Source organism: Candidatus Methylomirabilota bacterium (assembly GCA_003104975.1).
GTDB lineage: Bacteria > Methylomirabilota > Methylomirabilia > Methylomirabilales > Methylomirabilaceae > Methylomirabilis.
Window position 1 is genome coordinate 1 of the sequence record PQAM01000014.1, and the last position, 55,861, is coordinate 55,861.

The window sequence follows — 55,861 nt, forward strand, 5'->3', positions numbered from 1 at the left end:
GTGAGCGAGGTACTGGAGTAGGGGGTTGAAAACTGGACTTATGGAAAATCAGCGAATACGAATCAGGTTGAAGGCCTACGATCATCGCATTCTGGATCAGTCGGCCAAGGAGATTGTGAATACTGCCCAACGAACGGGCGCCCGGGTATCCGGGCCGATTCCTCTGCCGACGAAGATCAGTCGTTTTACCGTGCTGCGTTCGCCGCACATCGACAAGAAGTCGCGGGAACAGTTTGAGATCCGGACCCATCTTCGACTGATGGACATACTGGATGCGCAGCCTCAGACCGTCGACGCCTTGATGCGACTGGACCTGCCGGCCGGGGTCGACGTGGAGATTAAGCTCTAAAAACAGCCATCAGCTATGAGCTTTCAGCTTACTGTTGATAGCTGACAGCTAAGAGCTCAGGGTCAATGACGATGAGTATCGGATTACTTGGTAAAAAGGTGGGCATGACTCACCTGTTTGACGATGCCGGAAACGCGGTTCCCGTGACGGTCATCGAGGCGGGACCATGCCCAATCGTTCAGAGGCGGACGACGGGGGCCGACGGCTACGAGGCGATTCAGATCGGCTACCGCGCTGAGCGGAAGACCAGGGCGGTGACGAAGCCGATGAAGGGGCACTTTGAAAAGGCCAAGGTAGCTCCTCAGAAGCACTTGCGGGAGTTCCGACTTGAGGCTCGCGATAGTTCGACATATACCGTCGGCCAGGTGCTGACGGTCGAGCTCTTCGAGCCTGGAGAAGAGGTCCAGGTTACCGGTGTAACGAAGGGCAAGGGTTTTCAGGGTGGGGTCAAACGGTGGGGTTATCTCGGCGGTCCGGAGACACACGGCTCAATGTTCCACCGAGCCCCCGGGTCGATCGGCGCATCATCGTTCCCGTCAAGGGTTTTCAAGGGACACCATATGCCCGGACGAATGGGTACGGATACGGCCAGCGTCAGGGGACTCAGGGTTGTCAAGGTCCTGCCTGAACAAAACCTGGTACTGGTGAAGGGTGCGATACCCGGACCGGCTGGCGGTCTGGTAACGATCTACAAGCGAGGCTAAGGCGATGTCGGTGATAGTCCAGGCAGTAGACGCGAACGGCGTCAAGACAGAGATGGCTTTGGGTGAGGCCGTGTTCGGTGCGCCCATCGCCGCACATCTCGTGCATAACGTCGTCAAGATGCAACTCGCAAACCGTCGTCAGGGAACGGCTTCCACTCGTACACGGTCGGACGTTCGCGGTGGCGGCAAGAAACCGTGGAAGCAAAAGGGGACCGGACGGGCACGATCGGGAACCCGACGCTCGCCGGTGTGGCGGGGTGGCGGAACGGTATTCGGTCCGCATCCGCGGAGTTACGGGTACGTCGTACCGCGTCAGGTACGGGCGGCCGCCCTTCGGGCTGCGCTCTCTGAGAAGGTTCGCGCCGGGCAGTTTGTGGTCGTTGATAGCCTGTTACTGGAAGAACCAAGCACCAAGGCCTTTAAGGCGCTCCTGGAGCGATTAGGAGTCCAGGGTCGCGCACTGATCGTGACCGAACAGGTTCAGCGAGAAGAGGCGACCGCCAAGTCCTGCCGGAATCTTCCTGGTCTGACCCTGTTATCGCTGGATGGGCTGAACGTATACGACATCCTGAGACATGATACCCTCGTGATGACCAGAGGCGCGCTCAGTGCAGTCGAAGAGGCGTGGAGGCCATGAAAGAGGTCTACCAGATCATTCGCCGTCCGCTCATTACCGAGAAGGGGACGGATTTACGGGACCGGACGAACCAGTACCTGTTCGAAGTAGCCCGAGACGCCAATAAGATCGAGATTAAACGTGCGATCGAATCGCTGTTTCGGGTTACGGTGCTGCATGTACGAACGCTGTCCGTCAAAGGGAAGCGAAAGCGACTAGGCCGTTTTGTCGGCCGCACCTCCGACTGGAAAAAGGCGGTGGCGTCCCTGAAAGAAGGGCAAACCATCGAGTTCTTTGAGGGGGCATAAATGCCGATTCGTGCGTATAATCCGACATCAGCAGGCCGGCGCTTCCAGACGGTTCTGGAGTATGCCGACGTTACGAAAGCCCTTCCGGAGAAGGCGCTGCTCCGACCGCTGAGAAAAAGCGGAGGTCGGAACAGCGCCGGCCGCCTCACAGTGCGGCATCGCGGAGGCGGCCACAAACGACAATATCGACTGATCGACTTTAAGCGCAATAAACTCGGGATTCCGGCTACGGTGGCGTCGATTGAGTACGATCCGAACCGATCGGCGCGTATCGCCCTTCTTCACTATGCCGATGGAGAGAAGCGATATATCGTCGGGCCGGTCGGACTTCAGGTCGGCGAGCGCGTGATGTCCGGTCCGGACGCCGAGATCAAGGTCGGTAACGCCCTACCCTTGCGCGTCATTCCGGTCGGGCTGACGCTTCATAATCTCGAACTGAAGCCCGGCAAGGGGGCTCAACTGGCGCGTAGCGCCGGATCGGGCGTCCAGTTTCTGGCCAAGGAGGGCGACTACGGCCTGGTGAAGCTGCCGTCCGGTGAGTTGAGACGAATTCGGTTGGATTGCATGGCCGTCATCGGCCAGGTCGGGAACCTGGACTACGAAAATGTATCGTTGGGAAAGGCCGGGCGGTCGCGTTGGCTTGGAATCAGGCCGGCCGTTCGCGGTGTCGCGATGAACCCTCATGATCACCCGCTGGGCGGCGGCGAGGGCAAGTCGTCCGGAGGTCGCCATCCCTGTAGTCCCTGGGGAAAATTAGAGCGAAAAACCAGAAAGAAGGGGAAACCCTCGGATCGCTTCATTGTAAAACGCCGAAAGTAGGAACGCGTATGAGGCGTCAGGGGGAAGGTGTCATTCGCTCTACTGAACGGAGGTTAGTGTGCCGCGTTCATTAAAGAAGGGTGCGTACGTCGACCCGAAGCTGCTCCGGAAGATCGAGGCGATGAATGAGGGCAGGGAGAAGAAGATCATCAAGTCCTGGTCCCGGCGCTCCGTTATTCTGCCTGAGTTTGTCGGCCATACGCTGGCGATTCATAACGGCAAGAAGTTTATCCCGATCTATATCAGTGAGAATATGGTTGGACATAAGCTGGGCGAGTTTTCTCCAACCCGAACCTTCCGTGGGCATGGGGCGCACACCGCGCGCTCCAGTGCACTCAAATAAAAGAGGATCGTCCCGATCATGGAATGTCGCGCAGTCGGCCGCTTCATAGGAATCCCGCCCCGCAAGGCGAGGCTTGTCGTAGACCTGATTCGCGGTCGCGGTATCAGTCAGGCTCTCGATACGATGCGGTACACGAAAAAGTATGCCGCCAGGGCGATCGAGAAGATTCTCAAATCGGCCCTGGCCAATGCCCAGCATAATCACGGAGCGAAGAATATTGATCGCCTGTACGTAAAGGAGGCCTTTGTCGATCAGGGCCCGACCATCAAGCGATTCCGGCCTCGTGCTATGGGACGGGCGAACCCGATCAAGAAGCGGAGCAGTCACATTACGATCGTGCTGAAGGAGAAAGAGGCTGCCCTGTGACCGAGCGGGCGCTGGAGATGCCGGATAGGCGGCTCTCTGCGAGGTTCGGTGAATAACGACGTGGCGGAGGTGTGATGGGACAGAAGGTACACCCTGTAGGATTTCGGCTTGGCCTCATTAAACCCTGGAGGTCCAGGTGGTTTGCCATGAAGGGCTATGCGGACGCCTTGCATGAAGATCTGAAATTCCGTCGCTTCATCAAGGAGCGGGTTTATCATGCCGGGGTGTCGGGAATCGACATCGAGCGCAAGGCCGATCAGATTCGAGTGGTCATCCACACCGCGCGCCCCGGGATCATCATCGGGAAAAAGGGATCCGAGGTTGATAAGCTGAAGGCCGCACTGGCGGGCATGACCAAGAAGCCGATCCAATTGGATATCGTCGAGGTACGAAGGGCGGAACTCGACGCGCAATTGATCGCCGAGCAGATTGCGTCGCAACTGATGCGACGAGTGGCCTTCAGGCGGGCGATGAAGAAAACCGTCCAATCGTCGATGCGGCTCGGGGCCCAGGGTGTGCAGATCGCCTGCGCCGGCCGGCTTGCCGGGGCGGAGATTGCCCGCCGGGAATGGTATCGTGAGGGGCGGATGCCGCTCAATACGTTGCGAGCCGACATCGACTACGGTTTTACGCAGGCCAAAACGACGTACGGACTGATCGGGGTCAAGTGCTGGGTCTACCATGGCGAGGCGGTGCCGGAGACGCTGGCGGCCAAACAGGAACGGGAGATGCCGCAAGCGCCTTCGCGGCGGCCCCGCGGGCCGAACCCCGCGCAGGGCTAGGAAACGGGCATGTTACTACCAAAGCGCGTCAAATTTCGAAAGCAACACCGCGGCAGGCGATCAGGAATCGCCATCGCCGGGTCGACGTTGGCGTTCGGTGAATACGGCCTGAAGGCGCTTGAGGCGGCGTGGATCACCAATCGCCAGATTGAGGCCGCCCGTCGGGCCATTACGCGCCATATCAAGAGGGGCGGCAAGGTGTGGATCCGGATCTTTCCCGATAAACCCATTACAAAGAAGCCCGCCGAGACGCGGATGGGTAAGGGAAAGGGAGCACCGGAAGGCTGGGTCGCAGTGGTCAAGCCCGGTCGCGTCCTCTGTGAGATGGAAGGGGTGACGGAGAGCACCGCCAAGGAGGCTATGCGTCTGGCCGCACATAAACTGCCCATTGCCACGCGGTTCGTATCGCGGACGATGGCGGTGAGTTGAGGGCGAGGATGGATGCGAAGGAGTTCCGTGGACTGAGCGCGGTGGAGTTGGAACACAAGCTCCGCGAGATCAGGGATGAACTGTTGAAGTTAAAGCTGCGCGCGGCGGTCACGCCGCTCGAAAACCCGGCCCGTATCCGTCAACTGCGTCGGGAGATCGCCGTCGGGGAGACGGTGCGGGGAGAGTCCATGCGCAAACAGGCAGCAGCAGCGGTGGAGCGAACGCCATGACCGAACAAAAAAAGCGGGGTCGTCGGAAAGCCCTGGTTGGGGTCGTGGTCAGCAATAAGATGCACAAGACGGTCGTCATTATGGTCGAGCGCCTTGTGCGTCACGGGGCCTACGGCAAGATGGTCCGTTGCCGGACCAGGTTCAAGGCCCACGACGAGGACAATCGGTGCGGGGTAGGCGACAGGGTTGCCATCATGGAGACGCGCCCTCTGAGCAAAGAGAAGCATTGGCGCGTCACAGAAATCCTGGAAAAGGCAGCTCTCTGAGCAACCACCCCCTAACCTCTAACCCCTGATCGAAGCGTGATAGGTGAAGAATCGTGATCGGCTTACGGACAATTATGGAGGTGGCCGATAATTCCGGCGCCAAGCGGATCTCTCTGATCAAGGTGCTGGGAGGATCCGGAAAGCGGTATGCCCGTCTGGGCGATGTGATCGTCGCGAATGTCAAGGAGGCGATCCCGGAAGGGTCGGTGAAGAAAGGCGATGTCGTGAAGGCGGTGGTGGTCAGGACGTCGAAAGAGCTGCGACGTCCGGACGGCTCATACATCAAATTTGATCGGAACGCTGCGGTGCTCCTCAACGAACAGAATAACCCGGTCGGGACGCGAATTTTCGGGCCGGTGGCCAGGGAGCTGCGTGAAGCGCGGTTTATGAAGATTATCTCCCTGGCGCCAGAGGTGGTCTGATAGGGGATAGCTAACGGCTGACGATGGTCAGCTCGGTCTGTGAGGGTATGATGGCGGTGGGACAGGGGCTTCCGATCAAGAAAAACGATCTGGTCGCCGTGATTGCCGGAAAAGACAAGGGCAAGCAGGGCAAGGTCGTGAGGGTGATTCCCAAGACCATGCGGGCTGTCGTGGAGAAAGTCAATATGGTGAAGCGCCACACCAAGCCGGGACATGGCTCCAAGCAGGGAGGGATCCTCGAGCGAGAGAATCCTATTCACGCGTCGAATCTGATGCTGGTGTGCAACAAGTGTGATCGTGCCGTGCGCGTCGGTTTCAGCCGACTCGCTGATGGTCGAAAGGTGCGGGTGTGCAAGAAGTGCGGCGAAGGCATCGAGTAGGGGAAGGATAATGACGCAAGGGGCGAAAACGAAGAGGACAGCGAAATCGGGCGCGACGGAATCCCGGACCGAGCCTCGTGCGATGCCGCGACTCCGCGAACGCTATCATGCGGTGATTGCACCCGCCCTGATGAAGCAATTCCGGCTGCAGAACATCTGGCAGGTGCCCCGCCCGTCGAAGGTCGTCATCAATATGGGACTCGGGGAGGCCGTGGCCAATGTCAAGGTGATCGACGCCGCCGTTGAGGAGCTCTCGGCTGTTACCGGGCAAAAGCCGGTTGTCACACGCGCCAAAAAATCAGAGGCCGGGTTCAAACTGCGGACCGGGGTTCCTATCGGCTGTAAGGTGACGCTGCGCGGGGATCGGATGTATGAGTTTCTCGATCGATTCGTCAATGTCGCGCTTCCGCGAATTCGGGACTTCCGCGGTGTTCCCGCCAAGTCGTTCGACGGTCGCGGTAATTATAATCTTGGGGTCAAAGAGCAGCTCATCTTTCCCGAGATCCAGTACGACAAGGTCGAGGCCGTCCGGGGTATGGATATCGCCATCGAGACGTCGGCCAAGACCGACGAACAGGCGCGTGCGCTCTTGGAGCATTTGGGATTTCCCTTTCAGAAGAGTTAATACAGAACAGCACTCAGCAATCAGTGTTCAGCAGCAAGCTGAGGGCTGACGGCTGACAGCTTGGGAGCCGAATATGGCGAAGACGTCGCTGATCGTAAAAAGTCAGCGTGAACCGAAATTCAAGGTGCGCCGGTATCACCGTTGTCGTATCTGTGGGCGACCGCGCGGCTACCTCAGGAAGTTCGAGATGTGCCGAATCTGTTTTCGAGATCTGGCGCTCAGAGGTGAGGTCCCCGGCGTCATTAAGGCCAGTTGGTAGGTGCGTACGCGCGCTCGAGACAGGGCGTAAGCATTTCTGAAAGAGACATCAAACGTTCAACGGAGAAGGTGGAGCTACTCGATTATGATGACCGATCCCATCGCTGACATGCTGACCAGGCTGAGGAACGCCAATGCAGCCGCCCATGACAAGGTTCATATCCCCATCTCCAGGGTCAAGGTTGAGATTGCCAAGGTCCTGCGGGCAGAGGGGTACATTAAGAACGTTAAGGTCCTCGACATCGACGGTCATCGAGTACTTCGGATTGACCTTCGATATGGTGCCGGCGACCAGCGGATCCTCAGCGGGCTTCAGCGGGTGAGCCGACCGGGGCTACGAGTGTATGCGACCTCGAGGCGGCTGCCGCGGGTCATGAACGGTCTGGGCGTGGCCATCCTGTCGACCTCGCAGGGAATCATGACAGGACGTTCAGCCAGAGAACGTGGTGTGGGCGGCGAGGTCCTCTGTTACGCGTGGTAAATGCGAGGTCGTCGGCCGGTCTGGTGACGGGGCGCCGCGGAACGACCAGAGCCCGCGCCGCGCGTGATTCTAAAGGAAACGGATAGGGTATGTCACGAATCGGAAAGAAGCCGATCCCGTTATCGGATCAGGTGAAGGTAGAGATTGCAGGGGGTCATATTGCGGTCCAGGGACCGAAGGGGAAGTTGTCGATGCGTCTCCACCCCTCGATGGGAGTGAGGGTGGAGGATAACCAGCTTCACTGTGTGCGACCCTCGGACAATAAACTGCATCGGTCGCTTCACGGTCTGACCCGGACGCTGATCGCCAATATGATCGAGGGCGTGACGAAGGGATTCGAAAAGAAACTGGAGATGGTTGGGGTCGGCTATCGGGCCTCGGTCCAGGGACGAAACCTTTCTCTGACGCTGGGGTATTCGCATCCGCTCATCTATCCTCTGCCTGAGGGGATCAATGTATCGGTGGAGGGCCAGAATCTCGTGACGATCTCCGGATCGGATAAACAACAGGTCGGTGCGGTTGCCGCCAAGCTTCGGAGTCTCAGGCCGCCTGAACCGTATAAGGGCAAGGGGGTCAAGTACGCGGGCGAGCGCATTCGTCGTAAGGCCGGAAAGGCCGGCGCATAGATGATCGCCCGCGTTTGTGGGAGGGGTTGAGTTGATCAGTCACGAAGCCAAACAGCAACGTCGGTTGCGTCGTCATCGCCGAATCAGGAAGCGCGTTGTCGGCAGCGCCGCCTGTCCGCGACTCTGCGTGTTCAGGAGCGCTCGTCATATTTATGCCCAGATCGTTGACGACGAGCAGGGCAAGACGCTCGCCGCCGCCTCCACCCTCTCGAAGGAGATTCGAGAAAAGGGTCGCGTGGGGAATAAGACGGCTGTCGCCCGGTTGGTCGGCGAGCTCCTGGGGAGCAAGGCGCTTGCGGCGCACATCTCACGGGTCGTATTCGATCGTGGCGGATTTAAATTTCACGGCCGCGTGAAGGCATTGGCCGACGGCCTTGGGGACAAGGGCGTGAAGATCTGATAGAGTTTTTAGTTTTGAGTGGTGAGTGCCTGAAAACTAAAAACTAACTGCACACTGGAAGAGAGAAGGAGAAGAGTTGAAGCCGATTAAAGCTGACTCGCTGAACCTGGCCGAGCGTATCGTCCACATTAACCGGGTCGCGAAGGTGGTTAAAGGGGGACGACGGTTCACCTTCAGCGCCCTTGTCGTGGTGGGCGATCAGAGCGGACACGTCGGCATCGGACTGGGCAAAGCGCACGAGGTGCCGGAGGCGATTCGAAAGGGGATCGAGGCAGCGAAGAAGGATTTGGTCGGTATCGCGCTGATGCAGACGAGCATTCCTCACGAGGTCGTGGGACGGTTCGGGTCGAGTCGGGTTATGCTGAGGCCGGCCTCGCAAGGCACCGGGGTTGTCGCGGGCAGAGCGGCTCGTGCCGTGTTGGAGGCCGCCGGCGTTCGTGATGTCCTGTCGAAATCACTGGGATCCGATAACCCTCACAACGTCGTGAAGGCGACATTGAGGGGGCTTCAGTCGCTTCGCGCGCCTGAAGACGTCGTGCGTACGCGAGGCATACGTCAGGAAGGGCTGGCTGCCCAAGGGGCATAGGATGGATAAAGGTTTGCGAATTATCCTGCGGAAAAGCAAGATCGGCCACCCGGCGCACCAGGGTCGGGTGCTGAGCGGGCTGGGGTTGCGTCGAATCAATCAGTCTGTGGTTCGCGCCGACACCCCGATCATTCGGGGGATGATCAGGAAGGTGGTCCACCTAGTGGATGTGCAGCAGGTTGAAAGCGAGGAGAGGGGATGAGGCTGCACGAGTTAAAGCCGCCGGCGGGGGCGACCAGACGCCGAAAGCGTGTCGGCCGTGGAACCGGCTCCGGCCACGGCAAGACATCCGGTAGGGGTGAAAAGGGGCAGAAGGCGCGATCTGGCGCTCATATCCACCCATGGTTCGAAGGCGGGCAGCTCCCGCTGCATCGCCGTGTCCCAAAGCGGGGTTTTACCAATCGATTTAAGAAGGTCTACGCGACCGTGAACGTGAAAGATCTCGAGCGCTTTGAGGCCGGAACACACGTGACCCCCGGGCTGTTGCAAGAGAGACGGCTGATCAAGGATCTGGGGGCGGGGCTCAAGGTGCTGGCCGAAGGGACACTCAGCAAACCTCTTAGCGTTGCCGCCCATAAGTTCTCCAAGCGATCGATCGAGAAGATCGTCGCCAGCGGTGGAAAGGTCGAGGTCATCGCCTGATGGATGGCGTCGGCAATATCTTCAGAGTTCCCGAGCTCAAGAAGCGAATCATCTTCACCGCCCTCGCGCTGATTGCATACCGGATCGGATCCCACATTCCGACGCCCGGCATCGATGCGCACGCGTTGTCGTCATTTTTTCAGCAGGCCGGCGGAACGCTCCTCGGCTTCTTCGACCTCTTCTCCGGCGGTGCGCTGCGGCGACTCAGCATCCTTGCGCTGGGCATCATGCCGTATATCAGCTCGTCGATCATCCTCCAGCTCCTTGCCGTGGTCTTTCCTCCGTTGGAGAAGCTGAGCAAAGAGGGGGAGCAGGGGCGAAAGAAGATCTCTCAATATACGCGCTACGGCACTGTCTTGCTGGCGGCGATTCAGGCGATGGGGATCGCCATCGGTCTTGAAAGTATGCAAAGTCCGATCGGCGAGCAGATCGTGATGAATCCCGGGATCGGCTTTCGCCTGTTGACCACGATCACGCTGACTACCGGCGCGATCTTCCTCATGTGGCTGGGCGAGCAGATCACCGAGCGGGGGATCGGCAACGGAATCTCACTTCTCATCTTTGCCGGCATCATCGTCCGGGTTCCCGAGGCGATTGTGAACACCTGGCGGCTGCTGACGACGGGCGAGCTGAATGTCGTATCGTTGCTGCTTGTGCTGATCGTGATGGTGCTCGTGGTGGCCGGCGTCATTATCATGACCCTCGGCCAGAGGCCGATTGCTGTACAGTATGCCAAACGGGTGGTCGGCCGTCGAATCTACGGGGGTCAGAGCACGCATATCCCGCTACGGATCAACACGGCCGGGGTCATCCCGGTGATCTTTGCGGCCTCCATCATCGTATTTCCCGCGACCATCGCCCAATTTTTCAATCATCCCTGGATGCAGGCGATCGCCCGGGCGCTTTCCCCGGCGACCATCCTCTACACCGTGCTGTATGCGGTTGCCATTATCTTCTTTACCTATTTTTATACGGCGATTGTCTTTAATCCCACCGACGTTGCTGATAATATGAGAAAGTATGGGGGATTTATCCCTGGGATCCGTCCGGGTGCTAGGACAGCGGAATTTATCGAAAAGGTGCTGGATAGGATCACGCTGGTGGGGGCCATCTATCTGACGCTCATCTCCATTCTTCCGGAACTGTTGATTACAACGATGAACGTCCCCTTCTTCTTTGGCGGCACCTCCCTCTTGATCGTCGTTGGTGTTGCACTGGATACCGTACAGCAGGTGGAGTCGCACCTGCTCATGCGAAACTATGAGGGATTTCTCAAGAAGACTCGAATTAAGGGCAGGCTGGGGTAGTCGGCCATGCGGCTTGTCCTCCTGGGACCGCCGGGCGCTGGCAAGGGGACACAAGCCAGGCTGCTGACGGCCAAGTGTGACGCCGTGCACGTCTCTGCCGGCGATCTCCTGCGGCAAGCCGTTGATGATGGCTCAGAATTGGGCCGGACGGCGAAGTCGATTATGGCGCGGGGAGCGCTCGTCCCTGACGGTATCGTCATCGGGATCATCGAAGAGCGGTTGAAGAGGCGGGATTGCGCGAGCGGTTACATCCTGGATGGGTTTCCCAGAACGCTGCGACAGGCTGAGGCGCTGTCAGAGGTTCTTGCGCTGCTGCGCGCGCCGCTCGATTGGGTCATCAGCATGGAGGTATCCGAGGATGACTTGGTCAGACGGCTTGCCGGCCGTCGAATTTGTCGGACCTGTGGGTCGATGTTCCACGTTGATACACGGCCGCCGGTGCGGTCCGGGTTGTGCGACCATTGTGGGGGGCCGCTCTTTCAACGGGACGACGACAGGGAGGATACGATCCGTCATCGACTCAGGGTCCACCGGGAGCAGACCGAGCCGCTGATTGCCTATTACGAGAAGTTAGGGCTACTGAGACGCATCGACGGTCATGGGACGATTGAGGAGATCGCTCAGCGCATCGATCAGGTCCTGGGGATTCGGTAGTACGGCGATGATGATCCTGAAGGCCCCGTGGGAAATCGATCTGATGCGGAAGAGCAGTCGGATCGTCGCCGAAACGTTGAGCAGGCTGACGGCACTGATAGAGCCGGGACTGACGACCCTCGAGTTGGATCGGTTTGCAGAGGCGTATATCCTGAGGCGAGGGGGAAAGCCGGCGTTTAAGGGCTATCGCGGCTATCCCTATACGCTCTGCGCGTCCGTCAATGAGCAGGTGGTGCACGCGTTCCCGTCGGCGAGGCGGCTGAAGGAGGGTGATATTATAAGCCTGGATCTGGGAGTGGTCGTTGATGGGTATTACGGGGATGCTGCCGTGACGGTTCCTGTGGGACGGGTATCCGCAGAGGCCGAGCGTTTGATCGCGGCAACTCGAGGCGCGCTGACGAGGGCGACGGCGGTCGTACGGTCCGGCAATCACCTCTCGGATATCTCGCATACCGTACAGTCTACGCTCGAGGCCCAGGGCTTTTCGGTTGTTCGCCTGTTTGTTGGTCACGGGATCGGCCGGTCGCTACACGAGGAACCGCAGATCCCGAACTTCGGACCGCCGGCCCAAGGCCCTGTCCTGAAACCCGGGTTGGTGCTTGCCATTGAGCCGATGGCGAATGTCGGGACCTCGGATGTGATGATCCTTGATGATCACTGGACGGCCATCACATGCGACCGGTCGCTGTCGGCCCATTTCGAGCATACTGTTGCGCTCACCGAGGCTGGCGCGCAGGTGTTGACCGACTTCGCCGAATACGAGGCCGTTGAAGGTGCGGGTCGCTGATGCCGAAGGAAGAGGCGATTGAGGTTGAGGGGACCGTTATCGAGCCTTTGCCGAATGCGATGTTTCGGGTAGAGCTGGAAACGGGACACAAGGTGTTGGCGCATATCTCCGGTAAGATGCGCATGCATTTTATTCGAATACTGCCGGGAGACAAGGTTATCGTGGAGCTCTCTCCATACGACCTGACTCGAGGGCGGATCATTTACCGCTATAAGTAAGGTGTGAGCGGAGGGTGGGAGGCGGGGCGCGATGAAGGTTCGAGCATCAGTCAAACCGATCTGTGAGAAGTGCAAGATCGTCCGACGTAAGAGGGTGCTACGGGTTGTGTGTGAAAATCCGCGGCACAAACAACGACAAGGATAGCTGGTTTTCGGGCAGCCTTTCGCTGTGAGCTGTCAGCTGAAAGCTGTTGTTGAGGACACGTATGGCACGTATCGCCGGGGTAGACCTTCCGAGAGAAAAACGACTCGAGGTTGCGCTGACCTATATCTATGGTATAGGCCGCTCGGCTTCCTACAAGATCTTGCGGGACTCAGGGGTGAGCCCGGATGTTCGCGTCAAGGATCTGACCGAGGAAGAGATTACGAAGCTGCGGCGAACCATTGAGGGCAACTATAGGGTGGAAGGAGACCTGAGGCGCGAGGTCTCCATGAATATCAAGCGGCTCATGGATATCGGCGCGTACCGCGGCCTCAGGCACCGGCGGGGTCTCCCGGTTCGCGGCCAGCGAACCAGTACCAACGCCCGGACCCGCAAGGGTCCTCGTCGGACGGTCGGCGCGAAGAGTAAGAAAACATAGTCAGGTCGGGTGGCCGGCTGATTCCCGATCACTCAGCGACTGGAGGAAGAATGGCGGAAGAGGCAAAACCGAGACGTTCGGCAGGACGATCGGGGGGCAGGAGAGAGACCAAGAATATCGCGCACGGGATTGCGTGCGTCCAGGCGACGTTCAACAATACCATCGTCACCATCACCGATGTGACGGGCAACGTCGTGGCTTGGGCAAGCGCCGGTTCGGTGGGGTTCAAGGGATCGCGCAAGAGTACGCCATTTGCCGCACAGAGGGCTGCGGACAGCGCCGCCCAGAAGGCGATGGGCCATGGTATGAAAGAGGTCAAGGTCTATGTGAAGGGTCCGGGTGCGGGTCGAGAGGCAGCCATTCGAGCCTTGCAGGCCGCGGGTATGGAGATTGTCGCCATTAAGGACGTCACGCCGATTCCGCACAACGGTTGCAGACCGTCGAAACGGAGACGTGTATGACGCCCCTGTCCGCATCGATATATCACTATCATCCGGTCATTCTGGAGGGAGATGTTCGTGGCTAGATATCGGGATCCCGTGTGTAAGCTCTGTAGACGCGAGGGGATGAAGCTGTTTTTGAAGGGGGATCGATGTTTCTCCGCCAACTGCGCGATCGAGAAGCGTAACTACGCTCCCGGTATGCATGGCCAGCGACGGACCAAGGTGTCCGACTACTGCCGGCAACTCCGCGAAAAGCAGAAGATGCGCCGAATCTATGGCGTCCTGGAAACCCAGTTCCGGAAATATTTCCGTCTGGCCGAGCGACAGAGTGGGATTACCGGTGAAAACCTCGTCAGGATTCTGGAGCAGCGACTGGATAGTGTGGTTCATCGTCTTGGATTTGCCGCATCCCGCGCACAGGCGCGGCTATTGATCACTCACGGTCACATCATCGTCAATGGGCGAAAAACGGACATTGCGTCCTACCGGGTGCGTCCGGGTGACATCATCGAGGTCCGTCCCAAGAGTCGCGAAATGTCGGCCATTCAGGCGGCTCTTGAAGGGGCCAAGCGGCGTGGGTTGCCGAGTTGGCTGGAGCTTGATGCGACGAACATGAAAGGGACTGTCCGATCGATGCCATCCCGGGAGGAGATCGCTATCCCCGTGGAGGAACAGTTGATCGTCGCGCTGTACTCCAAATAATGGTGGGCGTGGGAGGTTTTGATGATCCAGAAGTTTAAAAGCATCCAGAAGCCCAAGCGGCTGGACTGCGAGCTGGAGTCTCTGACGAGCACATACGGCAAGTTTTATGCGGAACCCTTCGAGCGTGGGTTTGGATTGACCATTGGGAACGCGCTTCGGCGTATTCTCCTCTCTGCCATTGAGGGGGCTGCGGTCACGACCGTTCGAATCGCCGGGGCGCTGCACGAGTTTTCGACCATTCCAGGGGTGAAGGAGGATGTGACCGATATCATCCTGAACCTCAAGGGTCTACGATTCCGGCTTCACGTGGACCAGCCGAAGACCCTGCACCTGAAGGCGTTTTCAGAGGGCGAAATTCGAGCCGAACATATCACACCGGATCCCGACGTCGAGATCTTGAATCCTGATCGGCACATTGCAACCTTGGAGCAGGATGGCAAACTTGAGTTGGAGCTGGAGGTACGCCATGGCCGAGGCTATGCTCCGGCCGAGCGTAACAAGCGGGAGGGCCAACCGGTTGATGTCATCGCGATAGACTCTATCTTTTCCCCGATCCGGAAGGTCAATTTCCTCGTTGAAGACACCCGTGTCGGCCAGATCACCGACTACAACAAACTGACTATGGAAGTCTGGACCGACGGCAGTATCCTGCCTCGTGATGCGATCGCCTATGCCGCCAAGATCCTCAAGGATCACCTTGGCATATTCACCAACTTTGAAGAGGAGCCGGAGGGTGAGGGGATTGTCATCGACGAGGCCAAGAAGCAGCTTCTGGACAACCTGAATCGAAGTGTCGATGAGCTGGAGCTCTCGGTGCGATCTGCCAATTGCTTGAAGCACTCGGAGATTCGATATATCTATGAGTTGGTCGTCAAGAGCGAGGCCGAGATGTTGAAGACCAAAAATTTCGGTCGGAAGTCGCTGAATGAGATCAAAGAGATCCTTGCCGGTATGGGATTAACCTTAGGAATGAAACTGGAAGGCCTCCCTGTTGGCGAGTCTATTGGGAAACGAGGGGAGAAACCCTCGAAGGCCTTAACGGGGGCCTGAGCCTGGCCTGATTTCACACGGTCAGGCGGGAGTGCCTGTAACTATGCGACATAGGAAAGCTGGGAGGAAGCTCGGCCGCACCACGGCTCATCGCGAGATGCTCCTCCGCAATCTGCTGACATCACTCTTTCATTACGAGAAGATCGTGACGACTGAGGCGAAGGCCAAGGAGTTGCGCAAGCTGGCGGATAAGGTGATTACGCTGGCCAAGCGTGGCGATTTGCATGCGCGTCGGCAGGCGGCCGAGGTTGTGCAGGATGAAGATGTCTTGAAAAAGCTGTTCGACTCCATCGGGAGCCGCTATAAGGATCGGAACGGCGGCTATACGAGGCTGACTAAGCTGGAGTACAGAATGGGGGACGGCGCCCCACTGGCGGCCATCGAGCTGGCAGAGGTCGGTGCCGCGATTGCGGTCGCGGCGGCGCCGGCCAAGCGTCGCGGTCGGCGTGGAGACAAAGGGCAGACGCCGAAGCCAAGGCCGGCCGAACCCACAGCGGCCCCTCCGCCCGGCGCCTAGTGTAGCGCGTCACAAATGGCTTTATACTCCGTTCGTGCTGAGCCTGTCGAAGCATGAACGGAACTCATTGGAACCATGAGCCCTTCGACAAGCTCAGGGCGAACGGAATAAGTAAAGAAACGTTAGACTCACTACACTAGTAGGCCCGGTCGGTCTTCAAAGACAATACGTTGATTTGAACCTTAGGTGCCCTTCCCGGTTCGTTCGGGAAGGGCACCGTTGCTTTTACTGGGACCGCGCCGCCAAAGTTTTTCCCCACCCCGACCTCCTGTTTCCACTACCCCCATCGTTCAACGCTATACCTCATCTTTAATCCGAACAAACTAGTATAAGTCTTAATTCACTACTAGTGCATATTTTTTACTTGACGTGCTTGGAGTGAGCATGTAAAAAGCTCGGGAAGAATGGTCCGGCGTCGAATAGAGTCTGGTCTGGTGCCGTAGCAACGTCTGCGTTCGTTTCACACGGAAGCCTGTGGAGGGACCGGTCATGATCCTGATCCGGAGGGTTCGACGGGCGGCGCAGGCGACAACCCGTGTAGCCTGCCGGAGGCCGGCGCTTCTCGTAGCCGCGCTCCTGGCACTCTTCATCGCCGGCACGGCCGCGTTTCTCGGTCCGCTTTGGGCCGCTCAAGGCATCATCAGGACGATCACCCCATCGGCAGCCTACGTCGGCGATCAGGTCACGATCGAAGGCCACGGCTTCGGTGCCCACAACGTCCAGATCACCGTCGGAGGCCTGGCAGCCCAGGTCCTCTCGGCGACCGGCCACTCGGCCACCTTCCTTGCGCCAACGGGTGTTCACCCCGGGCCTACCACCGTGACCGCCACCAACCCCGGCGGCCGATCCGGCAGCATCGCCTTCACCGTCCTCGACCACCCGCCCGTCGCGAATGCCGGCCCCGACCAGACCGTCTTCGTCACCGGCACGGTCCAGTTCGACGGCTCTGCCTCCTCCGACGCCGACGGCGACCCGCTGACCTTCCACTGGACGTTCGTCTCGGCCCCAGCAGGCAGCACCACGACGCTGTCCGATCCCACAGCGGTGCGCCCCACGATCCTCATCGATCGCCCGGGGACCTATGTCGTCCAGCTACTCGTCAACGACGGCTACACCGACAGCGCGCCCGACACCGTCCAGATCGGCACGCTCAACTCGCGCCCGGTGGCCGACGCCGGCCCCGACCAGACCGCCCACATTGGCAGCCTCATCCAGCTCGACGGCGCCGCCTCCTCCGACATTGACGGTGATCCGCTGACCTACGCCTGGACCTTCGTCACCACGCCAGCCGGCAGCCAGGCCACCTTGATGGACGCGACCACAGCGCATCCCTCCTTCGTAGCCGACCTCCCGGGTCGCTACGTCGCAGGACTGATCGTCAACGACGGCGCCCTTGACAGTAAGCCGGCCGCGGTGCAGATCGACACCTATAACTCTCGCCCGGTGGCCGACGCCGGCCCGGATCAGCAGGCGACCGTCGGCGACACCGTCCAACTCGACGGCAGTTACTCCTCCGACGTGGATGGCGATCCTCTGACCTACCGGTGGTCGTTGACCACGATTCCCACCGACAGCGCGGTGAGCCTGCTCGATCTCACGACGGCGCAACCGACCTTCGTGCCAGACCTCCCCGGCGATTACGTCGGACAGCTCATCGTGAACGACGGCTTCGAGGACAGCCTGCCTGACACCGTCGCCATCAGCGCAACGCCCCCGCCAAATCGGCCACCCGTGGCCGGGGATGATGCCGCCGTCACCGACGAGAACGCCGTAGTCGGCATCGCCGTCCTGGGTAACGATAGCGATCCCGACGTCGATCCGCTCACGATTACGGCCGTCACGCAGGGAACCAACGGCGGGACGGCCACCATCAACGGCGTCACCGTCACCTATACTCCGCCAGCCAACTGGAGCGAGACCGACAGTTTCACTTACATCATTACCGACGGGCGCGGCGGGACGGCCACGGCCACTGTGACCGTGACCGTCAACCCCGTGAATCACCCCCCAACGGTGACGTTGACAGCGGACCAGACGGGCGGTGCGCCGCCTCTCACTGTCACCTTCACCGCTACCGCCAACGATCCGGATGGCGATCCCCTAACCTACGCCTGGGACTTCGGCGACGGGACGACAAAACCAAATGGCAGCGCGAGCGAAAGCCACACCTATCAGACCGCCGGGAGCTTCACCGCCACCGTCACCGTCTCGGACGGCACGGCGACTGCCCAGGCGAGCCTCACCATCACCCCGTCAGTCGGGCCTCCCGATCCCAGTACCGTGGCGCCGCCTCTATCGCAGACCTCTACCACCGATCTCGGCAGCGGGACCGCGTTCTTGTACTCCGGCTCCAATCCGATCCAGACCGGCGTGGCCCCTGGGACGATCACCCCCATACGGGCAGCGGTCCTGCGCGGCCGGGTCTTCAATGACCTGGGAACGCCGCTCCCCGGCGTGACGATCAGCATTCTCAATCACCCGGAGTTGGGCCAGACCCAGAGCCGCGCCGATGGTTGGTTCGACCTGGCCGTCAACGGCGGCGGGCTGCTGACGGTCACGTACACGCTCGGCGGATTTCTGCCCGCCCAGCGCGGCGTCGACGTCCCCTGGCAGGACTTCGCCATCCTGCCTGAGGTCGTGATGGTCCCTCGTAATTCGCAGGCCACGACGATAGACCTGACAGCCCCGATACCCATACACGTCGCGCAGGGCAGCGTGGTTACCGACGCCGACGGCACCCGGCAGGCCGCGCTGCTGATCCCGCAGGGGACGCAGGCGCAGGTCCTGCTCCCTGACGGGAGCACCCAGGCGGTGAGTAGTCTCACCCTGCGGCTGACGGAGTACACCGTGGGACCTGACGGACCCAAGCGGATGCCCGCCCCCCTGCCGCCCACCAGCGCCTACACCTACGCGGTGGAACTGGGCGCCGATGAGGCGATCGCCAAGCTCGGCGGCAAGGACGTCCTCTTCAACCAGCCGGTCTTCTTCTACGTGGACAACTTCCTGAACTTCCCGGTCGGCATTCCCGTGCCGACGGGCTACTACGACAACAGCTGGGGCGTATGGGTGGCGTCCGACAGCGGTCGGATCATCAAGATCCTCAGCGTCACCGGCGGTCTGGCCGACCTGGACACCGATGGCGACGGCCTCGCCGACAACGGTCTGGGGATCAGCGATGCCGAACGGGCGCAACTGGCCTCACGTTATGCGGTCGGTACCAGCCTGTGGCGTGTGCCCGTGTCGCATCTCTCCACCTGGGACTGCAACTGGCCTCCCTCGCCGCCACAAGACGCGGAAACCCATCAAGGGCCGGCTCCCACGCCGGACCCCCAACCCAACAAGCCCAACCAATGTGAAGGCTCCATCGTCGGCTGCCAGAACCAGACTCTCGGGGAGGCGTTGCCCGTGGCCGGGACGCCGTTTTCGCTCTATTACAAGAGCGACCGAGCGCCGGGCCGCACCGCGGCTTACAGCGTGGACATCACCCTCAGTGGCTCCTCCGTCCCCGCCAGCCTGAAGCGAGTCGATCTGGAGGTTTTGGTAGCCGGGCGGCTCTTCACGCAAAGCTTCCCATCGAATCCGAACCAGCGCACGACCTTTACCTGGGACGGTCTAGATGCCTATGGTCGACCGGTGCAGGGGCAATATTTGGCGACGGTGCGGATCGGATACGTGTATGACGAGGCCTACCAGGTGACGGATCGATTCGGCTCTAACGGGAACGGGATTCCCATTACCGGCAGCCGCGCACGCCGCGAGGTGACGCTGTGGCGGACCGACACAGTCAGGATCGGCCCATGGGACGCCCGTGGCCAGGGGTTGGGTGGCTGGACGCTAAGCGCGCATCATGCGTATGATCCTCTGGGCAAAGTGCTCTATCTGGGGAATGGCAGCCAACGTAGCGCAAACAGTATTCACCATACGATTACCACTGTGGCCGGAACGGGAGGCGCCGGCTTCAGCGGCGATGGTGGCCCGGCTACCCAGGCTGGTCTTAATTGGATTTACGACGTCGCCGTAGCTCCCGACGGCAGCCTCTACATCGCTGATGGGGGTAACCATCGCATTCGCCGGGTGGGGCCGGATGGGATGATTACGACCGTAGCTGGTACGGGATATTGGGGCTTTAGCGGCGATAGCGGTCCGGCCACCCAGGCTACCCTGTATTGGCCTTCCGGCGTCGCCGTGGCCTCGGATGGTAGCCTCTATATTGCTGACAGCGGCAACCGTCGCATCCGCCGGGTGGGGCCCGACGGAATAATCACTACCATGGCCGGAACGGGAGCTTTGTTGGGCTCTAGCGGCGATAGCGGTCCGGCCACCCAGGCTACCTTTAGTGCGGTCGGCGGCGTCGTCGTAGCCCCGGACGGTAGTGTCTATATCGGTGACTCCTATCGAATTCGCCGAGTAGGACCGGATGGGATCATTACGACCGTGGCTGGAACTGGGCTTGCGGGCTTCAGTGGCGACGGCGGCCCGGCCACCCTGGCTACCCTTCGGGGTGGCAAAGTTGCCGTAGCTCCGGGCGGTAGCCTCTATATTGCCGACACAGACAACTATCGCATCCGCCGGGTGGGGCCCAATGGGATCATCACCACCGTAGCCGGTGCGGGGTGGTTTGGGTACCGCGGCGATGGCGGCCCGGCCACCCAGGCTCACCTTGATTGGACTTACGACGTCGCTGTAGCCCCCGACGGTAGCGTCTATCTCATTGACTACAATCGCGTCCGCCGGGTGGGACTTGACGGGATCATTACCACCATAGCCGGCAAGGGGACTAATGGCTTCAGCGGCGATGGCGGCCCGGCCACTGCGGCTACCCTTTATTCTCCTTACGGCCTCGCTGTGGCTCCTGACGGTAGCTTCTATATCGCAGACACCTATAACTTTCGCGTCCGCCGGGTGGGGCTGCCGCTACCGGGATTTTCAGATTCGGATCTGGTCGTTCCCTCCGAAGACGGCCGTGAACTGTACCAGTTTAATGCGAATGGCCGCCACCTGCGCACACTCCACGCCCTTACGGTTGCCACGCTCTATACCTTCACCTACGACAGCGAGGGCCGCCTCACCCAGGTCACCGACGGCGACGGCAACGTGACGACCATCCAGCGAGACGGCAGCGGCAACCCTACGGCCATTGTCGCGCCATTCGGCCAGCAGACGACCCTCGCGCCGGACAGTAACGGGTTCTTGAGTAGCGTCACCGACCCATCGGGCGCCACGACCCAACTCACCTATTCCCCAGACGGGCTGCTCACCACCCTCACCGATCCCAAGGGGAACGTGCATCACTTCATCTACGACAGCCTGGGCCGCCTGCTCAAGGATCAGGACCCTGCCGGCGGCTTCCTCACCCTGACACGGACCGAGACAACCAATATGTATAGCGTGGCTGTGACCAGTGCCCTCGGCCGCACTTCTGCTTTCCAGATCGCGCAGCTCTCGACCGGGGATGAGCGGCGAGTCAACACCGACCCCGCCGGGCTCCAGCGCATGGTGCTGATCAAGACCGACGGCACCGAGCAGACGACGAACCCGGATGGGACGATCTCGACGCGAATCGACACCGGCGACCCGCGCTGGGGGATGATGGCGCCCATGCCCAAATCGCTTACAATTGTCACTCCAGGTGGCCTGACCTTGACCAGCACCAGTACCCGAACCGCGACCCTGTCGAATCCCGACAATTCCTTGAGCCTCACCGCTCAGGACGATACCCTCGTCCTCAACGGCCGAACCTCGACCACCCACTTCGACGCGGCCACCCGGACCTTCACGACCACCAGCCCCGCAGGCCGCATCAGCACCCGGATCATCGACCCCCAGGGCCGGACGACCTCCACACAGCTCATCGGCCTCGCGCCAGTGACCATGACCTACGATCCCTTCGGCCGCTTGGCGACCATCACCACCGGCACCGAAGCCGACGCCCGAACCACAACCATGACCTACGATGCCAATAGCTACCTCCAATCGATCACCGACTCCGTGGGGCGCGTCACCAGCTTCACTTACGACGCTGTCGGGCATCCCCTGACCCAGACCCTCCCCGACGGCCGCGTGCTCCAAACGAGCTATGACAGTAACGGCAACGTGGCGAGCATGATCCCACCGAGCCGCCCTGCCCACGCCTTCGACTACACGCCCGGGGATCTCGAATCCGCCTACCATCCCCCCTCTCCCCTTGCGGGAGAGGGTGGGGGTGAGGGGGTCAGCACCACCTACACCTACAATGCCGACCGGCAACTGACGCTGGTGACGCGTCCGGATGGCCAAACGCTGTCGCTCGCCTACGACACTGCCGGCCGCCTGAACTCGCTCGTCACCCCAACCGGCACGCTCCAGTATGCCTACAGCGGGACCACTGGGAATCTCAGCTCGATTACCGCGCCGGGCAGCACGCTCAGCTACGTCTATGATGGGCCGCTCTTGAAGCAAACGACCTGGAGCGGGACCGTGGTCGGGAGCGTCTCGCAGACCTACGACAATAACTTCCGCATCACCTCCCAGAGTCTCAACGGCGCGAACGCGGTGACGTTCGGCTACGACAACGATTCGCTACTCACATCCGCTGGCGCCCTCAACATTGCGCGCAACGCACAGCATGGCCTTATTACGGGTACCACGCTCGGGAGCGTCACTGATACCAGGAGCTATAGCCCCTTCGGCGAACTGAGCACCTACACCGCCACCGTCAGCGGTTCACCCGTCTTCGCGACGACCTACACTCGTGATAGACTGGGGCGGATCACGCAGAAGGTGGAGACGATCTACGGCAGCACCGATACGTTCGACTACGCGTACGACCAGGCCGGTCGTCTGACAGAGGTCACGAAAAATGGGACGGTGCTCTCCAGCTACACCTACGATGGCAACGGCAACCGACTGAGCCTGACCACCCCCAGCGGCACGGTCAATGGGAGTTACGACGCGCAAGATCGGCTGACGCAGTACGGCAGCACGACCTACAGCTACTCGGCCAACGGGGACTTGCAATCGACGACGACCGGTGGCCAGGTGACCACGTATCAATATGATGTACTGGGGAATCTTACCAGCGTCGCAGGCCCTGCCGGGTCCACCATCGACTACCTGATCGACGGCCAGAATCGCCGGATCGGCAAGAAAGTCAACGGAACACTGACCCAAGGCTTCTTGTATCAGAATCAGCTCAACCCGGTCGCGGAACTTGATGGTGCGGGGAATGTGGTGTCCCGCTTCGTGTACGGCAGCCGTAGCAACATCCCCGACTACATGATCAAGGGTGGGGTGACGTATCGCATCATCAGTGACCATCTCGGGAGCCCACGGTTAGTCGTCAACACCGCCGATGGTAGCATTGCCCAGCAACTGGACTACGACGAGTTCGGCAATGTCCTCACCGACACCCACCCGGGCTTCCAGCCCTTCGGCTTCGCCGGCGGCCTGTACGATCCCGACACAGGGTTAGTCAGATTCGGCGCCCGCGACTACGACGCGGGGACGGGCAGGTGGACGGCGAAAGATCCTATTCGCTTCAAAGGCGGCGATACCAACCTCTACGGCTACGTCCTGAACGATCCCGTCAACTTTGTTGACCCGAACGGACAGTTCGCTTTCCATTTGCATTTTGGAATTACCTATTTCGCCGCACGAGCTTCAGGGTACGGCGTAAAAGATAGTCTATCGTTGGCATGGAATGTCATGAGCGAGGATCGGAGCGCGCTTAGCCATGATCCCGATTCAACAAGAGTTCATGCCATGGGCGGTGACTTGGGAACCCGCTATCAAACGCCTGCTGAAGCTATCGCCGCCGCAAAGGCTTACATCAATGATCCAAGCAATCCGCTCTCCGGAAGGATTCATTCTGCCCAGGACTTGCCGATTCATGCCGGGGAAAGCATGCAAGCTTTCGGCTGGAATTGGTCCACGGTCCAGCATCTCTTTAGAGATATATTCGGTGGAGGCGTTATAGGCCAAGCGTATCAAAACACCCGTGCTATTCTAAATGGTAGATGTGGAAAATGAGATTGATCAAACCGATTATTTTATCATCTATATCTATCGCTGTGTTTTTACTAGAGGGTATTATGATGATCAGTGCCGATGAGCCAAGCCTGTCTAAGGCCGACGAAGTGCTAATCGCGCCTAATTCAATCGGGATGCCTCTGGGCACAATTTTGCTGATACGGGAAAGCGGGAATTATGGTGCAGTTAAGTTTACTAAATGCTGGACTGGAAAAACTGATTACGATCAGCATGCAGAATACGAATCTTATTATCAAGGTGATAAGACGGGTGACTTTGGTAAGTCTAATGTGAAGCACCGGAAAGAGGAGGTCTATTACAAAAAACCAAGCTTCTCTATCTTTGGACACCCTATTAGTATAGGCGATAAAAGGGATATCCGATGCGGTCCTATAGAGCTCTGGTGGTCGGGTCTTAAGTGCGTAACCACGGTATATTTTAACAGGCACGATCAGAAGCAAGGTGATTACTATGGCATAGAGCTTGCCCCAACTCCTTGGACAGATATTTCTCAGGTAAATGTTTTTGACCCACGAATCCGATGGTACAAATACGATGAGAACCGGAAGGATGTGAGTATTCTTGTAGACCGATTATGGGATGACAAAGAAGGCAGCCGGTGATGAGCGCCGGGTCAACACCGATCCCGCCGGGCTCCAGGCCTCGCGCCGGTCAATATGGCTTACGATGCCGTCGGCCGCCTGGCGGCGGTCACGACCGGCACCGGACCGGATGCCCGCACGACGACCTTTGCCTACGACAGCCAGAGCTATCTCCAATCCATCACCGATCCGCTGGGGCGCAGCACCACCTTCGCCTACGACGCCGTCGGCCGACCCCTCACCCAGACCCTCCCCGACGGCCGCGTGCTCCAGACCACCTACGATGCTAACGGCAACGTCACCGCCCTCACCCCGCCCAGCCGCCCCCAGCATCAGTTCGATTACACACCCGTGGATCTCGAATCCGCCTACCATCCTCCCTCGCCCCTCACAGGGGGAGAGGGTGGGGGTGAGGGGCTCAGCACCACCTACACCTACAACGCCGACCGGCAACTGACGCAGGTCACACGTCCCGACGGCCAGACGGTAGACGTGGCCTACGACACCGCCGGCCGCCTGAGCACCACGGCCTTCTCTCGAGGTCAGGTGACCGACAGCTACAACGCCACAACCGGCAATATCAGCAGCGTGAGTGCTCCGGACGGGATCAGCCTCGCCTACACCTACGACGGCTCGCTCCTTACCGGCATGACGTGGAGCGGACCCATCGCCGGCAGCGTCAGCCGCACCTACAACACCGACTTCCGGGTGGCGAATCAAAGCGTCAACGGGGCCAACCCGATCAGTTTCGGCTACGACGCCGATTCGCTGCTGACGACCGCTGGAGCGGAGACCATCACGCGCCGGACGGATAATGGGCTGATCTCGGGGACCACGCTCGGCCCGGTAACGGATAGCCGCAGCTACAACGGTTTTGGCGAGCTGACTACCTACACCGCGACCGTCAGTGGCTCCCCGGTGTTCGCCACGACCTACACCCGTGATAAACTCGGGCGGATCACGCAGAAGGTGGAGACGCTCTCTGGCAGCACGGACACCTTCGACTACGCGTACGACCCTGCCGGTCGTCTGCAAGGGGTTACGAAAAACGGGTCGGTGATATCAACGTACACCTACGATCCCAACGGTAACCGGCTGAATCTGACCACCCCCATCGAGACCGTGAGCGGCACCTATGACGGCCAGGATCGGCTGACACAGTACGGCGGGACGACCTACGGCTACTCAACCAATGGCGAGCTGCAGAGCGCGACGACGAGTGGCCAGACTACGATGTACCAATATGACGTGTTGGGGAATCTTACAAGCGTCGTTGGACCCACGGGGTTCACCATCGAGTACGTCGTGGACGGTCAGAACCGCCGAATCGGCAAGAAGGTCAACGGGACGCTGACCCAAGGCTTCTTGTATCAGAGTCAGCTCAACCCGGTTGCCGAGCTTGATGGGACCGGCGCAGTTATCAGCCGCTTCGTCTACGGCAGCCGCGCCAACGTCCCCGACTACGTGATTAAGAATGGCGTGACCTACCGGATTGTCTCTGATCACTTGGGATCACCGCGGCTCGTCGTCGATGTCGCCACCGGCAGCGTCGCGCAGCAACTGGCCTACGACGAGTTTGGTAACGTCCTCACCGACACCCACCCCGGCTTCCAGCCCTTCGGCTTCGCCGGCGGGCTGTACGATCCCGATACCGGCCTGGTGCGCTTTGGTGCCCGGGATTATGATGCGGAGACGGGGAGATGGACGACGAAAGACCCGATCCGCTTTAGCGGTGGCGACACGAACCTGTACGGGTATGTCGTGAACGATCCAGTGAACGAGACAGACCCATTTGGCCTCTATTGGTTTCGGCAACCTTGGCAAACACCTGGTGTTGTCGGGCGTCTACACACCATAGTTCCGCCAGAGGGCCCAGTCAGTGAGTTTATTGAACAGGATGTGCCGGCAGGTTATACGTTTGGCGAAATGCATGACAGTTTTGTGGATGCTGCTACCCGATCCGGAATCCCAGATTGGCTAGCGAATATTCCATCAATGATCCCTGTATATCCGGTTGCGGTAGGCACAGAAGTATTGAGAGGTCTGGGAATTCTTCCGCAACCGACGCCACCCGCTTTGTGCAAATGAAGAAGCTCAACCGAATGAGTATCGCGCGAGCCAGCATCGCATTCTCCCTGTTAGCTATGGTTGGCGCCATATTCTTCGGCCGAAGCCACGCAAGCGAAGGGCCGCAGCCTGGGAATCGATACAAAATCGTCAAACCCGTATACTTGATTGCTGCATATGAAAGCCTTAACAACAGGCAAATCAGCAGAGAGACGGCGTTTGCATATTTGCGACCAAGGCAGAGCCCCAAGAGGGCTTGGTTAGCGTTTCAAAGCGAGGTGCCAATAGGTACAATTATGACCATCATTGGCCCGGCACCAAAACCAGCAGTCTGGCACCTTCCCTTTTTTTCAAGCGCTACTCTGTATACCTTGTCCGATTAGACCCGGACCTGTCGCGTGGTCTTGACGTTATGCTTGAACTTAGTCTTGGGATGGAAGGAAGCCTCGATGGGCTGAATCCGGAACTATTTAGCCGGTACAAACACGAAGAGGTCAGCCCCTGACCTACGACGCCAGCAGCTATCTCCAATCCATCACCGACTCCGTGGGACGTGCGACAAGCTTCACCTACGACGCCGTCGGCCGGCCCCTCACCCAGACCCTCCCCGACGGCCGCGTGATCCAAACGAGCTACGATCTCAACGGCAACGTCACCGCCCTCACCCCGCCCAACTGCCTGGGGCGTATGGCCCGTGGCCCATCAGGGGCGGCGGAGCGTTTCCAGGAAGCTTTTCAGGTCGGTGATGTTGATGCCGTGGAAGTATTTGAGGGTCCGCAGGTGGGGGTCTCTGGAGACGATGTAGTCGGCGCCGGCTTCCATGGCACAGGCAAGGAACATGTCGTCGGTAGGGTCATCCGAGACCTTGTGCACGGTATAGCGGCCTGTGGTGAAGGTCGCCTTTTCCAGAATCAGGCCGATGAACTCGTCGACGTCTTCGTCCGAGGCATGGAACTGTTTCAAGATTCGAGGGGAGTGGAGCACGCGGTACAGCTCGGCGATGATTTCTTTGGAGGTGACCAGGATAAAGGCGCCGTCGGCGATCGTGTCCCGGAGCTCTTTGGCCAAGCCCTCCTTCGCAAAGGCCACGCTGACCATGACGCTGGTATCGATGACGGCCTTACACACGCGCGTGGGCTTTATCCCTGATGGCGGTCACGGCCTCATCGATGACCTTGTCGATCTCCTCCTGCGAGTAGGCCCTGGCCCCCCTCGCCAGCTTGTCCGTGATCTCGCGGAAGCGTTGCGACCAGGACTGCTCGGCCTTGGGCCGGATCATCTTCTCAACCTGATGCTTCACGATCACCCCCTCCAGGATGCGCTTGACCGCTTGCCGTTCCGCCTCGTCTAGACCGGCGATCAGCTCGAACTGCTCTAAGAGCTCACGGTCCAGGAGACGGCTTGCGGCAATCCCTGTCTCCTTGTCGAACGCCAGCTCATCGATGGAGACCCCCAGGGCTTTGGCCAACCTGACCAGCACGTCTAAGGTTGGGGACGAGTGGCCGGCCTCATAGCGCCGGATTTGCGAGATCGCCACGCCGCTTCGCTTCACCAGGTCTTCCTGCGTCAGGTGCTTCTCTTTTCTGATCCGTGCTAAGTTCTTGCCGAACGACATGGCACACACCTCCTTGGGCAGAGTCGTTGTATGGCTGACTTGTAATACCTCAACAGATATGAGATATACCTCTTTAAGTATCTTATCCATTTTCAGGTGGGCGTCAAGGCTTTTCGCGTGACAGGGGGGTCGGAGCAGTCGACATGCGGATCACCGAAGGCGAGCACAGCCAACGCTGCGTGCCGGATCCCCGCGCAGTGCCTCGAGCCGCTGCCCCGTTCGACGGATTCCTCTTGCTGTAGCATGTACCCGTGCTCTCGTGGCTTCATGATCCGGTCCTTCGCGGACGACGGTACGGAAGATGTGTTTAACGGCCTGAATACCAGAGCGGCCCGTCGAGCCTATCCGTATGAACTGTGGCCCGTAGCCGGACGGACACTTGACCAGCTTGATTCCGTGGAACGGTTAGAAGAGCTTCGGATCCCTCCTGGGAACCGCCTGGAAGCGTTGGCGGGAAACCGCAAAGGCCAACACAGCATTCGAATGAACGAGCGGTACCGGGTCTGCTTCCGGTGGACCAGCAAGGGTCCGGCGGAGGTCGAAATCGTAGACTACCATTAATGGGCAGCGTGCAAGGAGAGCAGTCATGGTTCGAGTGCCGACACATCGAGAACCCACCCACCCTGGCGAGATGCTCTTGGAGGCATTCCTGACGCCCATGGGACTCTCACAGCGGGACTTAGCCCGTCGGATTCGAGTGCCCTATCAACGGGTCAACGAACTGATTAATCGTCGGCGGGGCATCACGCCAGGGACCGCTTTGCGGCTGGCGAAGTGTTTTGGGAACTCTCCGGGCTTCTGGATGAACCTTCAGCTTCGATGGGACCTCTACCGAGCACGATCGGCCGAAGCAGAGGCTCTTAAGAGAATTCGTCCACTTCGCACTGTAGGCTGAGGTAAGAAAAGGGGAACAGGAATTACGTCTGCTCGTGTCGCGCGTTGGTTGTCCTGAGACGGTCACGCCATCTCGCGACCCTTTAATGTTAATGTCTTGACAATGGGTCTTCAAATATTCATACTGTGGTAGGCTTGTGGTATGACCATCAGGAGATGATATGGGCAAAACAGTCAAGATCGCCATTAGCCTTCCTGCGGATCTGCTTGAGGCTTTAGAAAAGGAGCGTCAGGCCAGAAATGAGAGCCGGAGTCAGTTCTTTCGTGAGGCCGTAGAGCATCTTCTTCGTCAGAAGCGCCTTCAGGAGACCGTAAAGCAGTATGTGCAGGGTTACCTGGCTGAGCCTGAAAGCGATGAGGAAGTCGCATCCGTACAGCAGGCCAGTATGGGTGCACTCCGTCTGGAAGACTGGTCTTGAGACGCGGTGAGATCTGGTGGGCGGAACTGCCTGCTCCAGCTGGTACTCGACCGGTGGTTCTCTTGTCCCGCGATGAGGCGTATCCGGTCCGCAGGCTGGTGACCGTGGCACCGGTAACTACCCGTGTCCGCCGCATCGCATCGGAAGTTCCCTTGGGTCGTGAGGACGGTCTGCCCCGGTCGTGCGTGGTGAACCTCGATACGATTATTACTATCGCCAAGGACAGCCTTCGAGGGCACGTCGCCAACCTCAGCCAATCGAAACTCAGAGCTGTTGAGGAAGCTCTTCACTTTGCCCTCGGGCTGGAATGGTAAGGGGAATAAGGAGAGGATTTCTCCTTTACAACGGGATGACCGTTGTGGTACGAGAAGAATCTCGGAACGGTGAAGCGGCTTGTGCGGCACACAGGGGAAGCGTGATGAGCGGGATAGAGATCTCCAAAATCCGGAACGTCGCTATCGTAGCCCACGGGGGCGCAGGGAAGACGACACTGACCGAGGCGATGCTGTTCGACGCCGGGGCGACGTCTCGGCTTGGGCGGGTCGATGACGGAACGACTGTTACCGATTTCGACGAGGATGAGATCAAGCGGAGGATGAGCATTAGTTCGGCCTTGGCCTTCTGTGAATGGAAGGGGCATAAGCTCAACCTGATTGATACCCCTGGCGCGTCGATCTTCCTGACCGATACCCGGAATTGTCTGAGGGTGGTCGATGGTGCGGTCGTCGTGGTCAGTGCCGTGTCCGGCGTCAAGGTTCAGACCGAAAAGGTGTGGGCGTGCGCTGAAGCGGAAGGTCTGGCCAGGACGATTTACATCAATAAGATGGATCAGGAGCAGGCCGACTTTTTCCGGGTCCTCGAGGATATTCAGAAGAACCTCTGCCGGGTGGCTGTGCCCACCCACATTCCGATAGGGGCGCACGCGTCGTTTACGGGCACGATTGATCTGCTGCGGATGAAGGCCCTGACCTTTCAGGACGAGCGGCCGGGTAAATTCTCTGAGGGGGAGATTGCGCCTGACCTGAGATCAAAGGCGGAACAGCTTCGCGCAGGCATGATGGAGGCGGTTGCGGACAGTGACGACCGGCTGCTGGAGAAGTATCTGGAAGTCGGCACCCTTTCGGACGAGGAGTTGAAGTCCGGACTCCGGCGGGCGGTCATCGGGGGAAAGCTGGTTCCGGTCCTCTGCGGATCGGCCCTTAAGAATATTGGCGTTCCGCCTTTCCTCGATCTGTTGGCGGACCTCTTTCCATCTCCCGCGGATCGTCGGGCTGTTGCGGGAATCGATCCGAGGGGCGGCGAGTCATTGATCCGGGAAAGCCCAGCGGATGCTCCCTTGTCCGCCCTGGTATTCAAGACGCTTGTCGATCCGTATGCCGGCAAGATTAACCTGTTGCGCGTCTACTCCGGCGTCCTGACCTCAGATTCCGGCGTCTACAACAGTACCAAAGGCTGTAAAGAAAGGATCGGCCCGGTCGTGGTGCTCCGGGGTAAGAATCAGATCCCGGTTCCGGCTATTGGGGCCGGCGATCTTGGGGCTGTGGTTAAGTTGAAAGAGACCGGTACGGGGGATACGCTTTGTGATGAGCGAAACCCGATCTGTCTGGAGCCGGCCACCATCCCGAGTCCCATCATTGAATACGCCATCGTACCCAAGACGCGCGGGGACGAGGAAAAAATGAGTTCAGGGCTCCAACGACTACGAGAAGAGGATCCATCGCTTCACATTCGACGTGATGCCCAGACCAAAGAGATTATGCTGGCCGGGATGGGTAAGGCTCATTTGGAAATCGCGGTCGATCGTCTGAAGCGGAAGTTCGGACTCGAAATCCAGATGAAGACACCCCGCGTACCGTATAAAGAGACCATTCATGGCCGAACTGACGTTCAAGGAAAGCACAAAAAACAGACCGGGGGCCATGGACAATACGGCGATTGTTGGATCAGACTCGAGCCGCTTCCCCGCGGAGCCGGATACGAGTTTGTGAACCAGATTGTCGGGGGCGCAATCCCCAAACAGTATATTCCCGCGGTCGAGAAGGGGATTGTGGAGGCGATGGATGAGGGGGCCTTGGCCGGCTATCCCGTCGTGGATGTGAAGGTTACCCTCTATGACGGTTCGTACCATTCTGTCGACTCCTCGGAAATGGCCTTTAAGATCGCCGGATCATTGGCGTTCAAAAAAGGGGTCTTGCAGGCGAATCCGACGCTTCTTGAGCCGATGATGACCGTCGAGGTCATCGTTCCCGATGAGTGCATGGGGGATGTCATCGGCGATCTGAACAGTAAACGGGGACGTGTGATGGGTGTAGAGGCGAAGGGTAAGATGCAGACGATCAGGGCTCAGGTGCCGCTGGCTGAAATCCTGGAATATGCGACGCAGCTTAAGGCTATTACCGGCGATCGCGGCGACTACACGGTAGAGTTCTCCCACTACGACGAGGTGCCCCCCCATCTGAAGGAGCGCGTGATTGCCGAGCTGAAAAAGGCCAAGGGCGAGTAGACCCCCGCCCGCACGCCGTTCCTTGACCCCCTTGATTTGCCCTGTACAACCTCATAGAAGCATGCTATTTTACATTAGGTGGGCCAATGATGCCCGCTCTTTGTTTTATAAGGGGTGGTAATGTATGGCTGGGGAGGTGATCGAGCGCGTCAGGTCGATTGCCCTTCCGCTCTTCACGGAATTAGGGCTCGAGTTGGTAGATATCGAGTTCCGTCGAGAGATAGGCGGCTGGGTGCTCCGCCTCTATCTCGATAAGAGTGGCGGGGTGACCCTGGGGGATTGCCAGCGAGTAAGCGAAGAGCTGAGCGATCTTCTGGATGTCGAGAACCTGATCAACCATCCGTACACGCTCGAGGTGTCTTCACCTGGTGTGAACCGGCCACTGCGCCGGGAGGCGGACTTTCTTCGTTTTGTCGGCCAACGGGCGAGGATCGGCACGTCGCAGGCCATTGAGGGCCAACGGCGGTTTCTCGGCGTGCTGAAGGGGTACGAGGACGGAACGGTATCGCTGGAACGGGAGAATGGGACGGTTGTGTCCATTCCCCATGCGCTGATTGTGAAGGCTCGTTTGGATCCAATCCTTTGAAGACAGGGGTCAGAGGATAGGGGTTGGGGGTTAGAGAAAGAAACGCAATAGGTTCTTTTGGATCCCCAGCCCCCAACACCCAGCCCCTATACCCTGGTATTAAAAAATGGGCATCGATTTACTGCAGGTCATAGAACAGGTCGGGCGAGAGAAAGAGATCGACTCGGCGGTGCTGATCGAGGCGGTCAGCGCGGCGATCCTTTCAGCATCCCGCAAGACGCTGGGGACGGCCCTCGACCTGCGCGTAGAGTTCGACCGACAGGCGCGTTGCTTCAAGCTGTACGCAGTGCGGAAGGTCGTCGAGCAGGTTATGAACCCCCACGTCGAGACCTCCGTTGAAGAGGCTCAACGACTTCATCCCGGGGCCCAACCTGGCGACGAGGTCAAGTTCGAGGTGCAGGCGAAAGAGTTCGGCCGGATTGCCGCCCAGACCGCAAAGCAGGTGATCATTCAGCGAGTCAAAGAGGCTGAGCGGGAGAGCGTCTTTCAGGCCTTTCGGGCCAGGGTGGGTGAATTGGTGGGCGGTGTCGTACAGCGGGTGGCCAAGGGTAACGTCATCGTCAATCTCGGGAAGGCTGAGGCCGTTCTCCCGCCAAGAGAACAACTTCCCCGTGAGGATTACAGAGTTGGCGATCGGATTCGAGCGTACGTGCTGGATGTGAAGAAACTCCCCCGTGGATCACAGGTCGTGCTCTCGCGAACGCATCCCGGGCTGTTGGCCAAGCTGCTCGAGATCGAAGTTCCGGAGATCTACGAAGGGATTGTCGAGATCAAGGCAGTTGCCCGAGATGCGGGCGAACGAGCCAAGGTAGCGGTCGCCTCGCGAGACAGCAATGTCGATCCGGTAGGCGCCTGTGTGGGCTATCGTGGGAGTCGGATTCAGGCCATCGTCAGGGAGCTGATGGGCGAGAAGGTCGATGTCATTACCTGGAAAGACGATCCGGCGTCCTTTGTCCGAAGTGCGCTTGCGCCGGCCGAGATTGAGAGTGTCGAGGTTGTCGAGGCGACCCATACGCTTCATGTGTTAGTGGCCGACGGCCAGCTCTCCCTCGCTATCGGCAAAAGGGGACAGAATGCCCGGTTGGCGGCGAAGCTGCTGGGATGGAAGGTCGATGTCAAGGGTCGAGGGGAGGTTCAGAGGGCACCTGAGGAGCCGATTCAGCCGGCGATCGAGGGTCAGGTGCCGGCGGCGGAGCGTTCGACCGAGGAGATCCCGCAGTTGGCGAAAGTGCTGGGTGTAGGAGAGAAGTTGGCCGATCGCTTGATTGAGGCCGGGCTGGACAGTTGTCAGAAACTGGCCCATGCCTCGGACGACGCCCTGGTCCAGGTGGAGGGGATTGGGCCAAAGACGGCCCAGAAATTGATTGAGGCTGCGAAGGCGGCCCTCGCCTCTGGAGATGAGTAGATGGGGGCCGAGCCTTTCCGTTCGTGTGTCGCCTGTCGCACCAGCCGACCGAAACGAGAGCTCATTCGTCTGTATCCTGCAGGGGATGGAAGACTCAATGTGGATCTTGGCGGCGGATCGGGACGTGGGGCCTATGTCTGTCCGCGTCGTCCCTGCCTGGAACAGGCGGTGAAGAGGGGTGAGTTTGCCCGCTGCCTCAAGACAGCGGTGGCGCCACTGACTGTCGAGACCCTGGAGGGGTTGATTCGAGAGGGTGTGGCTCGTAAGGTGACGGCGCTCCTGGGCCTTGCGCGGCGGGCGGGTAAGATCGCCTCAGGCGCAGAAGCGGTAGATTCGGCCGTCAAGCGTCATTCGGCCAGATTGATCTTGGCTGCGACAGACGCATCGGCGAACTCGATCGCGAAGGTAAGACATGTGGCCGCACAGGTCGGCGTGGTATGGATGCAGGCCATGGGGAAGACGGAATTGGGGGCCGCTGTGGGAGGCGCCCCTCGAGCCTGCATTGCGGTAATGGACCCGCACTTTGCGGGGGCGCTGATGTCGGTGCTGAACAACATACCGGCAGCAGCGAAGACGAGAGAGGCCGCGTGGTCAGATCGACAAGTTGAGGAGACCGCGGGGCCTCGGAAGGCGCGGGGGTAATCCGACGTGGGAATGATAAGGGCGTACGATCTGGCGAAAGCGCTTGGGATATCAAGTAAAGAGCTGCTTGAGCGGCTTGAGCAGTCCGGCCTGCACCTCAAGAGTCACAGCAGTAACGTCGACGAGGATCAGGTGAGATCGCTCCTGGATGTTGCTGCGCGCGAGAAGAAAGGTCGGCCGAAGCCCAAATCACACGAGGTGCCCGCATCGACCCGCGTGACGCCGGTAGAACGTAAACGTCCCAGGACGGGAAAGGCTGAAGCGCCGGCGCCGGTTCCCGAGACACCAACGCCCAGACCCGCTCGACCCAAGTCCGTCGAAGCGAAGACGGTGTCCGAGGCCACGCCCCTGTCTGAACGAATCACACCGGCCGAACGAGCAAGCCCGGTTGGGCAGAAGGGGCCGCACCGACCGAAGGCCGAAGCTCCCCAGCAGCCGTCTCAGGCAACAGCCGTCATGAAGCCGCCGCCCTCGGTCCCGACAGAGCCTGTTCGCCAGGCTGCGGCTCCGGCCCCGCGCGTCAAGGAGGCGCCGTCCAGGGCCGCAGGTCCACCTGCGCCTGGTGCCGTACCCGGGCAGAGGGCGACCGTGATACCGGCGGCGCCGGAGCCGCAGGTACAGGCCGAGCAGGTTCAGCGCGAGTCCCCGGTCCCGACACGTCCGATCGTGAAGATGGCGGAGACCATCACCGTCAAGGAGCTGGCCGACGGCATCGCGATGAGCCCCAGCGAGATCATCAAGCAATTGATCAAGATGGGGATTATGACCACGATCAACCAGCCGCTGGACGTGGAGATCGTCAAGCGCGCCGCCGACCGGATCGGGTTCTCAGTAGAAGTCATGCCGCTGGAGGAGGCGGCAACCGGGGCGGAGGAGCGCGAGGACCCTTCGCTGCTGTTGCCCAGGTCGCCGGTGGTGACGATCATGGGCCATGTCGATCACGGCAAGACCTCGCTGCTGGATGCGATTCGGCAGACCAATGTCATCGCCTCGGAGGCCGGGGGGATTACTCAGCACATCGGCGCCTATCAGGTCGATCTGCCGGGCGGGAAGATCACGTTTCTGGATACGCCGGGCCACGAGGCGTTCACCGCCATGCGGGCGCGTGGAGCGCAGGCAACCGATATTGTCGTCCTGGTCGTCGCGGCGGATGATGGGGTCATGCCTCAGACGCTGGAGGCGATCAGCCACGCGAAGGATGCGGGCGTCCCGATCCTGGTCGCGGTCAACAAGATCGACAAGCCGGGGGCGGATCCGAACCGTGTCATGCAACAGTTGGCGGAACAGGGTCTGGTTCCGGAAGAGTGGGGAGGTCAGACAATCTTTGTGGAGGTCTCGGCCAAGAAAAAGATCGGCATCGACCACCTACTCGAGATGCTCTTGCTGTTGGCCGAGATTCAAGAGTTGAAGGCGAACCCGCACAAGGCGGCGAAAGGTGTCATCATCGAGGCCGAGCTGGATCGTGGTCGGGGTCCGGTGGCGACCGTGTTGGTGCAGCAGGGTACGCTGAAGGTGGGGGACGTCCTGGTCGCCGGACTGCACTCCGGTCGGGTACGGGCCATGAACAACGATAAGGGCAAGAGGGTCCAGACGGCCGGACCTGCGACCCCGGTTGAGGTACTGGGCCTTTCGGGCGTCCCCATGGCCGGTGATACGTTTGTTGTTGTGTCCGATGAACGAAAAGGGCGACAGATCGCCCTCAGCCGACAGCAGAAACATCGCGAGGAGACGATCCTTACGAAGCATCATGTGACCCTGGAGGATCTGCACCGTCGCATCCAGGAGGGCGAGGTTAAAGAGCTTCGGATGATCATCAAGGGGGACGTTCAGGGCTCCATCGGGCCGTTTCGTGAATCGTTGGGACGGATCGGCAGCGATGCGGTTCGATTGAAGGTCATCCATGCGTCGGTCGGCGCCATCACCGAGACCGATGTGATGCTGGCGTCGGCCTCGAATGCGATCATCGTCGGATTCCACGTGCGTCCGGAACCGAAGGCCCAGAAGCTGGCCGAACAGGAGGGCGTAGAGATCCGGCTGTATACCGTCATCTATAACGCGATCAACGAGATCCGGCAGGCGATGGAGGGTCTGCTGGAGCCGACGTATGTCGAGCGCCCCATCGGTCGTGTGGAGGTGCGTCAGGTCTTTGCGGTCCCGAAGGTAGGGACCATCGCCGGCTCGATGGTTGTGGAAGGGAAGGTCTGTCGGGACAGTCAGATTCGTCTTATCCGGGACGGCAAGGTCGTTCACAAGGGGCGGGTCGGATCGCTTCGTCGGTTCAAAGAGGATGTTCGTGAGGTGCAAAACGGATTTGAATGTGGCGTCGGTCTGGTGAACTTTAACGACGTCAAGGTTGGTGATGTCCTGGACGTGTTCGAACTGGAATCGATCGCTCAAAAACTGTCATAGTGTCCACACTCAACACTGACCACTGAACACTCAACACTGCTTTATCGTATGACCGTTGGAACGTGCCGCGTCGAGTTATATCTGGCCGGTAATAACTCCCTGAAGGGTAAGCGACGGGTTATCAAGAGCATGAAGGATCGTATCCGGGGCCGCTTCAACGTCTCGGTTGCCGAGGTCGATCGTCTCGACGAATGGCAACGCGCGACGCTGGGAATCGCCTGCATCAGCAATAGTTCCCGATTGGTGGACGAGACCCTGACCAAGGTAGTGAACCTTATCGAAACCGACGCCGAGGCCTTGATTCTCGATTATGAGATCGAGCTGATGGCCCAGTAACGGCAGTCTTAAGTGTTCAGTGTATGGTTGGGAGTCACTCAACACTGAACACTCAACACTCCCACGCTTCGGGGGGGACGGGGATGCAAGGTAGACGGGCCGATCGGGTCGGCGCATTGATACAGGAAGAGCTGAGCCGTCTGATCCTCCAGTCGGTGAAGGATCCGAGGGTTCGGTGTGTGACGGTCACCCGCGTCAGGGTAAGCGATGATCTGGAACACGCCCGGATCTATGTTGCCTCAATGGGTGGCGACGAGAACCGGCGCCGGGAGGCGCTGGTTGGTCTGAAGTGTGCGGCCGGCTTTCTCCGCGGAGAATTGGGACGCCGGTTGTGCCTGCGCTACATCCCGGAGTTACTCTTTTTCCTCGATGATTCGCTGGAGCAAGAGATGCATCTGGCCGAGCTGTTCCGGCAGATCGAGGCGACAGGGACAAAGGAGCCATAACCATGGCGAGCCGTGTCGATCTGCATCTGCATACTACGGCCTCTGATGGCGCGCTTCGGCCCAACGAGCTGGTGCGGGCCGCCGACTCCATCGGGATCCGCGTCATCGCGGTCACCGACCACGACAGTGTGAACGGAATCGCCGAGGCGCAAGAGGCTGCCTTAGACCTGGCCCTCGAGGTGATCCCGGGAATCGAGATCAGCGCAAGTCTGGACCGCGACGATATCCATGTCCTGGGTTATCTGCTGGATCCGAACGAGCCGTCCCTGCAGACGGCTCTCCGCCGGCTTCGCGAGGACCGACTTGCTCAGGCCCGCGCCATGGTCGAGCGACTGGGCGCGCTCGGCCATCCGCTTGAGTGGGATCGTGTGATGGCCATTGCCGACGGGGGATCGGTCGGACGGCCGCACATCGCGAAGGCCCTGGTAGAGCGCGGCGCCGTTGCCACCGTGGATGAGGCATTCTCGCAGTTTCTGCGGCGGGGGGGTCCGGGCTATGTCGAAGGCCCGACGATCCTCCCGCAAGAGGCAGTCGAGCTCATCAGGGGGGCTCACGGTCTACCCTCTCTGGCGCACCCGATCATTGTGGGGGCCAGCGACTACCATCCGGATCTCGAGCGATTGCTCCCGATATTGAAGGAGGCGGGCCTGGAGGGGATTGAGACCTACTATAAAGGGTATACCCCGGAGATCACCGCCTCCCTGCTCGCTATTGTCGACCAATATCGATTGATCCCCACTGGTGGGAGCGATTTCCACGGCGGTGGGGTTGTTGCCGACGCCGAGTTAGGCGGGGTTGAGGTACCCTGGGAGAGTGTCGAGCGTTTGCGGAGCAGAAGACAGGAATTGGATGCACGGCGGGTGACCGCCAACTAATTGCTGGGGCGTATGATGGAACTGAGCGGAGTCTTGAATATCAATAAGCCAAGTGGGATGACCTCCCATGACGTGGTGGACGTGGTGCGGCGTCTGCTGAAGATGCGCCGCGTCGGCCACACCGGTACGCTTGATCCGAGGGCGACCGGTGTGCTGCCGTTGTGTATCGGACGGGCCACTCGAATCGCGCAATTTCTCACCCAGGCGGATAAAGAGTATCTGATCACGATGCGGCTCGGTATCACGACGGACACCCTGGATGCGGACGGCAAGGTGCTGTCGACAACCGATCATGTCGATGTCGACCCTGCCCGACTGCGGGAGGTCTTGGACAGCTTTGTGGGAGAGATCCAGCAGGTGCCGCCCCTGTTCTCTGCGAAGAAGCATCACGGGGAGCGGCTCTATCGTCTGGCTCGCCGGGGTGAGACGGTTGAACGGCAGCCGATTGCGGTGCGGATCCATGAGCTGACATTGCTGGAGTGCGACGTGCCCTTCGTCCGGTTCCGCGTCAGTTGCTCGAAGGGGACGTACGCGCGCACCCTGTGTGATGACGTCGGTCGCATCCTGGGATGCGGGGCGCACCTGTATGCGTTGACCCGTGTCCGGTCCGGCCGCTTCCTGATTGACGAGGCGCTGACGCTGGAGCAGCTTGAGCAGGCCGTCGTAGAAGACCGTATTCGCGATGTGTTGATTCCAATCGGCGAGGCGTTGGGCCATCTCCCGATGGTCAGGATCCACCCCGAGTCCTCTCGATGCGTGGTCCAGGGGGTCGGAATGGCGGCCGGCGCGCTGTTAAGCTTTCCTGTCGAGGTGGAAAAGGGGGACCTTGTCCGGGTCCTGGGATACCGGCGCCAACTGTTGTCGCTGGCTGAGGCGACGGTGACCGGCCGGGAATTCCCCGCGGTCGATCCGCGCCGGATCGTATTGCGGCCGGTACGGGTCCTTGCCGGCCAATGATTGTTGTCGAGCGTATTGAGGATCTGGAGGGTGCGTATCCCTCGTCAGCGGTGGCGGTCGGGACATTCGACGGGGTGCATCTCGGACATCGCGAGATTTTGAGCCGCGTGGTGCGGCGTGCTCGTCGGGATGGGGAGACGGCGGTTGTTTTTACCTTCGTGCGACATCCGCTGGAGGTGGTCAATCCACTCAACACCCCGCCCCTTATTACGCCGCTCTCGATTAAACGCGACATCCTGGCGGCGATCGGCATCGATCTCACGATCGCCGTCGACTTTACCCCGTCCCTGGCCGCGACCTCTCCGCGCGATTTCGTCACGCGCTACCTGGTTGATCGACTCGGAGCGCGGTTTGTGTGTATCGGGTATGACTTCGCCTTCGGGCGGGCCCGGGCGGGATCGGTGGAACTGCTCAGGGCGCTCGGTGCGGAGCATGGGTTCGAACTTGAGGTGGTCCCCGCGATGACGGTTGACGGCCACGTGGTGAGTTCCACCTCCATCCGCCGTCTACTTGCACGGGGAGATCTGTACCGAGCGACGCGCCTGTTGGGGCGACCGTACGCGATTCGGGGGGTCGTTGAACGCGGCGCCAGACGGGGCAGGGCGCTGGGCTATCCGACGGCCAATCTCCCCGTCACGTCGGATGTCATGGTACCGGATGGCGTCTACGCCGGCCAGGCGTGGATCAAACAGGGGCTGCACAAGGCGCTGATCAACATCGGGCGGGCCCCAACCTTCGGCAATGAGGCGAGACGGGTGGAGGTCCACCTGCTGAAGGCCCAGGAAGAGGAATTGTACGGAGAGACGATGACACTCTTCTTCATTGAACGCCTGCGGGACGAGCGGCGTTTTGACGACCCGTCATTGCTCCAGACCCAGATCGACTGCGACAAGCGGGCGGCGGAGGCGGTATTGGCCGCTTTCCCGCGGTTTGCACCGGAAGAATGGGCTTTACTCCAGGGTGGGCCTGTGCTATCGTACTCGCGGTTTCAGGTATCTATTGAATAAGAAAGGAGGACACGGCTTCGTGGGCAAGGCGTCTACAAACAAGCACGAGATCATCGGACAGTATCGGCTGCATGAGACCGACTCCGGCTCGCCGGATGTACAGATTGCGCTCCTCACCGGACGGATCGGCTATCTGACCGAACATCTGAACAGCCACAAGAAGGATTTCCACTCCAGACGGGGGCTGCTCCGCCTCGTCGCACGGCGCCGGAAGCTCTTGGATTACCTCAAGAGCAAAGACACCAACAGATACAAGCAGATCATCGAAAGGTTGGGAATCCGTAAATGAGCTGTCGGGTTGAGCGGATCATCGAAGGTAAACCGTTACGTATCGAGACCGGGCGTGTGGCCAGGCAGGCCGATGGCGCCGTGTTGGTTCAGTATGGCGATACGGTTGTGCTGGTCACGGTCGTAGCATCAAAACAGGCGCGGCAGGGGATCGATTTCTTTCCACTCACCGTCGATTATCAGGAGCGGGCCTACGCAGCCGGAAAAATTCCGGGCGGTTTTTTCAAGCGTGAGGGTAAACCCCACGACAAGGAAACCCTGACCTCACGCCTGATCGATCGTCCACTCCGCCCCCTCTTCCCGGACGGCTATCGACAGGATGTGCAGATCATTGCGACGGTCCTGTCGGCCGACCAGCAGAACGATCCCGACGTCCTCGCGGTATTAGGCGCCTCCGCTGCGCTCAGCATCGCGCCGATCCCGTTTTTGGGTCCGATCGGGGCGGTCCGCGTGGGCCGGGTCGGGGGCAGATTGCTCCTGAACCCCACCTATGGCCAGATGCAGGAATCGGACATCGATATGGTGGTCGCGGGGACCAGGAATGCCGTAGTCATGCTGGAGGCCGGCGCCAACGAGGTCCCGGAGGACGCCATGGTTGAGGCGATCGAGTTCGGTCATAAGGGGATGCAGCCCTTGATCGACATGGTGCTGGAGCTGGCTCATGCGCTCCGGATCGAAAAGGCGCCCTTCCAGGTCGCGCCCCCGGATCCGGACCTGCGTGATCGTGTCAGCGCCATGGTCCGTCAGGGACTCCGGGCGTTGGCCGGCGTTGCCGAGAAGGAGGAGCACCGCAGCCGTCGGCAGCAGCTCTTTGATGAGGTGATGGCGGCGTTTGCCGACGAGCCGGACAACCGGAAGTCGACGGTCGGTGGACTGTTTGAGGCCATCGAGCATGAGGAGTTGCGTCGCATGATTCTGGAAGAGGGGCGGCGGGCAGACGGACGGTCGCTGGAGCAGGTCCGACCGATCACCGCCGAGGTCGGCGTCCTGCCCAGAACGCACGGGTCGGCCCTCTTTACCAGGGGTCAGACGCAGGCGCTTGTGACCACGACGCTCGGGACATCGGAGGACGAACAGCGTCTGGACGACCTTGAAGGAGAGGCCACCAAACGGTTTATGCTTCATTACAACTTTCCGCCGTTCAGTGTCGGCGAGGTCAGGTTCATGCGCGGTCCCGGACGGCGCGAGATCGGACACGGGGCATTGGCCGAGCGGGCGCTCCTCGCGGCACTGCCGCCGAAAGAGGAGTTCTCGTATACCCTTCGCATCGTGTCGGATATTCTCGAATCGAATGGATCGTCCTCGATGGCGACGGTGTGCGGGGCGAGCCTCAGCCTGATGGATGCAGGCGTGCCGATCCGATCGGCGGTGGCGGGGGTCGCGATGGGGCTTGTCGTCGAGGGCGAGCAGACCGCGATTCTTACCGATATCATCGGACTTGAGGACCACCTTGGCGATATGGATTTCAAGGTCGCCGGGACCCGCAAGGGGATTACGGCACTGCAACTGGACATCAAGACCCAGGGGATTGCGCCGAGCCTCATGCCGAAGGCGATGGGACAGGCCAGGCGCGCCCGTTTGCACATCCTGGACCAGATGGACCAAGCCATTGCCACACCGCGGTCGACTATCTCGGCCTATGCGCCGCGCATCATTACGTTGATGATCCCGGTCGATAAGATCCGCGATGTCATCGGTCCGGGCGGCAAGGTGATTCGAGGGATTGTGGCGGACTCCGGGGCCAAGATCGATGTGTCGGACGACGGGCGGGTCGAGATCGCCTCGGTCGACGGAGAGGCCGCGCAGAAGGCGTTGTCGATCATCAGCAAGATTGTCGAGGTTCCCGAGGTCGGGAAGGTCTATCAAGGGAAGGTCGTCAAGATCATGGACTTTGGCGCCTTCGTACAGATCTTGCCGGGAACCGATGGCCTGCTGCACATCTCACAGATTGCCGAGCACCGGGTCAAACGGGTCGAGGATGTCCTGGCGGAAGGGGATGAGGTCGCGGTCAAGGTGATCGATGTCGACAAGAACGGAAAGATCCGGTTGAGTCGGAAAGAGGTGTTGCAGGCGGAGGCGCAGGTCAAGACGGAGCAAAGGCCGTCGTAAGTGTATGGGCCGTCTCTCCTATAATCGTCAGGTGTTGCCGAACGGGATGGTCGTGCTCAGCGAGCGGATGCCCGCCGTCAAGTCGGCGACTATCGGCGTCTGGGTCCGGGTCGGGTCGCGGGATGAGGCGGCCGAGGCGGCCGGCATCTCGCATTTTATCGAGCACATGCTTTTCAAGGGGACCGGGCGGCGCAGCGCGCAGGAGATCGCCGCCGCCATCGACGCCGTCGGCGGCACGCTTGACGCCTTCACCAGCCGTGAGACCACCTGTTTCTATGCCAAGGTCCTCGGTGAGCACCTCCCTCTGGCGATCGATCTCCTGTCTGACACCTTTCTTCACTCCAATCTTGACCCCAAGGATATCGAGCGGGAGCGGGACGTCGTCCTCCAGGAGATCAAGATGGTGGAGGATACCCCAGACGACCTGGTCCACGACCTCTTTGCGGAGGCGATCTGGAGCGATCACCCGGTGGCCAGACCGATCCTTGGGCGGAAGGAGACCGTACGAGCGTTTACGCGGGACGATGTGCGCGGCCATATGGAGCGTTTCTACCGGCCTGACCGCACCATCGTTGTCGCAGCGGGCGATCTGGAGCATGAGCGGCTGGTCGACCTGGTGGTCGGGGCATTCAACGGGTTTGAAGGCCGATCGGTCCATACCGATCTGCCGCCGCCGAGCTGCACGGCGGCGGTCAGGGTGGAGGAGCGCGATACGGCCCAGCTTCACCTCTGTCTCGGGGTGGATGGCCTGCCGCACGCGCACCGGGATCGGTACGCGCTCTATTTGCTCAACGCCATGTTGGGCGGCAGCATGAGCTCCCGACTCTTTCAGGAGGTGCGGGAAAAGCGAGGGCTTGCGTATTCGATCTACTCCTACCAGGCATCCTATCGCGATTGTGGTCTGCTGGTCGTCTATGCCGGCACCGATCCGGATTCCTCCAGCCAGGTCGTCGACCTGATTCGGGCCGAGTGCGCCCGTTTACGCAACGAACCGATCGATCCGGTCGATCTCCAGCGGGCAAAGGATCAGTTGAAGGGGAATCTGCTGCTCGGTCTGGAGGGGACCGGCAGTCGGATGACGCGTCTGGCAAAGACCGAGATCTATTTCGAGGGTACCTATAGCCTGGATGATATCATCGCCGGGATCGATGCGGTGTCCATGGATCAGTTCGAGTCGCTGACGAGGCGGATCCTGCGTGACGAGGCGTTTGCTATCACGACCATCGGTCCTGTTGCTCAGGCGGCCCTCCTGTCATAAGAACAGGGTGTAGGGTTGAGGGTGTAGGGCGCAAAGGCTCAATATTCATCCAATCACTAACCGCTTATCACTAGCCACTGACTGTCATGATTCCCCGCTACGCACTGCCCCGGATGGTCTCTGTATGGGAACCGCAGAGCCGCTACGCCGCCTGGTTGCGGATCGAGCTGTTGGCGTGCGAGGCATGGGTCGAGCTGGGCGTCGTCCCGCGTGAGGCGCTCCACGTCATCCGGGAGCGGGCCGATTTCGACATCGATCGTATCCAGGAGATCGAACGGGAGGTTCGCCACGACGTTATCGCCTTTGTCTCGGCGGTGGCGGAACGGGTCGGCCCGGAGGCGCGTTACCTGCACTTCGGTCTGACCTCCTATGATGTGGTAGATACGGCCCTGGCGGTGCTGCTCCAGCAGGCCGCCGACATTCTGTTGGACGACCTGGGGGCGCTCTCCAGAACCGTCGCCGACCTCGCCCGACGCCATAAACGTACGATCATGATCGGGCGGACGCACGGCATCCATGCCGAGCCGACCACCTTCGGCCTGAAGCTGGCGCTCTGGTACTGCGAGGTGGAGCGGAATCTCGACCGTCTCCGACGGGCCAGGGAGAGTGTGGCCTACGGCAAGCTCTCCGGCGCCGTCGGGACCTTCGCCCACCTGCCGCTGTTTGTGGAGCAGTATGTCTGCTCGCGCCTCGGGCTCAAGCCGGCGCCGATCTCCAGCCAGATCATCTCCAGGGATCGGCACGCGGAATTCCTGCAGACGCTGGCGCTGATCGGAACCTCGCTCGACAAGTTTGCCGTCGAGATCCGTCATCTGCAGCGGACCGAGGTGCGCGAGGTGGAGGAGCCGTTTGTCGAGGGTCAGAAGGGTTCGTCGGCCATGCCGCACAAGCGAAATCCGGTTGCCTGTGAACAGGTGTCCGGGTTGGCGCGACTGCTGAGGAGCTACGCCCAGTCCGGCCTGGAGAATGTGCCGCTGTGGCACGAGCGCGACATCAGCCACTCCTCGGTAGAACGGGTGATCCTTCCCGATGCGACCATCCTGCTGGACTACCTGCTGGTCCGGTTCCGGGAGGTGCTTGAGGGTCTGCGGGTCTATCCGGATCGGATGCGACGCAACCTGGAGCTGACGGGAGGGCTGGTATTTTCTGAGGCGGTCTTGCTGGCGCTGATCGGGAAGGGGCTCACCCGGGAAGAGGGCTACCGGCTGGTGCAGCGACATGCCATGCAGGCGTGGGAGTCGGGGGAGGCGTTCAAGCCGCTCCTGTTGGCCGATCCGGAGATCGGTCGACACCTCTCTCCCGCCGAGGTTGAAAGTTGCTTTGATCTGGACTATCATCTGCGGCATCTGGACGATATCTTCGCCCGCGTCGGCCTGTAATGCAGTGAATCTAATACCGTATTCATTCTGGAGCCGTCATTCCCGCGAAAGCGGGAATCCAGAACTCCCGGTATTTCCTGGATTCCGGCTCGCGCCCGCGATGCGGGCTCGTCCGGAATGACGTCCGCAAAATAGGTAGCGAATTTCAGAAACAGGACACTAGCAACGTCAGACGCTCATACTCAACACGCCCAAATGTTAACCGCAAAGATCTACGTGACACTGAAGCCCGGCGTCCTCGACGCCCAGGGCGATACGGTCCGGTCGGCCCTGCAGACGCTCGGCTTTGAAGGGCTTACCGACGTACGGGTCGGTAAGTTTATGGTGTTGACGCTGAACGGCCTGACCACGGAGCAGGCGACGGCACAGGTCGACGAGATGTGCAGGCGGCTGCTGGCGAACCCGGTGATCGAAGACTATCGCTTCGAGCTGCAGGAGGCCGCGACATGAGGTTCGGCATTGTGGTCTTTCCGGGCTCCTGGAGCCATCAGGACTTCCACCACGTCATTGTCAATGTCCTGAAGGAGGAGGCCTGTTACCTCTGGCATAAAGAGGCCGACCTTCACGGTTCCGATTGCGTGATCCTGCCGGGAGGATTCGCCCACGGCGACTATCTGCGGTCAGGGGCCATAGCGAGGCTTTCCCCCGTTATGCGCGCGGTAGCGGCCTTTGCGGACGCAGGTGGCCCGGTCCTGGGGAGCTGCAATGGGTTTCAGGTCCTGACCGAGGCGGGATTACTTCCGGGCGCGCTCCTGCCGAACGACTGCCTGCACTACCGGTGCCGCTGGGTCCATCTGCGGGTAGAAAGCCGACAGACCTCCTTTACCGCCGCCATGCAGTCTGGACAGGTCGTACGGATGCCGATTTCACACGGCGACGGCCGGTACTACATCGACCGGATCGGGTGGCAACGGCTGATCGACGGCGACCAGATCATCTTTCGCTATTGTGATGCGAACGGATCGCTGATGCAGGATGCCAATCCCAACGGGTCGCTGGATCACATCGCCGGGATCTGCAACGAACGCCGCAATGTCCTTGGATTGATGCCGCATCCGGAGCGGGCCGCCGAGTCGATCCTGGGTTCGGAGGACGGCCGCCTGATGTTGACGTCGATCCTTGATCGCGTGGTCCACGCCTGAGGCCCCGACGATGACCGTCTCGGTGATGTCTGCAGATCTGATCGCGTCGCACGGCCTGACGGCCGATGAGTACGAGCGGATCGCCGCGATCATCGGTCGCGAGCCGAACCTGGTCGAACTGGGGATGTTCGGCGCGATGTGGTCGGAGCACTGCAGTTACAAGAGTTCGCGGGTCCATCTGGCTACGCTCCCGACGATAGGGCCGCGCATCCTGCAGGGGCCCGGTGAGAACGCAGGCGTCATTGACATCGGGGATGGGCTGGCGCTGGTCTTCAAGATGGAAAGTCATAATCACCCCTCGTTCATCGAGCCGTATCAGGGGGCGGCGACGGGCGTCGGCGGGATCATCCGGGATATCTTTACCATGGGCGCAAGGCCGATTGCGCTGTGCGATGCGCTCCGGTTCGGGCCGCTGACCGATCCGAAGAACCGCTACCTCTTCGGTCGTGTGGTGGCCGGGATCTCAGGGTACGGTAACGCCGTGGGCGTTCCGACCGTGGGCGGGGAGGCATACTTCGCTGAGCCGTACAGCGGTAACCCTCTGGTCAATGTCTTCTGCGTCGGAATCGCGCGGAAGGATCGGCTCTTTTTCGCCAAGGCGGGTGGGATCGGCAACCCCGTTATCTATGTCGGGGCCAGGACCGGGCGCGACGGCATCCATGGCGCCACGATGGCCTCCGGCGTCTTCGATGAGGAGGCCGAGACGAAACGGCCAACCGTCCAGGTCGGCGACCCATTTCGTGAAAAGCTGTTGATCGAGGCCTGCCTGGAGCTGATGGCGGGGGACGATCTGATTGCGGTTCAGGATATGGGGGCGGCGGGGCTGACCTGCGCGACCGCCGAGATGGCCGCGCGCGGCGGCACTGGGATCGAGATCGACCTCGCCCATGTCCCACGGCGAGAGCCGGGCATGACGGCGTACGAACTGATGCTCTCCGAGTCGCAGGAGCGGATGCTGGTTGTTGCGAAGGCGGGAAGCGAGGCGCGGGTGCGAGCGGTCTTTGACAAGTGGGATCTTGACGCGGCCGTCATCGGGCGGGTCACCGAAGGGGGGCTGTTGCGGGTCCTGGATCATGGCAGGCCGGTCGCGGAGATCCCGGCTGATGCCCTGGCATCGGAGGCGCCCGCCTATCGCCGGCCGAGCCGACGCCCTGTCGAAGCCGATGCCGGCCAACGGCTTGACCTGGATAGCCTGCCGTTGCCTGACGACTATGCGGCCATCCTGTTGGAGCTGTTGCGTTCGCCCAACCTCTGTTGCAAGGAACGAATCTGGGAGCGATACGACCACATGCTGTTTCTAGGCACAATCGTGGGACCGGGGTCGGACGCTGTGGTCCTGCGGCTTCCCGGAGGTCGGCGCGCCATTGCGCTCTCGGTCGACGGCAACGGCCGCTACTGTGCGATCGATCCGTATCGTGGGGCCATGATCGCCGTCGCTGAGGCGGCCAGAAACGTCGTCTGCTCGGGCGGAGAGCCGCTCGCGATCACTAACTGTCTGAACTTCGGCAACCCGGAGCGCCCGGAGATCATGTGGCAGTTCGTCGAGGCGGTCAGGGGGATCGGAGAGGCCTGCCGGGCCTTCCAGACCCCCGTGACCGGCGGCAACGTGAGTTTGTATAATGAGACGTCGGGACAATCGATCTTCCCGACCCCGATGATCGGGATGGTCGGCCTCCTGGACGATGTCGTCCACGCCATGGGCCAGTGGTTTACGCGCGAAGGGGATCTGGTGGCACTCCTGGGCGAGACGCGGGAAGAGCTGGGGGCCAGCGAGTACCTCGCGATCCGGTTCGGCCTGGTCCAGGGTGCGCCGCCGGCGTTGGACCTGGCCCGAGAGCGGGCCGTACAGGGCGCCTGTCTGGAGGCGATCCAGGCAGGGATCGTCAGTTCGGCGCATGACTGCTCGGACGGCGGACTGGCCGTCGCCCTGGCGGAGGCCTGCCTGGGACCGACGCCGATCGGGATCGATGTTCAACTGACGGATGCGATTCGGCCCGATGCGCTCCTTTTTGGAGAAACGCAATCCCGGATTCTCGTCTCCCTCAAGCCGTCGGATTGGTCGAGACTGGAAAAGATTGCCGCGGCGCACCAGGTCCCTGTGGCGCGCCTTGGAACGGTCGGAGGGACGCGGTTCAGGCTTCGCGGCCCGGCATGCGGGGTTGACCTGGCGCTGGATGGGATGCAGACCGCCTGGCGAGGCGGCCTGGCATCATCCCTTGGTGCGTAAAGCGGGAGAGACGGATATGAAACCGGTACAGATCGGGATCTTGGGGTTCGGGACCGTCGGATCCGGGGTCGTGAAGCTGATCCAGGAAAACAGCGCCCTTCTGCAGCAACGACTGGGTGGGCCGGTCGTCATTCGTCGGATCGCCGATACCGACATCCATCGACGGCGAAATGTTGAGGTCGATCCGGCCCTCCTGACTACCGATGCGATGGCCGTGCTGGAGGACCCCGCCATCGATATTATCGTCGAGCTGATCGGCGGGTGCGGCGTCGCGCTTCGGTTTTGCCGGGAGGCGCTCAACCGGAACAAGCACCTGGTCACCGCCAACAAGGCGCTCTTGTCCACGCACGGGCTTGAACTGTATCGGACCGCTGCGGCGCGTCGGGTCTCGATCGGATTTGAGGCCAGCGTCTGCGGCGGTATTCCGCTGATCCGGGCGATGAAGGAGGGGCTGGTGGCCGATCGGGTCCGCTCGATCAGCGGCATCGTCAACGGGACCTGCAATTATATCCTGACGACGATGACGGACAGTCGACGGCCGTTCGCCGAGGTACTGGCGGAGGCGCAGGCCCACGGCTACGCCGAGGCCGATCCGTCGTTGGATGTCGACGGGATCGACTCGGCCCACAAGCTGCAGATCCTGGCGACACTGGCGTTCGGATCGTATGTGCCGCTCGACCGGATCCACGTCGAGGGAATCAGGCGGATTGATGCCTCCGATATCGAATATGCGCGCGAGCTGGGGTACCGGATCAAGCTGCTGGCGATTGCCAAACAGCTTGATGGCGAGTTGGAGGTGAGGGTCCATCCGGCGCTCATTCCCGAGGATGATCTACTGGCCTCGGTCGGTGGTGTCCACAATGCCGTCTACGTGGTCGGCGACGCGGTCGGCTCGCTGATGTTCTACGGGCGCGGGGCGGGCCAGATGCCGACCGCTTCGGCCGTCGTCAGCGATATTGCCGAGATTGCCAGGGGCCTGCTGCACGATCCGACGGCAAGGGGTGTTCCGCTCCCGCCGATCTCGGAGGTGGAGGCGCAGATCAAGGAGATGTCGACGGTCCGCTCCTCTTACTATCTCAGGATCATGGCGATCGACAAGCCGGGCGTCCTGTCGAGGGTCACCGGGATCCTGGGCAGCAACAACATCAGCCTCGTCTCCGTCATCCAGAAAGGACGCCATGAACAGAGCGCCGTCCCGATCGTCATGTTGACCCACGAGGCGGTTGAGGGCGATATGCAGCGGTCGTTATGCGCGATCGACCAACTTGATGTGGTCAGCAAAGGGACCGTCTGTCTCAGGGTCGAGGGGGTTACCGATTGAGCCTGCCATGAAAACGATGAGATGGAAAGGGATTATCGAACAGTATCGGGAGTTTTTACCCGTCACCGATCGGACGCCGGTCGTGACGCTGGGCGAGGGGAATACACCGCTGATTCTGGCCGACCGGCTTCGGACCAGGATCGGGGTGGAGGCGAAGATCTATCTGAAGTACGAGGGACTCAATCCGACCGGCTCCTTTAAGGATCGGGGGATGACCCTCGCGATCACCAAGGCGGTGGAGGAGGGTGCGCGAGCGGTTATCTGCGCCTCAACCGGGAACACCTCGGCCTCAGCGGCCGCGTATGCGGCGCGAGCGGGACTGCGCGCCTTTGTTCTGATCCCGGAGGGGAAGATTGCGCTGGGGAAACTTGCGCAGGCGATGATCCACGGCGCGCAGGTGCTGCAGATTGAGGGAAACTTTGACCAGGCCCTGCAGATCGTCAGGCGGGTCGCCGCCGAGCAGCCCGTTGTGCTGGTCAACTCGGTGAACCCGTACCGGATCGAGGGACAGAAGAGCGGCGCCTATGAGGTCTGTGACCGGCTCGGACGAAGCCCGGACTATCACTTTATTCCGGTCGGTAACGCCGGCAATATCACCGCCTACTGGAAGGGGTACCAGGAATATCTGAAGGCCGGACTGACCACCTCGCTGCCGAAGATGATGGGGTGGCAGGCGGCGGGTGCGGCACCCATCGTCCTGGGGAGGGTGGTCGAACAGCCGGAGACGATCGCCACGGCGATCCGGATCGGTAACCCGGCAACGTGGAGCGGGGCCTTGGCCGCTGCGGGCGAGTCGGGCGGTGGGATTGATATGGTCTCCGACGACGAGATTACCGAGGCCTATCGTCTGTTGGCTTCGACGGAAGGGGTCTTCTGTGAGTTGGCCTCGGCCGCATCGGTGGCGGGGCTCATCAAATATTGCCGGTCGCATTGCCTTGCCAAGGATGCCGTGGTGGTCTGCGTGTTGACGGGGCACGGCCTGAAAGAGCCCGATGCGGCCATCCGTCTCTCGCAGCAGCCTGTGACGGTGAAGGCCGATCCTGAGGCCGTACTGAAACTCCTATCGGTCTAGGCCCCGCCTCGCGATTTTCGTTTGACAGCCGGGATGGCCGACGCTATAGTGCTGTGTTGAATGCGGGAATAGCTCAGCGGTAGAGCATCGCCTTGCCAAGGCGAGGGTCGCGGGTTCAAATCCCGTTTCCCGCTCCATCCTGTCGACTCAAGAACCGATATCGAACGGATAGATGAAGTAATCGGCATGTTGCCTATGGCCGTGCCCACCCAGCGTGTCGTATCCTACCGCCTGAACTGCTGGATCACGTCAGCATCACCTCCCGCATGGCGGCGTAGCCAAGTGGCTAAGGCAGAGGTCTGCAAAACCTTTATTCGGCGGTTCGAATCCGCCCGCCGCCTCCACACTTCTTTCGGTACATGTCAGGACATTATATATGGTTTCGAATACGGCAGGAGGAGGTGACGCTCCCGTCTGTCGATCTTTGTGGAGGAGCTCTATGGAAGAAGAAGAAAAGGCTATATCTCAAGAAGCGAAGCATACGTCCTGGGTGAAACGGGTCATGGCCTACATCGCCATCGGGGAGGCCGTAGTGGTGTTTGTCGGCATTCAGCTCATACCCTGGGGCCGACCCGTTCTTGACCTTCCGGTAAAAGCCGAGCCGAAATGGGACAGTCCCTCAACGAGACAGCTATTCTTCCGCGCGTGTGGCGATTGTCACAGCAACCAAACCGTCCTGCCGTGGTACGACCTCATCGCACCCATCACATGGATGATCAACCGCGACATCGAGAAGGGTCGCGCTGCCCTCAACGTGTCGGAATGGGGACGCGAAGAGAACGAAGCAGGCGAGGCTGTGGACACTATCAAAAACGGCTCTATGCCGCCTACGCTGTATACGCTCTTCCACCCGTCGGCGAAACTCTCCGCATCCGACAAGGAGACGTTGGTCCAAGGCCTGGTGACCACATTCGGCAGCGAGCCCAAGCGCGATCGGAAAAAAAAGAAGCCGTCGGACGCCATGCGATTCTTCCCCGCTCAAGAGGATAACTTCCACACCGATACGGACAGATAGGCGTCTTGACGAAAGACTCTCCTATGTCATCGCGAGACGAAGCCGAAGCAATCTCGCAGTCTTTCAAGACAATGACGGTGAGATTGCCGCGCTGCCTGTTGGCCGCTCGCAATGACGGAGCGGGAGGGGGGTGTGTTCAAGCCCACAGGCGTTGCAGCGCCAATTCCTGTATGGTGATTACTCCGGTGATCAACTCCGGACGCTGGATGGGCGAGCCATGGACTTTGAACTGAGCGAGGCGCAGCAGGCGATTCAGGCGATGGTGCGGGACTTTGCCGAGCGGGAGATCGCGCCGGTCGCCGCCGATCTCGACGAGCACGAGGCCTTTCCGACCGAGATCATCCGAAAGCTCTCGGGACTGGGGCTGATGGGTATCCTCCTGCCTAAAGAGTACGGCGGCGCGGGGATGGACTATATTAGCTATGCCCTGATCCTCGAGGAGCTTGCGCGCCACGACGCGTCAGTAGCCCTGACCGTAGAGTCACACAACTCCCTCTGCAGTAACCACATCTACCTCTTTGGCAGCGACACTCAGAAACGGGCCTATCTTCCCCAACTGGCCGGCGGGCAGGCCCTTGGCGCCTGGGCGCTGACAGAGCCAGGATCGGGAAGTGACGCGGCCGGTCTGCAGACGACGGCCGCGCGCGACGGTGACCAGTGGGTGCTGAACGGGACAAAGAACTTCATCACCCAGGGGAGTGTGGCGGGCGTCTATGTGATCATGGCCCTGACCGATCGGGCGAAGCGAGAGAAGGGGATCTCGGCCTTTATTGTTGAGCGAGGAACGCCCGGGTTGCGGGTCGGCCGGAAGGAGCACAAGATGGGATTTCGGGCCTCCGACACGGCCCAGGTCGTTCTGGAAGATCTGCGGATTCCGGATGCGAACCTGCTGGGCGAGTTGCACTACGGCTTTATCGATGCGCTCACGATCCTGGATGCGGGACGGATCGGGATGGCCGCCCTCAGTGTCGGGATCGCCCGCGGCTGTCTGGAAGAAGGACTGAAATACGCCAAGGCGCGACAGGCATTTGGCCGGCCGATTGCCAATTTCCAGGCGATCCAGTGGAAGCTGGCGGACATGGCCACCGAGATCGACGCGGCCAGACTTCTCGTCCTGCAGGCCGCCTACCTGAAAGACGTCGGTCAGCCGTTTACCAAGGAGGCATCATACGCCAAGCTCTTTGCCGCCGAGGTGGCCATGAAGGCCGCGACTGAGGCGGTACAGATCTACGGGGGGTACGGCTATATTAAGGAGTATCCGGTCGAGCGCTACTTCCGCGACGCCAAGTTCTGTGCCATCGGCGAAGGGACCTCTGAGATCCAGCGACTGATCATCGCCCGCGAACTGCTGGGCCGCTCGTATGTGTAGGGGCGCTGCTTGCTGCGCCCAGCATGTGTAACGCATGGAACTGGTAGACAAAATCCTCAAGGGTGATGTGCGCGCGGCGGCCCGCCTCATGACGATGATCGAAAACGGCGACGCCGAGGCCAGGGCTGCGCTGAAGTCGCTCTACCCCCATACCGGCTCGGCCCACATCGTGGGGATCACCGGCCCGCCAGGATCCGGCAAGAGCACGCTGGCGGACCGGCTCACGGAAGAGCTGCGAAAACGCGACAAGACGGTGGGGATTGTAGCGGTCGATCCGACCAGCCCGTTCACCGGAGGGGCGATCCTGGCGGACCGGATCCGGATACAGAGTCACAGTCTTGACGCGGGCGTCTTTATCCGCAGCATGGCGACGCGAGGCCACCTGGGCGGCCTGGCCCGCGCCACCAACGAGATCGTCGACGTCATGGATGCGTCGGGGAAAGAGGTCATCCTGATCGAGACGGTGGGGGTGGGCCAGGATGAGGTGGAGGTCGTGGGAACAGCGCATACCTGCATAGTGGTCTCGGTCCCGGGTCTCGGCGACGAGGTCCAAACCTTCAAGGCGGGCATCCTGGAGATCGGCGACCTGTTCGTGGTCAACAAGGCCGACCGGGAGGATGCGAACCGGACCGCCACGGAACTTGAGATGATGCTGCAGATGGCGCCGAAGGGATTCGGCTGGTCTCCAAAGGTCCTCAAGACGGTCGCTACAACCGGGGAAGGTGTTGCCGGGCTGCTGGATGCGATCTTCGAGCACCGGGCCTTCATGGATGAGCGCGATCTGCGGAGGCAAAAGGGACGGGAACGAAGCGAGCGGGCATTTCGGGCACTGCTACAGGAGACGCTTACGACCAGGGCGCTGGAGCGGTTTGACCGGAATGGGCGCATGAAAGAGCTGATCGCCCGCGTTGCCGACCGCACCCTCGATCCCTACACCGCCGTCGAAGAGGTCGTCGCCACGCTCGGCCTGTAGGGACCACCCCGAGTACCTGCTGTCTGCCCTCTGCTGCCTGTCGCTTATTGCGCGCGACTAATACAACAAATGCAAAAACGCGAGAACCCATCCCCGGTTCGCTCTGCGACGTTTTTAAACAAGGTGAGTGTCTATTAGAGCAATTCCAGTTTTGCACCATCCCAATTGAGCGTTGCCTCTGTTACATGAACCCCTCTATTGTTTTTGTGGTCAAGAGCCACTGGAATATAGACTTGATATTGCTTCCTGTCGCGAACCTTCTTTCTCAATTCTGAAAGGTTCTTCTCGATGTCCTTCGAAAATGTCCGGATACTGTACCCATGCATACCACCTATAATGAACATAGAGAAGTTATTATCAAAAGGATTCGTTATTTTTGTGATCAGGAGAACTTCCTCTTTTAAGAATCCATTTTCGTCTTTTTTGAAGCACTTTGGATTTGATGACGAACGGTTGTCGACAATTGCATATAATGGGCGCTCAACAATGCCTCCTTCGCATCTCTTTGCTTTTTCTATCGTACCGCCATAGGAACCATATTCGACATCTCCACAGTAGTAGCCCCATCTTAGGTTATTGCTACTAAAGATTGGAAAGTTGATGCCACTCTGAAGAGGTTCATATTGATATCCGGTAACAGCACCACCAAGCATATTGGATACCGGACCACCTAAAATGATTAATTCTTTCTCGATATCAAGTTTAAGTAACGTATCATCTGGTTGAACTTCTTCGAACGTTATTTGTCCACTTAAGGATGTTTCTACAGCCTTTGAAAAAGCCGCGCTCGCGGTCTTTAAATATTCGGACAACCCCTTTTTCCCTTCAGCTCTTGCGAGTTGATTTGTCCCTGCATAAATCTGTAAAGGTTTTGATATGTCGGCGACGTGGCTTAATTCGGATTTTCTAAGTTCATCCTTAAACCACTCATATATCCCTGGAATACGAACCCCGATTGCGTTAAGTACTGTTGTTGCTAAAATCGTACCTGTACTTTTTAAGATTTCCCGTCTATCAAATAGATTTATATTAATTTCCCCTTCTCCT

63 protein-coding genes, 2 tRNA genes and 1 pseudogene are annotated in these 55,861 nt (G+C 60.2%); 63 read left to right on the plus strand and 3 right to left on the minus strand.

The features are described from left to right. The first annotated feature begins 40 nt into the window (after window positions 1-40). From C3F12_10945 to C3F12_11115, 35 genes and pseudogenes are all read left to right on the plus strand, one after another. The gene (locus C3F12_10945; GenBank protein PWB44221.1) at window positions 41-349 is read left to right on the plus strand and encodes a 30S ribosomal protein S10; all 309 of its coding nucleotides are present in this window, start codon (window positions 41-43) and stop codon (window positions 347-349) included. 71 nt (window positions 350-420) lie between these two features. Then, complete coding sequence (locus tag C3F12_10950; GenBank protein PWB44324.1) at window positions 421-1,053, plus strand: 50S ribosomal protein L3; 633 nt, start codon at window positions 421-423, stop codon at window positions 1,051-1,053. A gap of 4 nt (window positions 1,054-1,057) precedes the next feature. Further along, entirely contained in the window at window positions 1,058-1,690 is a 633-nt protein-coding gene (locus C3F12_10955) for a 50S ribosomal protein L4 (protein ID PWB44222.1), read from the plus strand. After that, entirely contained in the window at window positions 1,687-1,977 is a 291-nt protein-coding gene (locus C3F12_10960) for a 50S ribosomal protein L23 (protein PWB44223.1), read from the plus strand. Before C3F12_10955 ends, C3F12_10960 begins: the two co-directional genes overlap by 4 nt. Continuing rightward, window positions 1,978-2,796 carry a 50S ribosomal protein L2 gene (locus C3F12_10965; GenBank protein ID PWB44224.1) on the plus strand — a complete coding sequence of 273 codons (819 nt, stop codon included), beginning with the start codon at window positions 1,978-1,980 and terminating at the stop codon, window positions 2,794-2,796. Between the two features lie 58 nt (window positions 2,797-2,854). After that, window positions 2,855-3,139, plus strand: coding sequence for a 30S ribosomal protein S19 (locus C3F12_10970; GenBank protein PWB44225.1), 285 nt, complete (start codon window positions 2,855-2,857; stop codon window positions 3,137-3,139). Between the two features lie 18 nt (window positions 3,140-3,157). Next, window positions 3,158-3,505: a 50S ribosomal protein L22 gene (locus C3F12_10975; protein PWB44226.1), complete on the plus strand. Its 348-nt coding sequence runs from the start codon at window positions 3,158-3,160 to the stop codon at window positions 3,503-3,505. 74 nt (window positions 3,506-3,579) lie between these two features. Then, a complete protein-coding gene (locus C3F12_10980) occupies window positions 3,580-4,287 on the plus strand; it encodes a 30S ribosomal protein S3 (GenBank protein ID PWB44227.1) in 708 nt (235 codons plus the stop codon). Window positions 4,288-4,296: 9 nt separating this feature from the next. After that, window positions 4,297-4,716, plus strand: coding sequence for a 50S ribosomal protein L16 (locus C3F12_10985; GenBank protein PWB44228.1), 420 nt, complete (start codon window positions 4,297-4,299; stop codon window positions 4,714-4,716). 8 nt (window positions 4,717-4,724) lie between these two features. Beyond that, window positions 4,725-4,946, plus strand: a complete 222-nt coding sequence (gene rpmC, locus C3F12_10990; GenBank protein PWB44229.1) for a 50S ribosomal protein L29 — start codon at window positions 4,725-4,727, stop codon at window positions 4,944-4,946. Then, window positions 4,943-5,212: a 30S ribosomal protein S17 gene (locus C3F12_10995; protein ID PWB44230.1), complete on the plus strand. Its 270-nt coding sequence runs from the start codon at window positions 4,943-4,945 to the stop codon at window positions 5,210-5,212. The genes rpmC and C3F12_10995 overlap by 4 nt, the downstream gene beginning before the upstream one ends. Window positions 5,213-5,265: 53 nt before the next feature. After that, window positions 5,266-5,634 carry a 50S ribosomal protein L14 gene (locus C3F12_11000; protein ID PWB44231.1) on the plus strand — a complete coding sequence of 123 codons (369 nt, stop codon included), beginning with the start codon at window positions 5,266-5,268 and terminating at the stop codon, window positions 5,632-5,634. Between the two features lie 47 nt (window positions 5,635-5,681). Then, window positions 5,682-6,014 carry a 50S ribosomal protein L24 gene (locus tag C3F12_11005; protein ID PWB44325.1) on the plus strand — a complete coding sequence of 111 codons (333 nt, stop codon included), beginning with the start codon at window positions 5,682-5,684 and terminating at the stop codon, window positions 6,012-6,014. A gap of 82 nt (window positions 6,015-6,096) precedes the next feature. Continuing rightward, entirely contained in the window at window positions 6,097-6,639 is a 543-nt protein-coding gene (locus C3F12_11010; GenBank protein ID PWB44326.1) for a 50S ribosomal protein L5, read from the plus strand. Between the two features lie 73 nt (window positions 6,640-6,712). After that, window positions 6,713-6,898 (plus strand): type Z 30S ribosomal protein S14, encoded by a 186-nt coding sequence (locus tag C3F12_11015; protein ID PWB44232.1) that lies wholly within the window; start codon window positions 6,713-6,715, stop codon window positions 6,896-6,898. A gap of 84 nt (window positions 6,899-6,982) precedes the next feature. Then, entirely contained in the window at window positions 6,983-7,378 is a 396-nt protein-coding gene (locus tag C3F12_11020) for a 30S ribosomal protein S8 (protein PWB44233.1), read from the plus strand. A gap of 89 nt (window positions 7,379-7,467) precedes the next feature. Next, window positions 7,468-8,004 carry a 50S ribosomal protein L6 gene (locus tag C3F12_11025; GenBank protein ID PWB44234.1) on the plus strand — a complete coding sequence of 179 codons (537 nt, stop codon included), beginning with the start codon at window positions 7,468-7,470 and terminating at the stop codon, window positions 8,002-8,004. A gap of 31 nt (window positions 8,005-8,035) precedes the next feature. Beyond that, window positions 8,036-8,404 carry a 50S ribosomal protein L18 gene (locus C3F12_11030; protein ID PWB44327.1) on the plus strand — a complete coding sequence of 123 codons (369 nt, stop codon included), beginning with the start codon at window positions 8,036-8,038 and terminating at the stop codon, window positions 8,402-8,404. 76 nt (window positions 8,405-8,480) lie between these two features. Then, a complete protein-coding gene (locus tag C3F12_11035) occupies window positions 8,481-8,990 on the plus strand; it encodes a 30S ribosomal protein S5 (GenBank protein ID PWB44235.1) in 510 nt (169 codons plus the stop codon). A 1-nt stretch (window position 8,991) separates the two neighbouring features. Beyond that, entirely contained in the window at window positions 8,992-9,192 is a 201-nt protein-coding gene (locus C3F12_11040) for a 50S ribosomal protein L30 (GenBank protein ID PWB44236.1), read from the plus strand. Next, window positions 9,189-9,632, plus strand: coding sequence for a 50S ribosomal protein L15 (locus C3F12_11045; protein PWB44237.1), 444 nt, complete (start codon window positions 9,189-9,191; stop codon window positions 9,630-9,632). The genes C3F12_11040 and C3F12_11045 overlap by 4 nt, the downstream gene beginning before the upstream one ends. Next, window positions 9,629-10,939 (plus strand): preprotein translocase subunit SecY, encoded by a 1,311-nt coding sequence (locus C3F12_11050; protein ID PWB44238.1) that lies wholly within the window; start codon window positions 9,629-9,631, stop codon window positions 10,937-10,939. The genes C3F12_11045 and C3F12_11050 overlap by 4 nt, the downstream gene beginning before the upstream one ends. Before the next feature lie 6 nt (window positions 10,940-10,945). Next, window positions 10,946-11,593 carry an adenylate kinase gene (locus tag C3F12_11055; protein PWB44239.1) on the plus strand — a complete coding sequence of 216 codons (648 nt, stop codon included), beginning with the start codon at window positions 10,946-10,948 and terminating at the stop codon, window positions 11,591-11,593. Window positions 11,594-11,600: 7 nt separating this feature from the next. After that, window positions 11,601-12,380 (plus strand): type I methionyl aminopeptidase, encoded by a 780-nt coding sequence (gene map / locus C3F12_11060; protein PWB44240.1) that lies wholly within the window; start codon window positions 11,601-11,603, stop codon window positions 12,378-12,380. Further along, entirely contained in the window at window positions 12,380-12,598 is a 219-nt protein-coding gene (locus tag C3F12_11065) for a translation initiation factor IF-1 (GenBank protein PWB44241.1), read from the plus strand. Before map ends, C3F12_11065 begins: the two co-directional genes overlap by 1 nt. Window positions 12,599-12,629: 31 nt before the next feature. After that, window positions 12,630-12,743: a 50S ribosomal protein L36 gene (gene rpmJ, locus C3F12_11070; GenBank protein ID PWB44242.1), complete on the plus strand. Its 114-nt coding sequence runs from the start codon at window positions 12,630-12,632 to the stop codon at window positions 12,741-12,743. Between the two features lie 61 nt (window positions 12,744-12,804). After that, complete coding sequence (locus tag C3F12_11075) at window positions 12,805-13,179, plus strand: 30S ribosomal protein S13 (protein PWB44243.1); 375 nt, start codon at window positions 12,805-12,807, stop codon at window positions 13,177-13,179. Window positions 13,180-13,229: 50 nt separating this feature from the next. Beyond that, a complete protein-coding gene (locus C3F12_11080; GenBank protein PWB44244.1) occupies window positions 13,230-13,640 on the plus strand; it encodes a 30S ribosomal protein S11 in 411 nt (136 codons plus the stop codon). A 57-nt stretch (window positions 13,641-13,697) separates the two neighbouring features. Continuing rightward, window positions 13,698-14,324 (plus strand): 30S ribosomal protein S4, encoded by a 627-nt coding sequence (locus tag C3F12_11085; protein PWB44328.1) that lies wholly within the window; start codon window positions 13,698-13,700, stop codon window positions 14,322-14,324. 21 nt (window positions 14,325-14,345) lie between these two features. Then, on the plus strand, window positions 14,346-15,374 hold the full coding sequence (locus tag C3F12_11090) for a DNA-directed RNA polymerase subunit alpha (GenBank protein ID PWB44245.1): 1,029 nt from the start codon (window positions 14,346-14,348) through the stop codon (window positions 15,372-15,374). Window positions 15,375-15,417: 43 nt separating this feature from the next. Beyond that, window positions 15,418-15,891 (plus strand): 50S ribosomal protein L17, encoded by a 474-nt coding sequence (locus C3F12_11095; GenBank protein ID PWB44246.1) that lies wholly within the window; start codon window positions 15,418-15,420, stop codon window positions 15,889-15,891. 489 nt (window positions 15,892-16,380) lie between these two features. Continuing rightward, window positions 16,381-23,898, plus strand: coding sequence for a hypothetical protein (locus tag C3F12_11100; protein PWB44247.1), 7,518 nt, complete (start codon window positions 16,381-16,383; stop codon window positions 23,896-23,898). Continuing rightward, window positions 23,895-24,521 carry a hypothetical protein gene (locus C3F12_11105; GenBank protein ID PWB44248.1) on the plus strand — a complete coding sequence of 209 codons (627 nt, stop codon included), beginning with the start codon at window positions 23,895-23,897 and terminating at the stop codon, window positions 24,519-24,521. The genes C3F12_11100 and C3F12_11105 overlap by 4 nt, the downstream gene beginning before the upstream one ends. A gap of 54 nt (window positions 24,522-24,575) precedes the next feature. After that, window positions 24,576-26,588 carry a hypothetical protein gene (locus C3F12_11110; GenBank protein PWB44249.1) on the plus strand — a complete coding sequence of 671 codons (2,013 nt, stop codon included), beginning with the start codon at window positions 24,576-24,578 and terminating at the stop codon, window positions 26,586-26,588. Between the two features lie 480 nt (window positions 26,589-27,068). Then, window positions 27,069-27,185 (plus strand): annotated as a pseudogene (locus C3F12_11115) (hypothetical protein). 84 nt (window positions 27,186-27,269) lie between these two features. Here C3F12_11115 and C3F12_11120 read toward each other — a convergent pair. Both C3F12_11120 and C3F12_11125 read right to left on the minus strand, forming a co-directional pair. Beyond that, complete coding sequence (locus C3F12_11120) at window positions 27,270-27,695, minus strand: putative toxin-antitoxin system toxin component, PIN family (protein ID PWB44250.1); 426 nt, start codon at window positions 27,693-27,695, stop codon at window positions 27,270-27,272. Further along, window positions 27,688-28,272 carry a hypothetical protein gene (locus C3F12_11125; GenBank protein ID PWB44251.1) on the minus strand — a complete coding sequence of 195 codons (585 nt, stop codon included), beginning with the start codon at window positions 28,270-28,272 and terminating at the stop codon, window positions 27,688-27,690. The genes C3F12_11120 and C3F12_11125 overlap by 8 nt, the downstream gene beginning before the upstream one ends. 177 nt (window positions 28,273-28,449) lie before the next feature. On the opposite strand from C3F12_11125, the gene C3F12_11130 reads away from it, so the two are divergent. From C3F12_11130 to C3F12_11265, 28 genes are all read left to right on the plus strand, one after another. Further along, window positions 28,450-28,743 carry a plasmid maintenance system killer protein gene (locus tag C3F12_11130; GenBank protein ID PWB44252.1) on the plus strand — a complete coding sequence of 98 codons (294 nt, stop codon included), beginning with the start codon at window positions 28,450-28,452 and terminating at the stop codon, window positions 28,741-28,743. Window positions 28,744-28,768: 25 nt separating this feature from the next. Next, the gene (gene higA / locus C3F12_11135) at window positions 28,769-29,077 is read left to right on the plus strand and encodes an addiction module antidote protein, HigA family (GenBank protein ID PWB44253.1); all 309 of its coding nucleotides are present in this window, start codon (window positions 28,769-28,771) and stop codon (window positions 29,075-29,077) included. Between the two features lie 160 nt (window positions 29,078-29,237). Beyond that, the gene (locus C3F12_11140) at window positions 29,238-29,495 is read left to right on the plus strand and encodes a hypothetical protein (GenBank protein PWB44254.1); all 258 of its coding nucleotides are present in this window, start codon (window positions 29,238-29,240) and stop codon (window positions 29,493-29,495) included. Further along, window positions 29,492-29,809: a hypothetical protein gene (locus tag C3F12_11145; GenBank protein ID PWB44255.1), complete on the plus strand. Its 318-nt coding sequence runs from the start codon at window positions 29,492-29,494 to the stop codon at window positions 29,807-29,809. Before C3F12_11140 ends, C3F12_11145 begins: the two co-directional genes overlap by 4 nt. 104 nt (window positions 29,810-29,913) lie before the next feature. Beyond that, the gene (gene fusA / locus C3F12_11150; protein PWB44256.1) at window positions 29,914-31,998 is read left to right on the plus strand and encodes an elongation factor G; all 2,085 of its coding nucleotides are present in this window, start codon (window positions 29,914-29,916) and stop codon (window positions 31,996-31,998) included. A 124-nt stretch (window positions 31,999-32,122) separates the two neighbouring features. After that, window positions 32,123-32,584 carry a ribosome maturation factor RimP gene (locus C3F12_11155; protein PWB44257.1) on the plus strand — a complete coding sequence of 154 codons (462 nt, stop codon included), beginning with the start codon at window positions 32,123-32,125 and terminating at the stop codon, window positions 32,582-32,584. A 106-nt stretch (window positions 32,585-32,690) separates the two neighbouring features. Then, window positions 32,691-33,989: a transcription termination/antitermination protein NusA gene (locus C3F12_11160; GenBank protein ID PWB44258.1), complete on the plus strand. Its 1,299-nt coding sequence runs from the start codon at window positions 32,691-32,693 to the stop codon at window positions 33,987-33,989. Continuing rightward, window positions 33,990-34,631, plus strand: coding sequence for a hypothetical protein (locus C3F12_11165; protein ID PWB44259.1), 642 nt, complete (start codon window positions 33,990-33,992; stop codon window positions 34,629-34,631). Window positions 34,632-34,643: 12 nt separating this feature from the next. Beyond that, window positions 34,644-37,040, plus strand: coding sequence for a translation initiation factor IF-2 (locus tag C3F12_11170; protein ID PWB44260.1), 2,397 nt, complete (start codon window positions 34,644-34,646; stop codon window positions 37,038-37,040). 48 nt (window positions 37,041-37,088) lie between these two features. Further along, window positions 37,089-37,376 carry a DUF503 domain-containing protein gene (locus C3F12_11175; GenBank protein ID PWB44261.1) on the plus strand — a complete coding sequence of 96 codons (288 nt, stop codon included), beginning with the start codon at window positions 37,089-37,091 and terminating at the stop codon, window positions 37,374-37,376. Between the two features lie 23 nt (window positions 37,377-37,399). Continuing rightward, entirely contained in the window at window positions 37,400-37,822 is a 423-nt protein-coding gene (locus C3F12_11180) for a 30S ribosome-binding factor RbfA (protein ID PWB44262.1), read from the plus strand. A 2-nt stretch (window positions 37,823-37,824) separates the two neighbouring features. Continuing rightward, window positions 37,825-38,697 carry a PHP domain-containing protein gene (locus C3F12_11185; protein PWB44263.1) on the plus strand — a complete coding sequence of 291 codons (873 nt, stop codon included), beginning with the start codon at window positions 37,825-37,827 and terminating at the stop codon, window positions 38,695-38,697. A 15-nt stretch (window positions 38,698-38,712) separates the two neighbouring features. After that, window positions 38,713-39,654 carry a tRNA pseudouridine(55) synthase TruB gene (gene truB, locus C3F12_11190; protein ID PWB44329.1) on the plus strand — a complete coding sequence of 314 codons (942 nt, stop codon included), beginning with the start codon at window positions 38,713-38,715 and terminating at the stop codon, window positions 39,652-39,654. Then, window positions 39,651-40,661 (plus strand): riboflavin biosynthesis protein RibF, encoded by a 1,011-nt coding sequence (locus tag C3F12_11195; protein PWB44264.1) that lies wholly within the window; start codon window positions 39,651-39,653, stop codon window positions 40,659-40,661. Before truB ends, C3F12_11195 begins: the two co-directional genes overlap by 4 nt. Window positions 40,662-40,680: 19 nt before the next feature. After that, complete coding sequence (locus C3F12_11200; GenBank protein PWB44265.1) at window positions 40,681-40,950, plus strand: 30S ribosomal protein S15; 270 nt, start codon at window positions 40,681-40,683, stop codon at window positions 40,948-40,950. Beyond that, window positions 40,947-43,058: a polyribonucleotide nucleotidyltransferase gene (gene pnp, locus C3F12_11205; protein ID PWB44266.1), complete on the plus strand. Its 2,112-nt coding sequence runs from the start codon at window positions 40,947-40,949 to the stop codon at window positions 43,056-43,058. Before C3F12_11200 ends, pnp begins: the two co-directional genes overlap by 4 nt. Window positions 43,059-43,062: 4 nt before the next feature. Then, window positions 43,063-44,316, plus strand: a complete 1,254-nt coding sequence (locus C3F12_11210) for a peptidase M16 (GenBank protein PWB44267.1) — start codon at window positions 43,063-43,065, stop codon at window positions 44,314-44,316. An 86-nt stretch (window positions 44,317-44,402) separates the two neighbouring features. After that, entirely contained in the window at window positions 44,403-45,695 is a 1,293-nt protein-coding gene (locus tag C3F12_11215; protein PWB44268.1) for an adenylosuccinate lyase, read from the plus strand. Window positions 45,696-45,890: 195 nt separating this feature from the next. Beyond that, a complete protein-coding gene (locus C3F12_11220) occupies window positions 45,891-46,145 on the plus strand; it encodes a phosphoribosylformylglycinamidine synthase (protein ID PWB44269.1) in 255 nt (84 codons plus the stop codon). After that, window positions 46,142-46,837: a phosphoribosylformylglycinamidine synthase I gene (locus tag C3F12_11225; protein ID PWB44270.1), complete on the plus strand. Its 696-nt coding sequence runs from the start codon at window positions 46,142-46,144 to the stop codon at window positions 46,835-46,837. The genes C3F12_11220 and C3F12_11225 overlap by 4 nt, the downstream gene beginning before the upstream one ends. Before the next feature lie 10 nt (window positions 46,838-46,847). Further along, on the plus strand, window positions 46,848-49,064 hold the full coding sequence (locus C3F12_11230) for a phosphoribosylformylglycinamidine synthase subunit PurL (GenBank protein PWB44271.1): 2,217 nt from the start codon (window positions 46,848-46,850) through the stop codon (window positions 49,062-49,064). A 16-nt stretch (window positions 49,065-49,080) separates the two neighbouring features. Further along, window positions 49,081-50,385, plus strand: a complete 1,305-nt coding sequence (locus tag C3F12_11235; protein PWB44272.1) for a homoserine dehydrogenase — start codon at window positions 49,081-49,083, stop codon at window positions 50,383-50,385. Window positions 50,386-50,392: 7 nt separating this feature from the next. Next, window positions 50,393-51,457 carry a threonine synthase gene (locus tag C3F12_11240; GenBank protein ID PWB44273.1) on the plus strand — a complete coding sequence of 355 codons (1,065 nt, stop codon included), beginning with the start codon at window positions 50,393-50,395 and terminating at the stop codon, window positions 51,455-51,457. A 62-nt stretch (window positions 51,458-51,519) separates the two neighbouring features. After that, window positions 51,520-51,594: transfer RNA gene (locus tag C3F12_11245), tRNA-Gly, on the plus strand. A gap of 131 nt (window positions 51,595-51,725) precedes the next feature. Continuing rightward, window positions 51,726-51,801: transfer RNA gene (locus tag C3F12_11250), tRNA-Cys, on the plus strand. A gap of 158 nt (window positions 51,802-51,959) precedes the next feature. Further along, a complete protein-coding gene (locus tag C3F12_11255) occupies window positions 51,960-52,472 on the plus strand; it encodes a cytochrome C (protein ID PWB44330.1) in 513 nt (170 codons plus the stop codon). Between the two features lie 217 nt (window positions 52,473-52,689). Beyond that, window positions 52,690-53,841, plus strand: coding sequence for an acyl-CoA dehydrogenase (locus tag C3F12_11260; protein PWB44331.1), 1,152 nt, complete (start codon window positions 52,690-52,692; stop codon window positions 53,839-53,841). A 34-nt stretch (window positions 53,842-53,875) separates the two neighbouring features. Then, the gene (locus C3F12_11265; protein PWB44274.1) at window positions 53,876-54,814 is read left to right on the plus strand and encodes a methylmalonyl Co-A mutase-associated GTPase MeaB; all 939 of its coding nucleotides are present in this window, start codon (window positions 53,876-53,878) and stop codon (window positions 54,812-54,814) included. Window positions 54,815-54,948: 134 nt separating this feature from the next. Here C3F12_11265 and C3F12_11270 read toward each other — a convergent pair whose 3' ends face one another. Beyond that, window positions 54,949-55,467 carry a hypothetical protein gene (locus C3F12_11270; GenBank protein ID PWB44275.1) on the minus strand — a complete coding sequence of 173 codons (519 nt, stop codon included), beginning with the start codon at window positions 55,465-55,467 and terminating at the stop codon, window positions 54,949-54,951. Between the last annotated feature and the right edge of the window lie 394 nt (window positions 55,468-55,861).

What these genes read in the sequence shown, in the direction of transcription:
- C3F12_10945 (PWB44221.1), top strand. Translation starts at nt 41, where the DNA reads ATGGAAAATCAGCGAATACGAATCAGGTTGAAGGCCTACGATCATCGC.
- C3F12_10950 (PWB44324.1), top strand. Translation starts at nt 421, where the DNA reads ATGAGTATCGGATTACTTGGTAAAAAGGTGGGCATGACTCACCTGTTT.
- C3F12_10955 (PWB44222.1), top strand. Translation starts at nt 1,058, where the DNA reads ATGTCGGTGATAGTCCAGGCAGTAGACGCGAACGGCGTCAAGACAGAG.
- C3F12_10960 (PWB44223.1), top strand. Translation starts at nt 1,687, where the DNA reads ATGAAAGAGGTCTACCAGATCATTCGCCGTCCGCTCATTACCGAGAAG.
- C3F12_10965 (PWB44224.1), top strand. Translation starts at nt 1,978, where the DNA reads ATGCCGATTCGTGCGTATAATCCGACATCAGCAGGCCGGCGCTTCCAG.
- C3F12_10975 (PWB44226.1), top strand. Translation starts at nt 3,158, where the DNA reads ATGGAATGTCGCGCAGTCGGCCGCTTCATAGGAATCCCGCCCCGCAAG.
- C3F12_10980 (PWB44227.1), top strand. Translation starts at nt 3,580, where the DNA reads ATGGGACAGAAGGTACACCCTGTAGGATTTCGGCTTGGCCTCATTAAA.
- C3F12_10985 (PWB44228.1), top strand. Translation starts at nt 4,297, where the DNA reads ATGTTACTACCAAAGCGCGTCAAATTTCGAAAGCAACACCGCGGCAGG.
- rpmC (PWB44229.1), top strand. Translation starts at nt 4,725, where the DNA reads ATGGATGCGAAGGAGTTCCGTGGACTGAGCGCGGTGGAGTTGGAACAC.
- C3F12_10995 (PWB44230.1), top strand. Translation starts at nt 4,943, where the DNA reads ATGACCGAACAAAAAAAGCGGGGTCGTCGGAAAGCCCTGGTTGGGGTC.
- C3F12_11005 (PWB44325.1), top strand. Translation starts at nt 5,682, where the DNA reads ATGATGGCGGTGGGACAGGGGCTTCCGATCAAGAAAAACGATCTGGTC.
- C3F12_11010 (PWB44326.1), top strand. Translation starts at nt 6,097, where the DNA reads ATGCCGCGACTCCGCGAACGCTATCATGCGGTGATTGCACCCGCCCTG.
- C3F12_11015 (PWB44232.1), top strand. Translation starts at nt 6,713, where the DNA reads ATGGCGAAGACGTCGCTGATCGTAAAAAGTCAGCGTGAACCGAAATTC.
- C3F12_11020 (PWB44233.1), top strand. Translation starts at nt 6,983, where the DNA reads ATGATGACCGATCCCATCGCTGACATGCTGACCAGGCTGAGGAACGCC.
- C3F12_11025 (PWB44234.1), top strand. Translation starts at nt 7,468, where the DNA reads ATGTCACGAATCGGAAAGAAGCCGATCCCGTTATCGGATCAGGTGAAG.
- C3F12_11040 (PWB44236.1), top strand. Translation starts at nt 8,992, where the DNA reads ATGGATAAAGGTTTGCGAATTATCCTGCGGAAAAGCAAGATCGGCCAC.
- C3F12_11045 (PWB44237.1), top strand. Translation starts at nt 9,189, where the DNA reads ATGAGGCTGCACGAGTTAAAGCCGCCGGCGGGGGCGACCAGACGCCGA.
- C3F12_11055 (PWB44239.1), top strand. Translation starts at nt 10,946, where the DNA reads ATGCGGCTTGTCCTCCTGGGACCGCCGGGCGCTGGCAAGGGGACACAA.
- map (PWB44240.1), top strand. Translation starts at nt 11,601, where the DNA reads ATGATGATCCTGAAGGCCCCGTGGGAAATCGATCTGATGCGGAAGAGC.
- C3F12_11065 (PWB44241.1), top strand. Translation starts at nt 12,380, where the DNA reads ATGCCGAAGGAAGAGGCGATTGAGGTTGAGGGGACCGTTATCGAGCCT.
- rpmJ (PWB44242.1), top strand. Translation starts at nt 12,630, where the DNA reads ATGAAGGTTCGAGCATCAGTCAAACCGATCTGTGAGAAGTGCAAGATC.
- C3F12_11075 (PWB44243.1), top strand. Translation starts at nt 12,805, where the DNA reads ATGGCACGTATCGCCGGGGTAGACCTTCCGAGAGAAAAACGACTCGAG.
- C3F12_11080 (PWB44244.1), top strand. Translation starts at nt 13,230, where the DNA reads ATGGCGGAAGAGGCAAAACCGAGACGTTCGGCAGGACGATCGGGGGGC.
- C3F12_11090 (PWB44245.1), top strand. Translation starts at nt 14,346, where the DNA reads ATGATCCAGAAGTTTAAAAGCATCCAGAAGCCCAAGCGGCTGGACTGC.
- C3F12_11095 (PWB44246.1), top strand. Translation starts at nt 15,418, where the DNA reads ATGCGACATAGGAAAGCTGGGAGGAAGCTCGGCCGCACCACGGCTCAT.
- C3F12_11100 (PWB44247.1), top strand. Translation starts at nt 16,381, where the DNA reads ATGATCCTGATCCGGAGGGTTCGACGGGCGGCGCAGGCGACAACCCGT.
- C3F12_11105 (PWB44248.1), top strand. Translation starts at nt 23,895, where the DNA reads ATGAGATTGATCAAACCGATTATTTTATCATCTATATCTATCGCTGTG.
- C3F12_11110 (PWB44249.1), top strand. Translation starts at nt 24,576, where the DNA reads ATGGCTTACGATGCCGTCGGCCGCCTGGCGGCGGTCACGACCGGCACC.
- C3F12_11125 (PWB44251.1), bottom strand. Translation starts at nt 28,272, where the DNA reads ATGGATAAGATACTTAAAGAGGTATATCTCATATCTGTTGAGGTATTA.
- C3F12_11130 (PWB44252.1), top strand. Translation starts at nt 28,450, where the DNA reads ATGATCCGGTCCTTCGCGGACGACGGTACGGAAGATGTGTTTAACGGC.
- higA (PWB44253.1), top strand. Translation starts at nt 28,769, where the DNA reads ATGGTTCGAGTGCCGACACATCGAGAACCCACCCACCCTGGCGAGATG.
- C3F12_11140 (PWB44254.1), top strand. Translation starts at nt 29,238, where the DNA reads ATGGGCAAAACAGTCAAGATCGCCATTAGCCTTCCTGCGGATCTGCTT.
- fusA (PWB44256.1), top strand. Translation starts at nt 29,914, where the DNA reads ATGAGCGGGATAGAGATCTCCAAAATCCGGAACGTCGCTATCGTAGCC.
- C3F12_11155 (PWB44257.1), top strand. Translation starts at nt 32,123, where the DNA reads ATGGCTGGGGAGGTGATCGAGCGCGTCAGGTCGATTGCCCTTCCGCTC.
- C3F12_11160 (PWB44258.1), top strand. Translation starts at nt 32,691, where the DNA reads ATGGGCATCGATTTACTGCAGGTCATAGAACAGGTCGGGCGAGAGAAA.
- C3F12_11165 (PWB44259.1), top strand. Translation starts at nt 33,990, where the DNA reads ATGGGGGCCGAGCCTTTCCGTTCGTGTGTCGCCTGTCGCACCAGCCGA.
- C3F12_11170 (PWB44260.1), top strand. Translation starts at nt 34,644, where the DNA reads ATGATAAGGGCGTACGATCTGGCGAAAGCGCTTGGGATATCAAGTAAA.
- C3F12_11175 (PWB44261.1), top strand. Translation starts at nt 37,089, where the DNA reads ATGACCGTTGGAACGTGCCGCGTCGAGTTATATCTGGCCGGTAATAAC.
- C3F12_11180 (PWB44262.1), top strand. Translation starts at nt 37,400, where the DNA reads ATGGTTGGGAGTCACTCAACACTGAACACTCAACACTCCCACGCTTCG.
- C3F12_11185 (PWB44263.1), top strand. Translation starts at nt 37,825, where the DNA reads ATGGCGAGCCGTGTCGATCTGCATCTGCATACTACGGCCTCTGATGGC.
- truB (PWB44329.1), top strand. Translation starts at nt 38,713, where the DNA reads ATGGAACTGAGCGGAGTCTTGAATATCAATAAGCCAAGTGGGATGACC.
- C3F12_11195 (PWB44264.1), top strand. Translation starts at nt 39,651, where the DNA reads ATGATTGTTGTCGAGCGTATTGAGGATCTGGAGGGTGCGTATCCCTCG.
- pnp (PWB44266.1), top strand. Translation starts at nt 40,947, where the DNA reads ATGAGCTGTCGGGTTGAGCGGATCATCGAAGGTAAACCGTTACGTATC.
- C3F12_11210 (PWB44267.1), top strand. Translation starts at nt 43,063, where the DNA reads ATGGGCCGTCTCTCCTATAATCGTCAGGTGTTGCCGAACGGGATGGTC.
- C3F12_11215 (PWB44268.1), top strand. Translation starts at nt 44,403, where the DNA reads ATGATTCCCCGCTACGCACTGCCCCGGATGGTCTCTGTATGGGAACCG.
- C3F12_11220 (PWB44269.1), top strand. Translation starts at nt 45,891, where the DNA reads ATGTTAACCGCAAAGATCTACGTGACACTGAAGCCCGGCGTCCTCGAC.
- C3F12_11225 (PWB44270.1), top strand. Translation starts at nt 46,142, where the DNA reads ATGAGGTTCGGCATTGTGGTCTTTCCGGGCTCCTGGAGCCATCAGGAC.
- C3F12_11230 (PWB44271.1), top strand. Translation starts at nt 46,848, where the DNA reads ATGACCGTCTCGGTGATGTCTGCAGATCTGATCGCGTCGCACGGCCTG.
- C3F12_11235 (PWB44272.1), top strand. Translation starts at nt 49,081, where the DNA reads ATGAAACCGGTACAGATCGGGATCTTGGGGTTCGGGACCGTCGGATCC.
- C3F12_11240 (PWB44273.1), top strand. Translation starts at nt 50,393, where the DNA reads ATGAAAACGATGAGATGGAAAGGGATTATCGAACAGTATCGGGAGTTT.
- C3F12_11255 (PWB44330.1), top strand. Translation starts at nt 51,960, where the DNA reads ATGGCCTACATCGCCATCGGGGAGGCCGTAGTGGTGTTTGTCGGCATT.
- C3F12_11260 (PWB44331.1), top strand. Translation starts at nt 52,690, where the DNA reads ATGGACTTTGAACTGAGCGAGGCGCAGCAGGCGATTCAGGCGATGGTG.
- C3F12_11265 (PWB44274.1), top strand. Translation starts at nt 53,876, where the DNA reads ATGGAACTGGTAGACAAAATCCTCAAGGGTGATGTGCGCGCGGCGGCC.
- C3F12_11270 (PWB44275.1), bottom strand. Translation starts at nt 55,467, where the DNA reads ATGCTTGGTGGTGCTGTTACCGGATATCAATATGAACCTCTTCAGAGT.